Source organism: Chryseobacterium taiwanense (assembly GCF_000813825.1).
Lineage (GTDB): Bacteria > Bacteroidota > Bacteroidia > Flavobacteriales > Weeksellaceae > Chryseobacterium > Chryseobacterium taiwanense.
Genome location: NZ_JWTA01000004.1, coordinates 403,701 through 461,371, shown reverse-complemented (window position 1 = coordinate 461,371; position 57,671 = coordinate 403,701). Strand labels below are relative to the sequence as shown.

At 33.8% G+C, this 57,671-nt stretch carries 57 protein-coding genes and 1 riboswitch (2 of these 58 cut by a window edge); of the genes, 28 read left to right on the top strand and 29 right to left on the bottom strand.

Features of this window, described 5'->3' with window-relative positions:
- The 5 genes from RM51_RS05595 to ggt all read right to left on the bottom strand — a co-directional run.
- Nucleotides 1-651, bottom strand: the 5' portion of a protein-coding gene (locus RM51_RS05595; RefSeq protein ID WP_039365979.1) for a sulfite exporter TauE/SafE family protein. It extends 387 nt beyond the left edge of the window; 651 of the gene's 1,038 nt are visible here — the first part of the coding sequence; the start codon lies at nucleotides 649-651; its stop codon lies beyond the left edge, outside the window.
- 10 nt (nucleotides 652-661) lie between these two features.
- Nucleotides 662-1,444: a phosphatase PAP2 family protein gene (locus tag RM51_RS05590; RefSeq protein WP_039365976.1), complete on the bottom strand. Its 783-nt coding sequence runs from the start codon at nucleotides 1,442-1,444 to the stop codon at nucleotides 662-664.
- A gap of 68 nt (nucleotides 1,445-1,512) precedes the next feature.
- Nucleotides 1,513-2,799 carry a sensor histidine kinase gene (locus RM51_RS05585; RefSeq protein ID WP_039365974.1) on the bottom strand — a complete coding sequence of 429 codons (1,287 nt, stop codon included), beginning with the start codon at nucleotides 2,797-2,799 and terminating at the stop codon, nucleotides 1,513-1,515.
- A 61-nt stretch (nucleotides 2,800-2,860) separates the two neighbouring features.
- A complete protein-coding gene (locus RM51_RS05580) occupies nucleotides 2,861-3,535 on the bottom strand; it encodes a response regulator transcription factor (RefSeq protein WP_039365972.1) in 675 nt (224 codons plus the stop codon).
- A gap of 63 nt (nucleotides 3,536-3,598) precedes the next feature.
- A complete protein-coding gene (gene ggt / locus RM51_RS05575) occupies nucleotides 3,599-5,284 on the bottom strand; it encodes a gamma-glutamyltransferase (RefSeq protein ID WP_039365971.1) in 1,686 nt (561 codons plus the stop codon).
- Between the two features lie 89 nt (nucleotides 5,285-5,373).
- On the opposite strand from ggt, the gene RM51_RS05570 reads away from it, so the two are divergent.
- A complete protein-coding gene (locus RM51_RS05570) occupies nucleotides 5,374-6,339 on the top strand; it encodes an NAD-dependent epimerase/dehydratase family protein (RefSeq protein ID WP_039365968.1) in 966 nt (321 codons plus the stop codon).
- A gap of 83 nt (nucleotides 6,340-6,422) precedes the next feature.
- Nucleotides 6,423-7,175: a polysaccharide deacetylase family protein gene (locus RM51_RS05565; RefSeq protein ID WP_039365967.1), complete on the top strand. Its 753-nt coding sequence runs from the start codon at nucleotides 6,423-6,425 to the stop codon at nucleotides 7,173-7,175.
- 184 nt (nucleotides 7,176-7,359) lie between these two features.
- On the opposite strand, the gene RM51_RS05560 is transcribed toward RM51_RS05565, so the two are convergent.
- Together RM51_RS05560 and RM51_RS05555 are read right to left on the bottom strand one after the other, a co-directional pair.
- On the bottom strand, nucleotides 7,360-8,568 hold the full coding sequence (locus RM51_RS05560; protein WP_039365965.1) for a metallophosphoesterase: 1,209 nt from the start codon (nucleotides 8,566-8,568) through the stop codon (nucleotides 7,360-7,362).
- A gap of 69 nt (nucleotides 8,569-8,637) precedes the next feature.
- A complete protein-coding gene (locus RM51_RS05555; protein WP_039365962.1) occupies nucleotides 8,638-9,705 on the bottom strand; it encodes a 3-oxoacyl-ACP synthase III family protein in 1,068 nt (355 codons plus the stop codon).
- A 102-nt stretch (nucleotides 9,706-9,807) separates the two neighbouring features.
- Here RM51_RS05555 and RM51_RS05550 point away from each other — a divergent pair, with 102 nt between their 5' ends.
- The 8 genes from RM51_RS05550 (at nucleotide 9,808) to RM51_RS05515 (ending at nucleotide 16,114) form a co-directional block, all read left to right on the top strand.
- Nucleotides 9,808-10,377 carry a hypothetical protein gene (locus RM51_RS05550; protein WP_039365960.1) on the top strand — a complete coding sequence of 190 codons (570 nt, stop codon included), beginning with the start codon at nucleotides 9,808-9,810 and terminating at the stop codon, nucleotides 10,375-10,377.
- Between the two features lie 3 nt (nucleotides 10,378-10,380).
- Entirely contained in the window at nucleotides 10,381-11,112 is a 732-nt protein-coding gene (gene ubiE, locus RM51_RS05545; protein WP_039365958.1) for a bifunctional demethylmenaquinone methyltransferase/2-methoxy-6-polyprenyl-1,4-benzoquinol methylase UbiE, read from the top strand.
- A 3-nt stretch (nucleotides 11,113-11,115) separates the two neighbouring features.
- Nucleotides 11,116-11,898 (top strand): type IX secretion/gliding motility protein PorT/SprT, encoded by a 783-nt coding sequence (gene porT / locus RM51_RS05540; RefSeq protein WP_039365956.1) that lies wholly within the window; start codon nucleotides 11,116-11,118, stop codon nucleotides 11,896-11,898.
- Between the two features lie 141 nt (nucleotides 11,899-12,039).
- Nucleotides 12,040-12,342 carry a hypothetical protein gene (locus tag RM51_RS05535; protein ID WP_039365955.1) on the top strand — a complete coding sequence of 101 codons (303 nt, stop codon included), beginning with the start codon at nucleotides 12,040-12,042 and terminating at the stop codon, nucleotides 12,340-12,342.
- Complete coding sequence (locus RM51_RS05530; protein ID WP_039365953.1) at nucleotides 12,343-12,630, top strand: cell division protein ZapA; 288 nt, start codon at nucleotides 12,343-12,345, stop codon at nucleotides 12,628-12,630. It begins immediately after the preceding gene.
- 219 nt (nucleotides 12,631-12,849) lie between these two features.
- On the top strand, nucleotides 12,850-14,421 hold the full coding sequence (gene rny / locus RM51_RS05525; RefSeq protein ID WP_039365951.1) for a ribonuclease Y: 1,572 nt from the start codon (nucleotides 12,850-12,852) through the stop codon (nucleotides 14,419-14,421).
- Nucleotides 14,422-14,501: 80 nt separating this feature from the next.
- Nucleotides 14,502-15,743, top strand: coding sequence for an MFS transporter (locus RM51_RS05520; RefSeq protein ID WP_039365950.1), 1,242 nt, complete (start codon nucleotides 14,502-14,504; stop codon nucleotides 15,741-15,743).
- A gap of 176 nt (nucleotides 15,744-15,919) precedes the next feature.
- Complete coding sequence (locus RM51_RS05515) at nucleotides 15,920-16,114, top strand: hypothetical protein (protein ID WP_039365948.1); 195 nt, start codon at nucleotides 15,920-15,922, stop codon at nucleotides 16,112-16,114.
- 285 nt (nucleotides 16,115-16,399) lie between these two features.
- Here RM51_RS05515 and RM51_RS05510 read toward each other — a convergent pair whose 3' ends face one another.
- The 5 genes from RM51_RS05510 to RM51_RS05490 form a co-directional block, all read right to left on the bottom strand.
- Complete coding sequence (locus RM51_RS05510) at nucleotides 16,400-17,341, bottom strand: YeiH family protein (RefSeq protein ID WP_039365946.1); 942 nt, start codon at nucleotides 17,339-17,341, stop codon at nucleotides 16,400-16,402.
- Between the two features lie 109 nt (nucleotides 17,342-17,450).
- On the bottom strand, nucleotides 17,451-18,332 hold the full coding sequence (locus RM51_RS05505; RefSeq protein WP_039365944.1) for a LysR family transcriptional regulator: 882 nt from the start codon (nucleotides 18,330-18,332) through the stop codon (nucleotides 17,451-17,453).
- Nucleotides 18,333-18,382: 50 nt separating this feature from the next.
- On the bottom strand, nucleotides 18,383-19,687 hold the full coding sequence (locus RM51_RS05500) for a voltage-gated chloride channel family protein (protein WP_084110954.1): 1,305 nt from the start codon (nucleotides 19,685-19,687) through the stop codon (nucleotides 18,383-18,385).
- A gap of 31 nt (nucleotides 19,688-19,718) precedes the next feature.
- A riboswitch (Fluoride riboswitch) is annotated at nucleotides 19,719-19,786 on the bottom strand.
- Between the two features lie 13 nt (nucleotides 19,787-19,799).
- The gene (locus RM51_RS05495) at nucleotides 19,800-20,672 is read right to left on the bottom strand and encodes a sugar phosphate isomerase/epimerase family protein (protein ID WP_039365942.1); all 873 of its coding nucleotides are present in this window, start codon (nucleotides 20,670-20,672) and stop codon (nucleotides 19,800-19,802) included.
- Nucleotides 20,672-21,139, bottom strand: a complete 468-nt coding sequence (locus RM51_RS05490) for an acyl-CoA thioesterase (RefSeq protein WP_039366480.1) — start codon at nucleotides 21,137-21,139, stop codon at nucleotides 20,672-20,674. Before RM51_RS05490 ends, RM51_RS05495 begins: the two co-directional genes overlap by 1 nt.
- 125 nt (nucleotides 21,140-21,264) lie before the next feature.
- On the opposite strand from RM51_RS05490, the gene RM51_RS05485 reads away from it, so the two are divergent.
- Nucleotides 21,265-21,618 carry an arsenate reductase family protein gene (locus RM51_RS05485; RefSeq protein WP_084110951.1) on the top strand — a complete coding sequence of 118 codons (354 nt, stop codon included), beginning with the start codon at nucleotides 21,265-21,267 and terminating at the stop codon, nucleotides 21,616-21,618.
- 401 nt (nucleotides 21,619-22,019) lie between these two features.
- On the opposite strand, the gene gcvT is transcribed toward RM51_RS05485, so the two are convergent.
- The 4 genes from gcvT to RM51_RS05465 form a co-directional block, all read right to left on the bottom strand.
- Complete coding sequence (gene gcvT / locus RM51_RS05480) at nucleotides 22,020-23,096, bottom strand: glycine cleavage system aminomethyltransferase GcvT (RefSeq protein ID WP_039365938.1); 1,077 nt, start codon at nucleotides 23,094-23,096, stop codon at nucleotides 22,020-22,022.
- A gap of 9 nt (nucleotides 23,097-23,105) precedes the next feature.
- Entirely contained in the window at nucleotides 23,106-23,579 is a 474-nt protein-coding gene (locus tag RM51_RS05475; RefSeq protein WP_039365936.1) for a hypothetical protein, read from the bottom strand.
- A gap of 1 nt (nucleotide 23,580) precedes the next feature.
- On the bottom strand, nucleotides 23,581-24,090 hold the full coding sequence (gene idi / locus RM51_RS05470; RefSeq protein WP_039365934.1) for an isopentenyl-diphosphate Delta-isomerase: 510 nt from the start codon (nucleotides 24,088-24,090) through the stop codon (nucleotides 23,581-23,583).
- Between the two features lie 104 nt (nucleotides 24,091-24,194).
- Nucleotides 24,195-24,797, bottom strand: coding sequence for a Pr6Pr family membrane protein (locus RM51_RS05465; RefSeq protein ID WP_039365931.1), 603 nt, complete (start codon nucleotides 24,795-24,797; stop codon nucleotides 24,195-24,197).
- 203 nt (nucleotides 24,798-25,000) lie between these two features.
- Between RM51_RS05465 and RM51_RS05460 the strand changes: the two genes are divergently transcribed.
- Entirely contained in the window at nucleotides 25,001-25,405 is a 405-nt protein-coding gene (locus RM51_RS05460) for an LNS2 domain-containing protein (protein WP_039365929.1), read from the top strand.
- Nucleotides 25,406-25,502: 97 nt separating this feature from the next.
- Nucleotides 25,503-26,462: a D-2-hydroxyacid dehydrogenase gene (locus RM51_RS05455; protein WP_039365927.1), complete on the top strand. Its 960-nt coding sequence runs from the start codon at nucleotides 25,503-25,505 to the stop codon at nucleotides 26,460-26,462.
- Between the two features lie 46 nt (nucleotides 26,463-26,508).
- On the opposite strand, the gene mscL is transcribed toward RM51_RS05455, so the two are convergent.
- Nucleotides 26,509-26,895, bottom strand: coding sequence for a large-conductance mechanosensitive channel protein MscL (mscL, locus tag RM51_RS05450; protein WP_039365925.1), 387 nt, complete (start codon nucleotides 26,893-26,895; stop codon nucleotides 26,509-26,511).
- Between the two features lie 76 nt (nucleotides 26,896-26,971).
- On the opposite strand from mscL, the gene RM51_RS05445 reads away from it, so the two are divergent.
- Nucleotides 26,972-28,489: a bifunctional ADP-dependent NAD(P)H-hydrate dehydratase/NAD(P)H-hydrate epimerase gene (locus tag RM51_RS05445; protein ID WP_039365923.1), complete on the top strand. Its 1,518-nt coding sequence runs from the start codon at nucleotides 26,972-26,974 to the stop codon at nucleotides 28,487-28,489.
- A 25-nt stretch (nucleotides 28,490-28,514) separates the two neighbouring features.
- Here the strand turns inward: RM51_RS05445 and lgt are convergent, their stop codons facing one another.
- Together lgt and yidD are read right to left on the bottom strand one after the other, a co-directional pair.
- Nucleotides 28,515-29,378: a prolipoprotein diacylglyceryl transferase gene (lgt, locus tag RM51_RS05440; RefSeq protein ID WP_039366478.1), complete on the bottom strand. Its 864-nt coding sequence runs from the start codon at nucleotides 29,376-29,378 to the stop codon at nucleotides 28,515-28,517.
- A 406-nt stretch (nucleotides 29,379-29,784) separates the two neighbouring features.
- Nucleotides 29,785-30,033: a membrane protein insertion efficiency factor YidD gene (yidD, locus tag RM51_RS05435; protein ID WP_039365921.1), complete on the bottom strand. Its 249-nt coding sequence runs from the start codon at nucleotides 30,031-30,033 to the stop codon at nucleotides 29,785-29,787.
- Between the two features lie 178 nt (nucleotides 30,034-30,211).
- On the opposite strand from yidD, the gene RM51_RS05430 reads away from it, so the two are divergent.
- On the top strand, nucleotides 30,212-31,489 hold the full coding sequence (locus RM51_RS05430; protein ID WP_039365919.1) for a replication-associated recombination protein A: 1,278 nt from the start codon (nucleotides 30,212-30,214) through the stop codon (nucleotides 31,487-31,489).
- A gap of 55 nt (nucleotides 31,490-31,544) precedes the next feature.
- On the opposite strand, the gene RM51_RS05425 is transcribed toward RM51_RS05430, so the two are convergent.
- The 3 genes from RM51_RS05425 to RM51_RS05415 form a co-directional block, all read right to left on the bottom strand.
- Entirely contained in the window at nucleotides 31,545-31,982 is a 438-nt protein-coding gene (locus tag RM51_RS05425; RefSeq protein ID WP_039365917.1) for a hypothetical protein, read from the bottom strand.
- 202 nt (nucleotides 31,983-32,184) lie between these two features.
- Entirely contained in the window at nucleotides 32,185-32,910 is a 726-nt protein-coding gene (locus RM51_RS05420) for a hypothetical protein (protein ID WP_039365915.1), read from the bottom strand.
- A gap of 252 nt (nucleotides 32,911-33,162) precedes the next feature.
- Nucleotides 33,163-33,579 carry an acyl-CoA thioesterase gene (locus RM51_RS05415; RefSeq protein ID WP_039365913.1) on the bottom strand — a complete coding sequence of 139 codons (417 nt, stop codon included), beginning with the start codon at nucleotides 33,577-33,579 and terminating at the stop codon, nucleotides 33,163-33,165.
- 136 nt (nucleotides 33,580-33,715) lie between these two features.
- On the opposite strand from RM51_RS05415, the gene dnaA reads away from it, so the two are divergent.
- The 3 genes from dnaA to RM51_RS05400 all read left to right on the top strand — a co-directional run bounded on the left by dnaA (nucleotide 33,716) and on the right by RM51_RS05400 (nucleotide 36,467).
- The gene (dnaA, locus tag RM51_RS05410) at nucleotides 33,716-35,170 is read left to right on the top strand and encodes a chromosomal replication initiator protein DnaA (RefSeq protein WP_039365911.1); all 1,455 of its coding nucleotides are present in this window, start codon (nucleotides 33,716-33,718) and stop codon (nucleotides 35,168-35,170) included.
- A 109-nt stretch (nucleotides 35,171-35,279) separates the two neighbouring features.
- On the top strand, nucleotides 35,280-35,735 hold the full coding sequence (locus tag RM51_RS05405; protein ID WP_039365909.1) for a low molecular weight protein-tyrosine-phosphatase: 456 nt from the start codon (nucleotides 35,280-35,282) through the stop codon (nucleotides 35,733-35,735).
- 33 nt (nucleotides 35,736-35,768) lie between these two features.
- A complete protein-coding gene (locus RM51_RS05400) occupies nucleotides 35,769-36,467 on the top strand; it encodes an SAM-dependent methyltransferase (protein WP_039365907.1) in 699 nt (232 codons plus the stop codon).
- A 106-nt stretch (nucleotides 36,468-36,573) separates the two neighbouring features.
- Here the strand turns inward: RM51_RS05400 and RM51_RS05395 are convergent, their stop codons facing one another.
- Complete coding sequence (locus RM51_RS05395; RefSeq protein ID WP_039365905.1) at nucleotides 36,574-36,951, bottom strand: GxxExxY protein; 378 nt, start codon at nucleotides 36,949-36,951, stop codon at nucleotides 36,574-36,576.
- A 51-nt stretch (nucleotides 36,952-37,002) separates the two neighbouring features.
- Complete coding sequence (locus RM51_RS05390; RefSeq protein WP_039366475.1) at nucleotides 37,003-37,890, bottom strand: DUF4349 domain-containing protein; 888 nt, start codon at nucleotides 37,888-37,890, stop codon at nucleotides 37,003-37,005.
- A 158-nt stretch (nucleotides 37,891-38,048) separates the two neighbouring features.
- Here RM51_RS05390 and RM51_RS05385 point away from each other — a divergent pair, with 158 nt between their 5' ends.
- On the top strand, nucleotides 38,049-39,116 hold the full coding sequence (locus RM51_RS05385) for a DUF2891 domain-containing protein (protein WP_039365903.1): 1,068 nt from the start codon (nucleotides 38,049-38,051) through the stop codon (nucleotides 39,114-39,116).
- A 1-nt stretch (nucleotide 39,117) separates the two neighbouring features.
- On the opposite strand, the gene RM51_RS05380 is transcribed toward RM51_RS05385, so the two are convergent.
- Nucleotides 39,118-39,591 (bottom strand): Mpo1 family 2-hydroxy fatty acid dioxygenase, encoded by a 474-nt coding sequence (locus RM51_RS05380; protein ID WP_039365901.1) that lies wholly within the window; start codon nucleotides 39,589-39,591, stop codon nucleotides 39,118-39,120.
- Nucleotides 39,592-39,661: 70 nt separating this feature from the next.
- Between RM51_RS05380 and RM51_RS05375 the strand changes: the two genes are divergently transcribed.
- The 4 genes from RM51_RS05375 to RM51_RS05360 all read left to right on the top strand — a co-directional run bounded on the left by RM51_RS05375 (nucleotide 39,662) and on the right by RM51_RS05360 (nucleotide 44,765).
- A complete protein-coding gene (locus tag RM51_RS05375) occupies nucleotides 39,662-40,507 on the top strand; it encodes a helix-turn-helix domain-containing protein (protein WP_039365899.1) in 846 nt (281 codons plus the stop codon).
- Between the two features lie 89 nt (nucleotides 40,508-40,596).
- Nucleotides 40,597-41,907, top strand: a complete 1,311-nt coding sequence (locus RM51_RS05370; RefSeq protein WP_039365897.1) for a TolC family protein — start codon at nucleotides 40,597-40,599, stop codon at nucleotides 41,905-41,907.
- An 18-nt stretch (nucleotides 41,908-41,925) separates the two neighbouring features.
- The gene (locus RM51_RS05365) at nucleotides 41,926-43,047 is read left to right on the top strand and encodes an HlyD family secretion protein (protein WP_039365895.1); all 1,122 of its coding nucleotides are present in this window, start codon (nucleotides 41,926-41,928) and stop codon (nucleotides 43,045-43,047) included.
- Between the two features lie 125 nt (nucleotides 43,048-43,172).
- On the top strand, nucleotides 43,173-44,765 hold the full coding sequence (locus RM51_RS05360; RefSeq protein WP_039365893.1) for an MFS transporter: 1,593 nt from the start codon (nucleotides 43,173-43,175) through the stop codon (nucleotides 44,763-44,765).
- A 157-nt stretch (nucleotides 44,766-44,922) separates the two neighbouring features.
- Here RM51_RS05360 and RM51_RS05355 read toward each other — a convergent pair whose 3' ends face one another.
- Together RM51_RS05355 and RM51_RS05350 are read right to left on the bottom strand one after the other, a co-directional pair.
- On the bottom strand, nucleotides 44,923-46,377 hold the full coding sequence (locus RM51_RS05355) for a sigma 54-interacting transcriptional regulator (RefSeq protein ID WP_039365891.1): 1,455 nt from the start codon (nucleotides 46,375-46,377) through the stop codon (nucleotides 44,923-44,925).
- Between the two features lie 138 nt (nucleotides 46,378-46,515).
- A complete protein-coding gene (locus tag RM51_RS05350) occupies nucleotides 46,516-47,655 on the bottom strand; it encodes a vWA domain-containing protein (protein ID WP_039365889.1) in 1,140 nt (379 codons plus the stop codon).
- A 201-nt stretch (nucleotides 47,656-47,856) separates the two neighbouring features.
- On the opposite strand from RM51_RS05350, the gene RM51_RS05345 reads away from it, so the two are divergent.
- Nucleotides 47,857-48,561, top strand: coding sequence for a class I SAM-dependent methyltransferase (locus RM51_RS05345; RefSeq protein WP_039365887.1), 705 nt, complete (start codon nucleotides 47,857-47,859; stop codon nucleotides 48,559-48,561).
- 61 nt (nucleotides 48,562-48,622) lie between these two features.
- Here RM51_RS05345 and RM51_RS05340 read toward each other — a convergent pair whose 3' ends face one another.
- Nucleotides 48,623-49,093 carry a hypothetical protein gene (locus RM51_RS05340; RefSeq protein WP_039365885.1) on the bottom strand — a complete coding sequence of 157 codons (471 nt, stop codon included), beginning with the start codon at nucleotides 49,091-49,093 and terminating at the stop codon, nucleotides 48,623-48,625.
- Between the two features lie 222 nt (nucleotides 49,094-49,315).
- Nucleotides 49,316-51,352, bottom strand: a complete 2,037-nt coding sequence (gene metG / locus RM51_RS05335) for a methionine--tRNA ligase (RefSeq protein WP_039365883.1) — start codon at nucleotides 51,350-51,352, stop codon at nucleotides 49,316-49,318.
- A gap of 333 nt (nucleotides 51,353-51,685) precedes the next feature.
- Between metG and RM51_RS05330 the strand changes: the two genes are divergently transcribed.
- The 4 genes from RM51_RS05330 to RM51_RS05315 all read left to right on the top strand — a co-directional run.
- Nucleotides 51,686-54,400, top strand: a complete 2,715-nt coding sequence (locus RM51_RS05330; protein WP_039366472.1) for a SusC/RagA family TonB-linked outer membrane protein — start codon at nucleotides 51,686-51,688, stop codon at nucleotides 54,398-54,400.
- 11 nt (nucleotides 54,401-54,411) lie between these two features.
- Entirely contained in the window at nucleotides 54,412-56,031 is a 1,620-nt protein-coding gene (locus tag RM51_RS05325) for a RagB/SusD family nutrient uptake outer membrane protein (RefSeq protein WP_039365881.1), read from the top strand.
- 47 nt (nucleotides 56,032-56,078) lie between these two features.
- Nucleotides 56,079-57,155, top strand: coding sequence for a SusE domain-containing protein (locus RM51_RS05320; protein ID WP_228375778.1), 1,077 nt, complete (start codon nucleotides 56,079-56,081; stop codon nucleotides 57,153-57,155).
- Between the two features lie 81 nt (nucleotides 57,156-57,236).
- Nucleotides 57,237-57,671 carry the 5' end (the start) of a glycoside hydrolase family 97 protein gene (locus tag RM51_RS05315; protein ID WP_039365877.1) on the top strand. The gene runs 1,722 nt beyond the window's last position, so the window shows 435 of its 2,157 coding nt (coding positions 1-435); the start codon lies at nucleotides 57,237-57,239; its stop codon lies off the right edge, out of view.

The window sequence follows — 57,671 nt, the reverse complement described above, 5'->3', positions numbered from 1 at the left end:
AAGGATGTATTTTACAGTATAAGATGAGAGGATGGTTGCAACGGCAATTGTGATTCCCAACCATAATGCAGTAGAAGAATATAAGCCAAGAGAAATATAAATAATCAGCTTAATTAAATGGAGAAAAACTTCATTAGCCGCTCTTGTTGCGACGATTTCTTCCTTTTTAAGTCCGAATCTAAGATAAAACCGATTGAATAATAAACCGATCGCTCCTGTAATTCCAGAAATAAATCCTGCAAAAAATCCTATAAGAGCTAATAGAAACTTAGAATATGGTTTTTGATTTTCTTTCTGTAACTTCTTAGTTTTAAATAGCTCCGGGAGATTGGCAATAAGAAAAAATGCAACAATTAATTGAAGATAATTGGGATTGACATATTTAATAAGATAAGCTCCAAGCAATACAGCAGGAATCGAGAAAGGAACGAACCAAAAGAAAATATGCCATTTAATATGCTTTTTGAAAACAGAAATTCTAGATACAGAACTGGTAAAAGTACCGATCGTTAATGAAAAAGGAACGACTGAACTTGGTAAAAGCAGATTTAAAATAGGAATTAAAATCAGACTTGCGCCACCACCACAGATGGCGCTGATCCAGAAAGCGATTATGGTTCCTAGAAATAAAAGTATGATGTTTAAGGTCATGACAAAAGATTTAAAAGTTCTTTACAAAACCAATTCCGGCATTTCCTTTTTGGTAGTAGGGCATAATCAGCGTTTGGCTTTTTTCTTTTTTACCACCTAAAAAATTATTGATCTTAGGATATAGCCAATAAGCTAATTCAGTAGATAAAATACCGAAACCTGCACCTCCGACAACATCACCAAGCCAATGTTTATTATTCAACATTCTGTATGCTGCTGTAAAAACAGCAAGAGAATAGCCGGAGATTCCCAATAGAAAATTGGTGTCTTTATATTCTCTGAACATAAACTGAGCAGAAGCAAAAGCCATGGCAGTATGACCGGAAGGGAAAGATAAATTATTAGAAAAATCAGGTCTTTCTTCCTTTACGATATGTTTAAGAGGAAGAATGAAGGCGGTAGTAATCATTAATGAAGTACCATAAATAATAGTCCTGTCTTTAAAGTTATGTTTTCCCTTTACTCCAAGAGCATTTAAACCATACACCAAAACTCCGGGAGCATATTGTGTGTAATTGTCCAGTCTTATGTGATCCGGTTTATGCTCACTGATTTCATATTGAGTGGAAAAGTTAAGCTGTTTCAAATCCTTTATAGTCAAACTCGCAACTCCATAAGAGATAAAAGCTGCAGGTACAATTAGTTTTTTATAACTAAACTGATGGGTTTTGTCTTCTGAATTAAATGTTGAAACTATACTGTCTTGAGTTTGGTTGATTTCTAAACTGTCTTGTGCGTAAACTTTCTGAAAGCATACAATAATAATGAGTATGCTTGATACTAAACCTTTCATTGGTATTTTATGTCTTTTAGATTAATGATGACACAAAATTGCAACCCAATTTAGGAGAAACTTTGAATTTAGAACTTTATAGAGAAAATATGATGGTGGTTTTCAAATGTATAGTTGATTTCCCATTTTTGAAATCTGCAGATTTCATTAATGATAGCCAATCCTAGACCACTTCCGTTATTATCAGAAGAAAGTCTTGAAAATCTTTTGAATAGAGAATCCGTATTCAGTTTTTCTGTTCCGGAATTTGAAACTTCAAAAAAAGATTCCGTTAAACGTACAGAAATTGAACCTTTAGGAAGCGTATGACGGATTGCATTAATTAATAAATTATTGATGAGAATTTCACAAAGCCCGTTATTTCCAAGAACTTCAATTTTCGGATAGATAGATGAATGTACAGTAAGGTTTTTCTGATTAAAATGCTCCTCAAACACTTCAAGACTTTGATTGACTAAAATATCAAATTCAATTTTCTCTGAATTGTCAAACTGACTGTTGCCTATTTTCGCCAGAAGTAAAAGGTTTTTGTTAATCCTCGAACTGCGTGTTAAGGCTTTATTGATATCCTCTGCAATCAAATACTGTTCTTCCGTTAAGCTTTCATTCTGAAGCAGGAGATCTATTTTGTACTTAATAATAGTTAATGGAGTCTGGAGTTCATGCGAAGCATTCTCAGTAAACTCTTTTTGAGCTTTATATACAGATACACTGTGTTCTATTAGTTTATGTAATGACTCGTGAAGTTCTTCAAATTCTGCGGTGTCTGTTTTTTCAAACTCAATTTGATGGTGATTATTCAGGTTGAATTTTTTGAGTTTTTCTAATGTATTTCGAAACGGTTTCCATATGCTTACAGAGAGTTTTCGATTAATAAATAATAAACCCGAAGCAATGACAATAAAGAAGAAAACAGTCGTTACAGCGATCACGGCAATAGTTTCCTGTGACTCTTCAATATTGGTCTGTACCGTAAACAGAAATGGCTTATTATTAATGTAAACAGTTTTTTTTAAGCATCTGTAATTTTCTATTTCGTGTTTTCCGGCAAAATCCTTTTGCTTTTCTATCGTAAAATATGAATCTGTATGTGAAACACCTTCAGGAATACTTTCTATGTTGGTTTCAGGTTGAATACGGTTCCAAAGCCTGATGCTTTCTTGTAATTCTGCATCAGAAAGTTTCAGCAGGTTAAATTCATAAGCGGTTTTCTCTGCAACGGTTTTATTATGTTCATCCAGTTCACTTTCCCAAACTGTATTTACTACCAGATAATAAATAGGAATACTTATCATCAGTACAATAAGTACATAAATGATAAAAGGCTTTGTGGCTTTGCTTAATAATGGTTTCAAAATAAAATGTTGAGGAAATATAAGTTACGGTTTTTTGAAATAGATTTTTGTTACTTTTTCATCAGGAGATCCATTTATATCCGGTTCCGTAAACTGTTTTCAAATAATGATTGCATCCGGCGTCGTAAAGCTTCTTTTTTAAATTTTTAATATGCGCATACACAAAATCATGATTGTCGAGCATATCTGCAAAATCACCCGATAAATGTTCTGCTAAAGTACTTTTGGAAATGACCTTATTTTTGTTGCCAATAAAGTAAATCAATAGGTCAAACTCCTTTTTGGTAAGCTCAATCATTTGATCGTTAATAGAAACAGTTTTGGCTAAAAGATCTATCTGTAACTCATTTTGAATGACAGTATTCGAATTATTAAATTGTTTTCTGCGGATAATAGAGTAGATCCTTGCCATTAATTCAGAAAGATGAAAAGGCTTAGTAAGATAATCATCGGCTCCCATTTGCAGCCCCAGTATTTTATCATCCAGTGCGTTTTTAGCCGAAACAATAATGACACCATCCTGTTTATTTTCTTTTCTTAGAGCCTCTAAAATAGCAAGACCATTTCCATCAGGAAGCATAATATCTAAGATGATACAGGCATAATCAAATGCTTCTATTTTGTTCATAGCTTCATGAAAAGTAGAAGCAAATTCACACAAATAGCTTTTTTCAGATAGGTATTCAGCAATACTTTTAGATAGCTCTGACTCGTCTTCTATAATTAAAATTTTCATATTGCTAATGTATTAATACAATTTTGAAGAAATTTTGAATGAAATTTTTATGTTTTTATTTTGTTATTCAATGGCTACAGAATCATCGCCTCGACCATCTGCAACCGCATGAATATTCCCGTTGTCATCAATCAAAATCATTTCCGTTCTGCCTATTTGTCCCCATTTTTCGGTTTTATAACCTAGTTTTTCCAGATCTTTAATGGTTGCTTCAGGGAAATTCTTTTCAAAAGCCACTGTTTCAGGAAGCCATTGATGATGGAATTTTGGAGCATTTACCGAAATATTAGCATTTAGTTTAAAATCAATAACATTTACAATCGATTGATACACAGAAGTAGGAATAGTAGTTCCTCCCGGAGTTCCTACGATCATATAAGGTTTTTTGTTTTTTAAAACAATCGTAGGAGTCATTGATGAAAGCATTCGTTTGTTCGGCTGAATAGAATTGGCTTCTCCGCCAACTGCTCCAAACATATTCGGAACACCGGGTTTTACCGAAAAATCATCCATTTCATTATTCAGGAAAAATCCTGCTCCCGAAACAACGACTTTGCTTCCGTATAAACCGTTCAAAGTGGTAGTGACAGCCGCAGCGTTTCCTTCTTTGTCAATAACAGAAATATGGGTGGTTTCAGTAGATTCTTTGGGTTGTTTAATGATTTTTCCAACCTCAGAACTTGGAGTTGCTTTTGTGAAGTTAAAACTTTTCCATCTGTTTTTAAGATAATCATCAGAGATCAGATAGGAAGTTTTATCATTAATAAAATCAGGATCGCCCATATATTCTGCCCTGTCAGCATAAGCTCTTCTTTCCGCTTCTGTCATGATCTGAACAGCTTGTGTGGAATTCTGTTGATATTTTTCAAGATTCTCATAACTTGCCATTTTTAACATTTGAGCCAATAAAATTCCTCCGCTCGAAGGTAATGGCATCGAAACGATATTGTTTCCTTTATAATCAAATTCTAAAGCTTTTCTTTCCGCTACTTTATAATTCTTTAAATCCTCGAGTGTAATGATTCCATTTCCTTTTTTCATTTCAGAAACAAGAAGTTCTGCTGTTTTTCCTTCATAAAACCCTTTTGAACCTGATTTTTGAATTAATTTTAAAGTTGCAGCTAATTCTTTTTGAATCAAAATATCTCCTGCTTTCCAAGGTGTATCTTTCACAAAAACAATGGAAGACTGGTTGTGTTTTTGAAAATGAGGCTTATTTGAATTCAGTAAATTGGCTTCTTGCTCAGTGATGGCAAATCCTTTTTCAGCAAGGTCAATTGCAGGCTGAATGATTTTATCCATAGGAAGTTTCCCATACTTTAAAGTGGCAAAGAAACCTGCGATACTTCCGGGAATTCCAACGGCTAATCTTCCGTTTTGGGATAGATCTGTATTGGCTTTTCCTGTTGTATCAAGATACATATCTCTCGAAGCTTTTTTTGGGGCTGTTTCACGGTAATCGATTGTAAATTTTTCGCCGTTATTTTTTACTCCCACTAAAAAACCACCACCTCCGATGTTTCCAGCTTGTGGATAAACCACTGCTAAAGCATATTGTGTGGCAGTAATCGCATCATAGGCATTGCCTCCCATTTTCAGAATTTTTGCTCCGGCTTCACTTGCGAGAGGATGGGCAGAAACCACAACTCCTTTATTTTTCACCTTGACTTCTTTGACGATATTGATGTCGGTGTATTGTGCTGAAACCGTGTGAGAAAAAAGGATAAGCGATATGGTGATTTTTTTCATTGACAAATTTTATAACCGAATTTACAATTTTGTTTTAAGATAGGATTTAAAATATTTATTTTTGCTCAAATCAACTAATAATAAGTAAAATGGAATCCTATACGGAAAGAATACTGATTACTGGTGCTTTAGGACAAATTGGCACCGAACTTACAAACAGGCTTGTTGAAATTCACGGAGCAGATAATGTGGTTGCTTCCGGTCTTGACAGATGGCAAAAGGGGATTACTTCTGCAGGTCATTACGAAAGAATGGATGTTACCAATACTCAATTGGTAAGACAAGTTATCAAAGATTATGAAATCACTACAGTTTATCATTTAGCTTCATTGCTATCCGGAACTTCAGAAAAGCAGCCAATTTTTGCTTGGAAACTGAATCTTGAACCTCTTCTTCATTTTTGTGAATTGGCGAAAGAAGGACTAATTAAAAAGATTTTCTGGCCAAGTTCTATCGCTGTGTTTGGAAAAGGAATCCCTAAAGAAAATGTAGGGCAGGATGTTGTATTGAATCCTACAACTGTTTACGGAATTTCTAAAATGGCGGGAGAAAAATGGTGCGAATATTACTTTGATAAATATGGAGTAGATGTAAGAAGTATCAGATATCCTGGATTGATTTCATGGAAAACTCCTGCAGGGGGAGGAACTACAGATTATGCAGTAGAGATTTTTTACGAAGCGATTGAAGAAGGAAAATACACCAGCTTCATTTCTGAAAATACTGGAATGCCGATGTTGTATATGGATGATGCGATCAATGCAACGTTGAAATTAATGGAAGCTCCATCAGAAAATCTTACCGTTCGTTCATCTTATAATTTGGGTGGAATGTCATTTACTCCAAAAGAATTGGCAGCAGAAATCAAGAATGAAATCCCAGGTTTTGAGATCGATTATAAACCGGATTTCAGACAGCAGATTGCAGATTCTTGGCCGGCTTCGATTGATGATTCTGTAGCGAAAAAGGATTGGGGATTGACGTATGATTTCGGAATTTCTGAAATGTCAAAAGATATGATCAAAAATTTAAAAGTAAAATTAGGTAAAAACTAATTACTTAAATTTAACTTTAAATAAAATGTTTTTTAACACTTGATTATTAATTAAATATAAATTTTATATAAACTTTACTTTAAATGATTTTATTGACCTTTAACATCATAAATATGGAGGCTGAAACTAAAAACGGTATTCAGATTTCTGATGATGAGAGGTTAAAGATCACAGAAGATAATACAAAAGCTGTTCTCAGAATTTTAGATCTTCATGATATTAAAGCAAGTTTTTTTATTGAAATTTCTATTGTTGAAAAACTTCAAAATTTAATAAAAGCAATTTCATCCAAAGGGCATGAAATTGCTTTTTATAATAAAAATTCTGATCTCCATACAATTGAAGAAACCAAGAAATCGAGTCAGGATTTTTTAGAAAAACAGATCAGAGGAATTCGTCAGAAAGATGTTAAGCTGTCTCAGGAAAGTTTAAAGCTGTTGGAATTTAATTATGTTTCCAACATCGATAATGCGAATATTCTTTTCCCATTTAAGCGCTTGAAAAGAGATACGGAAATCACAGAAGAGGATGGATTAAGTATCGTTCCGGAAAGTATCTCTCCTTACAGTCAGTTGCCGTATAATGATTTTGTATTTCAGGTGCTGCCTATGAAGTATTACCAGAATATGGTTTTCGAAACATTAAAGAATGATAATTTTGTTCTGATCTATCTTAATTCCTGGCAGTTTACAGATTTTAATAAGTACCAATTTGATATCCCGTTTTATCGAAGAATGAATTCGGGCAAAAAAATGGAGGACAAATTAGATGCCCTCCTTACTTGGATCAATGAGAAAGAATTAGCCACTTCTCGTATGAAAGATTATATTTTTTAATTTTATTTTCTCACAGATTTCACGGATTTACACAGGTGTTTATGTTTTAATTCGTGAAAAGATTAGTAAAAACTATTAGGGATCAAAATCATTTCTCACTCATTCTAAAGATCAAACAGATTTTAAGCAACAAAAATTATCCACAAACATCTGTGTAAATCCGTGAAATCTGTGGGATAAAAGATTAAGCCAATTCAAAAAGAGTAATTTCCGGTAAAACACCAACTCTTCCGGGGTATCCCAATACTCCGAAACCTCTGTTAACGTAAAGCATTTTTCCTTCACTTTCATATAAATCGGCCCATTTTGGATATTTGTATTGAACCGGTGACCATTTTATATTTTTTAAGTCTAATCCAAACTGCATTCCGTGAGTGTGACCTGAAAGCGTCAAATGAACATTTCCGGGATGTTTTTTTACCACATAATCAAAATGGGTAGGATTATGGCTCATCAAAATTTTTGTAGCTGATTCAGGAACGTCTTTTAAAGCATCATCTAATCTTCCGAATTGAGGAAACGGTTTCAAGCCCCAGTTTTCAACCCCAAGAATATAGAGTTTTTCACCATTCTTTTCGATGATTCGGTGCTCATTTCGAAGCATGTCAAAACCAGCCTGTCTTTCGTAGTCAATTAACGTGTCAAGATTCTTCTTTTTTGCATCCGCTGAATCCCAATTTACATAATCCCCATAATCATGATTGCCTAGTACGGCAAACTTGCCATCTTTTGCTTTTATTTTTGAGAATAGAGGGATGAAAGGTTTGAATTCATCGGCAACGTTATTTACCATGTCTCCTGTGAATAAAACCAAATCAGGATTTTGTTCGTTAATTAAATTAATGGCGTGCTCCAATTTGCTTGGGTCAGAAAAACTTCCACTATGAACATCAGAAATCTGTACGATTTTATAGCCTTTAAAGCTTTTAGGAAGATTGTTGAAATTCATTCGGACTCTTCTTACCTTATGGCGGTATTTTCCAAATGTGATACCGTCGATAAATAAAGCAGAAAGTACACCTCCCAATCCTAATCCTGCCAAACTTAAGAACTTTCTTCTCTCTGGAAAGAAGTTTTCGGTAGAGGAATGTGTGAGTCCAATTAAATAACCTCCGGTTCTTACTATGTCATCAATTAATAAAAACAGAACGATGAAAATTTTAGGAAGAATAAAAACCAAGAATAAAGAGATCATGATTTGAGCTCTTGTGGTACTTCTGTCCGCTCTGCTAAAATGAGTGACTTCATAGGCGAAAATACCATAAATGATTAAAGATACTGCCCAATATCCGGTTCTTATCCAGAAGTTGTCTGTTAATGTCTTTATTGCCTGATAAATGTAAATTTCTAAAAATAGAAAGATAGCGGCAATAATTAAAAAATTTTTCTGCATAACTAAATGTAAAAAAAGCACAAAGAATAGTTTCCCTGTGCTTTTTTATATTTTAAATTAAAAATAATATTAAGGAAATCTATAAACGATAGCGTTGATGTTCATTCCGGCACCTACCGAAGTCATCACAACGTTACCTTTATCTTTAAACGATTGACCCTCCATTTTTCCTTTAATTATTAAATCATACATGGTAGGAATTGTTGCAACTGACGAGTTTCCAAGGTCTTGAATTGTCATTGGAGAAATAGAGTGATCGTACTCTTTCACGTTATAAAGTTTGTGAAGTCTTTCAATCATGGCATAATCCATTTTAGCATTTGCCTGGTGGATTAAGATTTTGTCGATATCTTCAATAGATAGACCTGCATCCTCGATAGTTTCTTTAATGGCAGCAGGAACGTTTTTAAGAGCGTACTCATAAATCTTTCTTCCCTGCATTCTTACAAATAAACGAGTCTGATCAGATTCTTTGTTGATTGATGGTCCGTTTGCTAAATAATCAAGCTCGATACCATTGTCGCAAATTGTATTATGAGCAATGATTCCAACATTTTCTTTATCCGTAGCTTTTACTACAACAGCCCCGGCTCCGTCAGCAAAGATCATTCTGTTTCTGTCAGATGGATCCGTTACTCTGCTTAATGTTTCACCTCCGATTACTAAGATTGTTTTTGCAGATCCAGCCTTAATTAATGTATCAGCTAAAATCATAGCTTCTACCCATCCCGGACATCCGAAAAGCATATCATAAGTGATGCATTTTCTGTTTTTGATGCCTAGTTTGTTTTTTACTCTCGCAGCCATTGTCGGCATGAAATCAGCATAACCATTCACGGTTACTTCTCCGAAATTACTTGCGTAAATAATATAGTCTAATTCTTCCTGATCTATTTTAGCATCTGCAATAGCAATTTTTGCAGCTTCGTAACCGATTTGTGAGTTTGAAAGATCTTCTTCTATGAATCTCCTGTTTTCTATTTCTGTGATTTCTACAAATTTCGCAATAGTTTCCTCAGCAGGCTTGTCAATCTTCACCCCGTCTTCTGAATAAAACTCTGAATCTAGAAAATAATCTCTTCCAATAATCCTTGTAGGAAGGTAAGATCCAGAACCAATAATGATCGTATTCGGCATTCGTTTATATGATTTTTTTTAAAGATGCAAAGTTAATAATTAATATTAATAACGGAGAATTAAAAATATTATTAAATTTGCAAAAATTGTACTTTACAATCTATGAAAAACAATTCGTCCTTAAAAGGCTTACTTATTGCAGTTGTGGTGTTTATCATTGCCTTTGGGATCTACTTCCTTTTTTTAGCCAAGAAGAATTATTATGTGGTAGATAATCCTACGCCCAATACTTATTACTATAAGATTAATAACGGTTCTGAAGGAATTGTTGCTGCTGGGCAGTTTGTTCATGTAGATTTGAACCAAGGGAAAAATTCTATTAAAGTTTTCGATCAAAATAAAAAGTTACTTTACGATTCTGCGTTTGAAGTAAACAAAATTCGTGGATTGATTAATATTGCGCATCAGGATTATTATGTGAATGATCAATATTATGGATACAATCTTAAAAAAGATTCATTACTTTTGGCTCTTGATAAAACAATTATCGACGGAAAGGCATATTATGGAGGGGCAAGACGTTTCAATAAGCTTTACACCGATGATTTTTATTATAATGTAGATGAAGATTATGATAAAGTTATTAAAAACATTCAGCAGGTAGAATCCAGATCGAAGATTTTCAGAAAAGAGGATTACCTTAATTATTATAAAGAATATTACAAGTTTTAAGTTTTGACAAAAGATATCAACCAAGTTACTCCCTACAATTCTGAGGCTACAAAGAAAAGCCAGGTAGAGGATATGTTCGACAATATTGCACCGAAATACGATCTTCTGAATCGTGTTTTATCTCTGAAAATTGATGTTTTGTGGAGAAATACTTTGGTGAAGTGGATGAAAAATGATCAACCACAAGAAGTGTTGGATGTGGCTACAGGAACGGGAGATTTAGCAATTACAATAGAAAAAGGAACAGGTTCCAAAGTAATTGGTTTAGATTTATCGCAACAAATGTTAAATGTTGGCGTTATTAAGATAAAAAAACTTAATTTAGACGGCAAAATTTCCATGCAAAAGGGGGATGCAGAAAATTTACCTTTCGAGGACAATAGATTTGATGCTGTTTCCGTTGCATTTGGAGTAAGGAATTTTGAGAACCTTACCAAAGGGTTAGCAGAATTAAGAAGAGTTGTTAAAGATAACAAGAGTGTTTATATACTGGAGTTTTCAAAGGTTGAGGGGTTCTTAGGACCATTTTATATGTTTTATTTTAAAAATATATTACCTGCTATAGGCAGATTGGTTTCAAAAGATAATAGGGCATATACATATCTTCCGGATTCTGTAAACGCTTTTCCTTTTGGGGAGAAGATGAGACAAATTCTTTTAGATACAGGATTTAAAAAAGTTGAATATAAAAAACTAAGTTTAGGTATAGCCACAATTTATAAAGCAACAAAGTAACCTATGAATAAATTTTTATTAAGAGCACTGGTTTTAGCGTCAGTAAATATTGCAGTTTTGGCAAATGCACAATTCAGAACCCGAAACAGAATGGATAAGTTGGAAGACTTTGATGAGCAAAAGTTCAGTTGGGGATTTTATTTGAATGGCAATATGCTGGATTACCGTATCGTACTTAATCCAAGATATGGAACCTATGGGAACCAGAATCTTGTTTCATCTAAAGAAAGTACAAGTTTTGGGGCTGGTCTTATCGCAAAATGGAGGCTTAATGATTATTTAGACCTAAGAATGGAGCCAGGGTTACAGTTTGCTCAAAGAAAATTAATATTTGATACCAGTTATAATAACCAGTACTCTAATGGAACATTGACTAACGATCCGTTTATTCCAATGACTCTTACAGATAAAGATAGAAATAGAGAAGTGAAATCTACTTTAGTTGATATTCCTGTATTGTTAGAGCTTCATGGGCAAAGATGGTATAACTCAAGACCATATGTTGCAGCAGGGGTGAACTACATTGTAAATCTACAGTCAAATTCAGATTCTACTGACGACAATATGCAACAGGTTTTCAGATCTACAACGCATAACTTTGCTTGGTCTGCAGAAATGGGTATCCAGTTTTATTTCAATAAATTTAAATTGACTCCTGCAATCAGAGGTACATTCTTCATGAATAACGAGATTGTAGCTGATAATGCGACAACTCCTCCTTATTGGGCGTCGGCTATATCAACTTTACAGACAAGAGCTATTATGTTTGTATTGAAGTTTGAATAAAAAATATTTAAAAATAAATATTGAGGAGATACGCGTTGTGTCTCCTTTTTTTGCTTTAAACTCAAAATATAGAGATTTTTATTTTTGTTAATATTAATATTTTGTTATTTTTGCTAATAGTTAGAATATACAAAACCTGAAATGCTTCAAGAGTTAGAAACCAATTTTTCAGAATTAGAAAAGAAGATTATGAATTTGCAAAAGAATTACAATAATCTGACTGAAAAATTATCGGAACTAAGCATTGAAAATAAAGAATTGCAGAGGAAGTATGATGAAGAAAGAAAAAAAAATCAGGTATTAGCAGAAGAACAAAAAAATATAAAGCTTTATTCAGCAATATCAGGAAATCCTGAACATAATAGATTAATGAAAAACCATATCAACAGATTGGTGAAAGAGATAGATTTCTGTATTGCTCAGCTTCAAAACAGTGGATTATAAATGGAGGTAAGGAGAATAACCATCAACATTGCAGGAAGAGTATATCCGCTGAATGTACCCGCAGCAGAGGAAGAAACTTTGCGTAAAGTGGGGAAGCAGATAGAGAATATGATTAAAGATTTTGAACAAAACTTCGATGTAAGAGACAAGCAAGATGCTTTGGCAATGTGTGCCCTTAAATTAGGAACTAACGCTGAGGTAGTGTCTATGAACTACGAAAAAAATATAAATTCTACCAACGAAAGATTAAGCAAGATTAATCAATCGCTGAATGAAATTGGAAAATAAATTTTCCACAAGACTGCCTACAATAATTCTAACACATTAAAGGTAAACTCAACGCTAAACAATTACCGAACAAATGTCCGTTGAATGGCGTGCCGGTTCGTCCGGATTACAGACAATGGAAATCAGTTCAAATCGTGTTGATTAGGAGTTTACTCTCAATCTCTGGATTATTGTGGGCTTTTTTTATTTATGAAATTTGACAATTAAAACTCAATATATATGACAACAACCGCTATTATTATAGGCGTGATTTGCTTAGTAATAGGTGCAGTAATAGGAATGTTTTTTTCCAAAAGCTCATTAAATACTAAAGCAAAATTTATTATAGATGATGCAAAGAAGAATGCTGAAAACCTTGTAGAAAAAGCTAATGTACAAGCTGAATCCATAAAGAAAGAAAAAAACCTTCAGGCTAAAGAAAAATTCTTAGAATTGAAATCTCAACATGATGCAGATATTCAATCTAGAGAAAAGAAAATGCAGGAGGTTGAAAAGAGAATCAAAGACAAAGAAAACAAGTTGAATGACGAGCTTAGCAAGACAGGAAAACTTGAAAAAGATTTGGATAAGCAAATTGCTGATTACTCTAAGAAAACAGAAATTTTAGACAGAAAGCAACAGGAATTGGATACGGCAACTGCTAAAAAAGTTGAAATCCTTGAAAAAATTGCTAACTATACAGCAGACGAAGCTAAAGCAGAATTGGTAGAAACTATGAGAGCTGAAGCAAAAACAAGAGCTCAGGCGCATGTTCAGAGTATCATGGAAGAAGCTCAGATGAATGCGAAGAATGAAGCTAGAAAAATCGTTATTCAGACGATTCAGAGAATTGGAACGGAGCAGGCAATCGAAAATTCAGTATCTGTTTTCAATATCGAATCTGATGAAGTAAAAGGTAGAATTATCGGTAGAGAAGGTAGAAATATCCGTGCTTTAGAAGCAGTGACTGGTGTAGAAATTATTGTAGATGATACTCCGGAAGCAATTCTTCTTTCATGTTTCGATCCGGTAAGAAGAGAGATTGCAAGACTATCACTTCACAGATTGGTTACAGATGGTAGAATTCACCCTGCAAGAATTGAAGAAGTTGTAGAGAAAACGAAAAAGCAAATCGAAGAAGAAATTATAGAAGTTGGTAAGAGAACCATTATTGATTTAGGAATTCACGGATTACACCCTGAGTTGATTAAAATCGTAGGTAGAATGAAATACCGTTCTTCTTATGGTCAGAACTTATTACAGCACTCAAGAGAAGTAGCTAATATTGCTGCAACGATGGCTGCTGAATTAGGATTAAATGTAAAATTAGCTAAAAGAGCAGGTCTATTACACGATATCGGTAAAGTTCCTGAGCAGGAATCTGAACTTCCTCACGCTTTATTAGGAATGCAATGGGCGGAAAAGTATGGTGAAAATGCAGAAGTTGTGAATGCAATCGGAGCTCACCACGACGAAGTTGAAATGACTTCATTATTGTCACCGATCATTCAGGTTGCCGATGCTATTTCTGGAGCAAGACCGGGAGCAAGACGTCAGGTTTTAGAATCTTATATCCAAAGATTAAAAGATCTTGAATCTGCAGCATTAAGTTTCGACGGAGTTTCATCAGCTTATGCAATTCAGGCAGGTAGAGAATTAAGAGTAATGGTAGAAAGTGGAAAAGTAAATGATGAAGTAGCTTCACAATTATCTTATGACATCTCAGAAAAAATCCAGAACGAATTAACTTATCCTGGACAAGTAAAAGTAACAGTAATCAGAGAGACGAGAGCTGTGAACATTGCGAGATAACAATCTAAAAAAGATATTTTATAAAAACCTTTCAAGAAATTGAAAGGTTTTTTATTTTTAGCGAAATTTATAGATTGAATATGCAAGAACTTTCTTTGTCTTCAAAATTGAAGTACATCTTTTCTATTCCTGTTATTATTGCCGCTTTAGGGTACTTTGTAGATATCTACGACCTGCTTTTGTTTGGAATTGTAAGAATTCCGAGTTTGAAAGCTTTAGGCTTGGATCCCGATATAGATGGTACCTTTATTTTGAATTGTCAAATGATAGGCTTGCTTCTTGGAGGTATTTTCTGGGGAATTTTTGGAGATAAAAAAGGGAGACTGTCTGTGTTGTTCGGATCGATCTTAGTCTATTCTTTAGCCAACATTGCCTGTGGATTTTTACCTTATTTTCCAAAAGAGCATTTGGTCTATCAATATGCGGCTTTAAGGTTTATTGCTGGAATTGGATTGGCTGGAGAACTTGGAGCGGGAATTACACTGGTTTCTGAGAGTTTACCGAAGAATTTAAGAGCAATCGGAACTTCCGTAGTAGCTGGTTTTGGATTAATGGGTGCAGTTGTGGCTCAATTAACGGTAGAATTGGCCGGAGGTTGGAATATTTCATACATTATCGGGGGAATTTTAGGAATCTTGCTTTTATTTCTAAGAATCAGTGTTTCTGAATCCGGAATTTATAAAAGTATTGAAGAAAAATCTGTTGATAAAGGGAATTTCCTTTCTTTCTTTACAAATAAAGATCGTTTGATTCGATATTTAAAATGTATTGCAATAGGATTACCCACTTGGTATTGCATTGGGATTCTAGCGGTTTTGGCCAATCAATTTGCCCCTGAATTAGGAATCAAAGACCTGAATCCCGGAAAAGCAATTATGTGGGCTTATGTCGGTATTTCTGCGGGGGATTTGATGAGCGGATTTATTTCTCATGCTTTAAAGTCAAGGAAAATGGCTATTTTCTATATGCTGGTTTTTACCATTATTGGGGTTGCCATTATGTTGTTTGGGAATACAGATACAGAGACAAAATATTATGTATTCTGTGTTTGGTTAGGATTGGGAACAGGATATTGGGCGATGTTTGTCACATTGGCTGCAGAGCAATTCGGAACGAATATCAGAAATACGGCAACTACAACAGTTCCGAATATGGTGCGTGGATTGGTTCCTGTGATGATCTTTATTTTTGATTTTTTTAAGAAAGACTTTTCCGTTATTATAAGTGCAGCTTTATTAGGGGTAATCGTATTTGGGTTAGCTTTTTACTCTTCACTGACGATTTCAGAAACTCATGACAAAGACCTAGAATTTACAGAATAATTAATAAGTGTTTAAGAAATATTTTATATCATTTCATCGTTAATATTATGATTAAATCATACTAAATAAATGAATTATAAAATTTAATATTAAATTTTACTTTTTGTAATTAATATTTGTTTAACTTTAGAAAACAATAAACTATAAAATAGTACAAATTTTAAAACTAAATCACAATGAAAAACAACATGTTAAAAAACGCAAAGAAATTACAAAAACAAGATCTTAAAAACATTATGGGAGGAATAAGCGGGAATCCTGATTTATCTCTTTGTGGATGCGATTGTGCAGGATCTGTAACAGGACCATGGTATTGCAGTCAATATATGGCATGCCCACAAGTTTATACTTGTGATCAGTCGGCAGTATAAGATATTGTTTCAACGAGAAATAAACATTTCCACATTTAATACGCAAAGGCCTTTTGAATCTTCAAAGGGCTTTTGTCATTTAGATAACAACTCTATTTACAGTTAAAAATTCCCCTCCATTGGAGGGGGGCAAAAATTCAAAGAATTTTTGACGGGGTGGTTAAAAACAAGTTTCCCATCATCAAAAATATAAATCTCCACCCGTCATTTCCTGTTTTAATCTTTCTTTAATTTCGGCGGCTTTGCCGCCGCCGAAATTAAAGAAAGAATCATCCCTCAAAAAACTCAATCAAAATTCAGAATAAAAAGTAAACTCCCAACACTGATAAAACCCCAAAGGAAAACAGCCAAAGTCAGAGGTTTCAATCCTATTGTTTTCAAAGTCTGGATGGATAGAGTAGAACCGATGAAAAATAAAGTAAGGTTCAATCCTGATTTGGCGATATGGGTAATTCCTGAACTCAGCTGATCAAAAATCGGAAAATAAGTATTCAGCAAAATAGCCAATATAAAATATCCGATAAACCATGGGATTTTAATTTTTGATTCTTTGTTTTTAAAAATAAACATAGTGATTAATGAAACCGGAATGATCCATAACGCACGAGCTAATTTCACTGTTGTGGCGATTTCTAAAGCCTCATTTCCGTATTTGCTTGCGGCTCCGACTACAGAACTGGTGTCATGAATTCCCACAGCACACCATAAACCAAATTGCTCTTGGGTAAGATGTAAGAAATGTCCGATGGCAGGATAAACAAATAATGCAATGGAATTTAAAGTGAAAACAATGGCTAAAGCTAGTGAAATTTGTTTCGTATTAGGCTTAATAATCGGGGAAGTAGCCGCGATTGCACTTCCACCACAAATGGCAGTTCCTACGGAAATCAGATAAGATAAAGGCCGTTCTAGCCTTAAAAATTTCCCCATAAAATATCCTAAAGTCATTACAGTGAAGATACTGATAACGGTCAGGAGCAAACCTGATTTTCCGGCTTCCAAAGCCTCATTCAACTTTAATCCAAAGCCTAGTCCGACAATTGAAATTTGTAATAATAAGTGAATATATTGATGCAGACTTTTCTCAAACGGGTTTCCATTGCAAACGGCTAAAATAAAACCTAAAAGTAAAGCAATGGGAGAAGATACAACAGGCGTCAGGCAAATAACAGCTAATACGATGAAAATAATTTTCTTAGATTTTTCATTCAGAATGAAATCTTTCATTGGGTAGAATTTTAAATTGATGGTTCAAAATTCCGTAAATTAATATTACAAATTAAATCGTATTTTGTTATAATGGATAACTTTAAGTTATAATATTGTGTATTGAAAACTAAAACTGATTAATAAATTTCAGGAAAAGCCTGATAAGTTCTGATTGCTCACCTTTGGGAAGAATATAATGGAAATTCCTCTCAATACTGAAGTTTTTAATGTCAATAATGCTTAATTGATTGTTTTTTAATTCATTCAAAACCGTACTGATCGACAGAAATGCTAAAGAATCTGAATGTAAAAGATAATTTTTAATGCTTTCGCTGCTTCCTAGCTGCATGACAATATTGAGCTGATCAAGTACAATTCCTTTTTCTCTCAAACGGTTTTGAATAAACTCTAAAGATCCGGAACCCTGTTCTCTGAAAATTAATTCAAGGTCATATAAATCTTTTACATTCAAGGTTTTATTAGCTAAAGAATGATTCGCTTTTGCAACTAAAACAATTTCATCGGCTTTAAATATTTGATACTCAAAATAATTCGATTGAGATTCTCCCTCAATAATCCCCAAGTCAATTTTGCCTTCTTTCAACAGATCAGAAATGATCTCCGTATTATGAGTAAGCAGTTCAATTTTAATGTCTTTGTAATATGAATTGAATTTTGCCAGAATTTCAGGTAAAATGTACTGAGCAACCGTTGTACTTGCGCCAATAATAAGCTTTCCTTTATGCTGTTGATTAATCTGGTTGATCTCAAATTCCAGGTCACGGTAAATATTTCTGATCCTTTCAGCATATTCAAACAACACTTTCCCGCTTTGTGTAAGCTGAATGGTAGTTCCTTTCCTGTCAAATAACTTTGTGTTCAGCTGATTTTCTATTTCTTTAATGTGCTTCGTTACGGCAGGTTGAGAGATATTCAATTCTTCCGAAGCTTTTGTGAAACTCGATCGGGAAGCTACGGTGTGGAAAACTTTTAATCTGTAATCAAACATATTTTAAAGGTAAGAAATTTTGTTTCTTATCCTATTTAAAATAACTCATCTTATAAATCAGAGAAGCTCTTGTCGCTTAGATGTCCAAACCTTTTGTTTTTGGGTTCCCCGATTCTTTGTTTCGTATAAATGCTGTTGTTTCCTGAAAGTAAATAAGACACAACACAGGCAATAGCAACGTAAATTCCACACTCAGCTCCGAATAATTCAATTCCCATCAACATGCAAGCGAATGGAGTATTGGTAGCTCCTGCAAATACCGCTACAAATCCCATTCCTGCCAACAAACCAAATGGAAGCGGAATAAATAAAGATAAGGCACTTCCCAACGTTGCTCCGATAAAGAATAACGGCGTCACTTCACCACCTTTGAAACCTGCTGAAAGGGTAACAATGGTAAAAATCATTTTTAAAGCAAAATCATACAGGGGAAGCTGCATTTCAAAAGATTCTACAATAGTTGGAATTCCCAGACCGATATATCTTGTCGTTCCCATTGCAAAAACAGCGATTGCAACAATAATTCCACCAATTACAGGACGAAAAGGAGGGTATTTTATTTTAGCTTTAAATATAGAACCAGCCCAATGAATTACCTTACTGAATGTTGCTGCACAAATTCCAAAAGCGATGCCGGCTAAAATACTATATAAAATGGGAAGAAATTCAAGTTTGGGAATAAGATCGATATGATAATGCGTGTGCTTTACATTCCAAAGATTCGTTGCCCAATCTGCCAAAATCGCAGAGGCGAATGCTGGGAAAATGGCATTATAACGAATTCTTCCGATCAGGAAAACTTCAAGCCCAAAAACAGCTCCTGCTAAAGGAGTTCCAAAAACAGAACCAAAACCCGCAGCAATGGCAGAAATGATTAAGATCTTCCGTTCGCATTTGTCAAGTTTAAACGGTTTTGTCAATTGATCGGCAATTGCTCCAGCCATTTGTAAGGCAGTTCCTTCACGACCGGCCGAACCTCCGAAAAAATGAGTGATAATGGTTCCCAAATACACAAAAGGAGCCATCTTGAAAGGAATAGTCTCTTTGGGTTCGTGAATATTTTCAAGCAGCAAATTATTTCCGGCTTCAACGTCTTTACCAAAATAATAATATAAAAGACCAACCAAAAAACCAGCTATAGGAAGTAACGCAATCAGCCAGATATGGTTTTCTCTGAAATTGGTTACCCATTCCAACGATTGTAAAAAGCCTACAGAAGCTGTTCCTACCAATGCTCCAATAATAAGACTTATACAAAGCCATTTCAATAGATAAGGTAAGGCCGGAAATCTTCTGAAGAAAAATCGGGTGTGAAATGTTGCTTTATGACTTAATGTTCGTTGATGTTTAGACATAATTTTCCTGATCCAATTATTATTAATAATCTATTAATCAGGCGTCATCAGCTTTTGTAAAGCGGTTGGGTAAGGAAGAACACCATTTCCTTTTGTATTGCAAATATAAAATTTATTTTAAAAAGAAAGCATGTTCCGAAATATACTTTTTGCTGATTTTTATACTTTCAAAAATATCTTTCTCACTGGAATCCTGTTCCAAAAACCAATATTGTAACCCGGCTTTCTCTTTAGCTTCAAAAATTCTTTTAAAATCAATGGTTCCGTTTCCGATTTCTGCGAAGTCCTTTGTTCCTGCTTTCATATCTTTCACATGCCACAATGGAAATCTTTTGGGGTACTTTTTAAAATAAGCTAAAGGATCTAGACCTGCTTTCGAAATCCAATATAGGTCCAGTTCCATTTTAACTAAATCTGAGGACGTGTTTTCAAGAATAAAGTCATAAAAAGTATGTTGTTCATCTTTTCTTAGAAATTCAAAATCATGATTGTGATAGGCCAGCTGAATTCCGTTTTGGTTGGAAATTTGTCCGGCATTTTCAAGAATTTCAGGAAGCTTTTGATAATTTTCTAATGTTCTTTCTGCTTCAGGAAGATAGGAGCAAACAGCATATTCTGATCCAATCGTATTCAAATCATCCAACGTTCTATTCCAGTTTTTCAGAAGAGTTCCGTCTTCATGATCGGTAATTCCAGTTCTGTGATGCGAACTGATGACTTTTAATCCGTTATCAGACAATATTTTCTTAAATTCTGCAGCTGTTTTTCCGAAAAAGGTTCCGTCATATCCATAGATTTCAAAAGTTGTAAATCCTAATATGGCCAGTTTCTCAAAAGTCTTTTCGAGATCTTTAGAAATAGCATCACGAACCGTGTATAATTGAATTGCCAATGATTTTTTATTCATATTTAAATTAGAAATTCCACAGGAATATAATCCTAAAAATCCTAATGAAGAAAGGGTAATGAAATCTTTTCTATCCATTATAAAAATGGCTTCATTTCGTCTTCGATCTGGGTTCTCAATTCCATAAGACGTTTTGCGTATTGTTCTTTTTGCTTATCCTCGTTAGTTTCAGGAATCCATTTCGGAACCGGAAGCTTTTTCCCATTTTCATCAACAGCCACAAAAACAATAATACAATGTGTTTTTTTGTCAAAATTCGGTTGTTTCAGATTTCTTGAAAACACATTGATCGAAATATGCATACTTGAAGAACCTGTATAAATCACCTGAGCTTCTACTTTTACAATTTCTCCGATTTTGATGGGTTCATAGAAACGGATTCCTCCCACATAAACGGTTACAGAATAATTACCGCTCCAGGTTGTTGCACAAGCATATCCCGCCTGATCAATCCATTTCATAACGCTTCCACCATGTACATTTCCTCCGTAATTAACATCTGAAGGCTCTGAAATAAACTGAAAAGTAATAGGTTTGTTTTCCATTTCCACTAAAAATTTGATTGAATAAAGGTATTTAATAATTTTCAAAATCCTAGATTAAATCCTACTTTTGAAAGCAGAAAGTGAAATGAAGACGAATTTTAAATAATAACAGACTTACAATAATAATGAAAAAAGTATTTTATCTTAATACCTGCGACACTTGCAGAAAAATTTTAGCGCAATTCGACCTTACAGATTGGGAACTTCGAGAAATTAAAAAAGAACCCATCACGAAAGAAGAACTAGAGGAAATGCATAAAAAAACAAAGTCTTATGAAGCATTATTCAGCAAAAAATCAACTCAGATCAAATTGAGAGGACTGGATGCAAAGTCTTTAACAGAAGAGGATTTCAAAGAATTGTTGCTGGATCATTATACCTTTTTGAAACGTCCTGTTTTTATCACCGATAACAACATTTTTGTTGGGAATGATAAGAATAATGTGGCGGCTTTGCAGGAGTTTTTTGGTGTGAATTAGTCATTGCGAGGAGCGGAGCGACGAAGCAATCTCAAAAGTTTAGAGTATTAATAAATTGTAATTCTTAGTTGTGAAAGGATAGATATTTTGATTTGTCATTCCGTATGAATCTAAGCAGTTAGTTTGTGCTCTTGTTTATTATCAAGTAAACCTGGATTCCTACGGAATGACAAACGTTATGAATATTTTATTTAAAACAAACCTTAACTTCTGTAGATATACTTTCTTTTGAAATGAACGGCAAAAAAACTAGCCCCGATTGTAGTGACATCCTTTTGTGCAGCAAAGCGGAACAAAAGATACAGCGGAAAGCGGGAATAAGCTTCTAAAAATATTTACATTAAAATAAAACCCGTCTTGTAAAATGTACAAGACGGGTTTTCTATTGTGTTATTTCCAAATTATACAAAAGGAGCTTTCACCACTTTTGCAGGAATATTTTTGTTTCTTACCTGAATGAAGATCTCAGAACCTAATTTGAAGTGAGGTTTATCTACATACGCAAGACCTAAACCTACTTTTTTCATTGGAGACTGTGTTCCTGAAGTTACTTTTCCGATCACGTTTCCTTCCGCATCTACAACAGGGTAGTCGTGTCTTGGAACTCCTTTATCAGTTAATTCAAAACCAACTAATTTTCTCGTTACTCCTTCTTCTTTCTGCTTTGCAAAAGTTTCTTTAGATACGAAATCTTTATCGAATTTAGTGATCCATCCTAAACCTGCTTCAATTGGAGAAGTGGTATCGTCGATATCATTTCCGTAAAGACAGAATCCTTTTTCAAGTCTCAACGTATCTCTTGCAGCCAATCCGCAAGGAACAATTCCTTCTTCAGCTCCGGCTTCGATGATCGCATCCCAAAGTTTTTCTGCTGCTTCGTTGTTGAAATAAATTTCGAAACCACCGCTTCCTGTATATCCGGTGTTTGAGATGATGATATTCTCAACTCCAGCTACAGAACCTACAGTAAAGTTGTAGTAAGGGATTTCAGAAAGGTTAGTTTCTGTTAATTTTTGAAGAATTTCAGTTGCTTTCGGACCTTGAACAGCCAATAAAGACATATCGTCTGAAGCATTGGTCATTTTTGCTCCGAACGTATTGTATTTTGAAATATGGTTCCAGTCTTTATCGATGTTTGAAGCATTGACAACCACAAAATATTTATCGTCCTCCATTTTGTAAACGATAAGGTCATCCACGATTCCTCCGTTTTCGTTAGGAAGGCAAGAATACTGAGCTTTTCCGTTTTCAAGAGCATCTACATTGTTGGTCGTTACAAATTGTAAAAGATCTTTTGAACCGGGACCTTCGATGAAAAATTGTCCCATGTGAGAAACATCAAACAATCCTGCTTTTTCTCTTACTGCAAAATGCTCTTCCGTTACTCCGGAATATTGTACAGGCATTTCAAAACCTGCAAAAGGTACGATTTTAGCTCCCAAAGAAACGTGTTTGTCGTACAATGCTGTTTTCTTCATATTTAATTTCTATTTCTTTATTTTAAAACTATTAAAGGTCTCGTTAAAAAGGCTCATGTAATTTCCGTTCCAGTATTTTTCACCGCAATTGATGGAAATAAGATACAGTTCTTTTTCTTTTTGAAATACTTTAGTGATCCAGAAAAGCTTTTCTTTTTCGTCAAAGTATTCGTAAAAATATTCGGTATATCCTTTTTTGCTTTTAGTGCTTTTCACTTTATTTTCGTCATCAGGAGACTTGTAAAGAGCTAGGATAAATTTTTTGATTTCAGTAGAGGGTAAATCCAAATCATGATATTCAGAAATGGTAACGGCTCCTATTTGATTGGTTGGGAAAATGTTGACAATATCTGTCTCATTCATTGCCATCCATCCTTCAGGAAAATTGATGGAATAATTGGTATTTTCATACGTTTGCTTCTTTTGAGCGGATAAAAAATGCCCTAAGAACAACAATATAATGAATAATGAATGCTTGATCATCTTAAAAATGATGTTTATATTCTTCTAAAATAATTTTGAACCATTCTGTGAAAGTCTCCGGTTTTTCTGCGATTTCCTTATCCAGATCTTCCATTGAGATGTATCTCACTTCTTCTACTTCTTCTTTATTAAGAGCAAAGTCAGCATTGTAAAATCCTGTAAAAACATGGTCTAATTCATGTTCCCAAAGATTTCCTCCTACATCTGCTTTATAAATAAAATGGAATTTTTCGGAAAGATCGACTTCTATTCCCAGCTCTTCTTTTACTCTTCTCTTTGCACCATCAAGATAAGTTTCTCCATTTCTGGGGTGCGAACAGACTGCATTCGTCCATTGGTTAGGAGAATGGTATTTTTCTGATGCTCTTTTCTGTAAAAGCATTTCACCTTTATCATTGAATAAAAATACGGAGAAAGCCCGATGTAAAAGGCCATTAATATGAGCCTGCTGTTTTTCCATCAATCCTAAAACTTTATCTTCAGGATTTACTAAAACTACAAATTCTTCCATTTCTACAAATGTAAGTGTAATAAATGTATTTTGGAAATTTTTGGGAAAACATCATGATTTTAGGTTTGAGAAGGATGAATTCCCGGAAATATTGTGAATAGTTATTATTTACTCAATGCTTTTCCAATGCGTACGAAAAGCATTGATAAGCCAATAAAGAACACCAAAATCCAGAAAGAATTGATAAAAACTTGAGAATAACCAAGATCGGTTACATTCACAAACGGGTAAGGGTAAAAATCTGAAAAATGCCCTCTTATCAATATATAAAAAAGATAAAGTAAAGGATAAATTGTCCACGAAGGGATTTGTTTGTAGCTCAAATCTCTTTTGTTTTCAAACTTATACCAGTAAATGAGTACGAGAATAGGAATGATAGTATGTAAAAGTTCATCAACAAGTCTTTGTAATCCTGTAGGATTCCATGTTGAGCGAAGAATAATCTGATAAATAGATCCAACAATCAGAATATAAATAGTAATAGCAGTAAGTATTCCAGATTTTTTAATTATTGAAAAGCTACTGAAGGCCTGAAATGTAAAATATACAGCAACAATTAAATTCGTAAGAATGGTAAAATAACTGAAAAAACGAATAGTTGCTTCTGTAAAAGAAATCTGATTGCCTTTTACCATCAAATAATATTGGGTAATCACCGCGAACCAACCAATTAAAGCAAAAATTAAAGATAAAATTCTTTGTGTCATCAGAAGGGGTTTATCTATAGAATATTAAAGATAACTTTATTTTTTCTGAATAGAAAAATTTTAACCTATAATAATAGAATCGGTGAAAAATTGTTAATTTATTCTTTTAATGATATTTTTTATAGTAAAAATTTAATTTAAATAAACTTTAATAAAGGGTTTTTATTTTAAAAGTCATAAATTTGTTGATACAAAATTTCATAATGGAGTTAGAATACAAAGATCACTTGAGTCCGATTCTGAAGGACGGAGTAAAAAATTACCTAATTGATATCGATGGAACCATCACAGAAGATGTTCCGAATGAAGAACCTGAGAGAATGGTGACTTGTGAGCCTTTTCCAGATGCCTTGGAAACAATTAACAGATGGTATGACGAAGGACACCAGATTTGTTTTTTCACTTCAAGAACGGAAAATCTGAAACAAATTACGATCGATTGGTTAGATAAGCATGGTTTTAAATATCACAGTGTATTGTGCGGAAAACCGAGAGGAGGAAATTATCATTGGATTGATAATCATTTGGTGAGAGCTACAAGATATAAAGGTAAATTTACAGACCTTATCGAAAAGCAGGTAACCATTGAAGTTTTTAAAGAAGATTAAAGATATAATTAAAGATTTAAAGATTAAACGATTAAAAGCAGATGCTTTTTCTTTTAATTTTTAAATCTTTTAATTTTTTAAATAATTAAAAGTATTTATGAAAGTTTTAGCAAACGATGGTTTGGATCAATCTGGTATTGATGCATTGATTGAGAAGGGTTTTGAAGTGATTACTACAAAAGTTCCACAAGAACAGCTGGTAGATTACATTAATGAGCACAATGTTCGTACAATTTTGGTACGTAGTGCTACACAGGTAAGGAAAGATATTATTGATAACTGTCCTTCTATTGAGATTATTGGTAGAGGAGGAGTAGGAATGGATAATATTGATGTAGAGTATGCAAGAGAAAAAGGAATTCATGTAATCAATACCCCTTCAGCTTCATCAGAATCGGTGGCTGAATTGGTTTTTGCCCATTTGTTTTCAGGAGCAAGATTTTTGCAGGATTCAAACAGAAAAATGCCTTTAGTAGGAGATACTGAGTTTGCAGGGTTGAAAAAAGCGTATGCAGCAGGAATTGAGCTGAAAGGTAAAACAATTGGTATTGTTGGAATGGGAAGAATCGGGCAGGAAGTTGCAAAAATTGCTTTAGGCCTTGGAATGAGAGTGATCGCTGCTGACAACAACATAGGAAAAGCAAGTATCAAAGTAAAATTCTATAATAACCAGTTTATTAATGTAGATATTGAAACTGAGCCTTTACAAGATGTATTAAAGCATTCAGATTTCATTACGCTTCACGTTCCGGCACAAAAAGACGGTTACATGATCGGTAAAAATGAATTTGAAATGATGAAAGATGGTGTTGCTGTGGTAAACTGCTCAAGAGGAGGAGTAATCGATGAAGAAGCATTAATTGATGCTTTAGATTCAGGAAAAGTAAGATTTGCAGGGTTGGATGTTTTCATCAATGAACCAACACCTTCAAAAAAGATATTAAATCATTCAAAGATTTCTTTGACGCCGCATACAGGTGCTTCTACTTTGGAAGCTCAGGATAGAATCGGGTTGTCATTGGCTGAGCAGATTTCAAGTATTTTGCAAATTCAATAAGAGAGAGATTAAAAAGTAAACGCCGCAAAAATTTGCGGCGTTTTTTTTATGAGTTTTTAGCTTTAAGCAAGTCTCTAATTTCCATTAAAAGTTTTTGATCTTCAGTAGGTCCTGCAGGAGCTTCAGCCGGAGCTTCTTTTTTCAGTTTGTTGATTCCTTTAATCATTAAGAATAATGCAAAAGCTACAACAATGAACGAAATTGCTGCAGATAAAAACATTCCATATTTAATAGCCGTACCGGGAATTACCAGTTCTGCTAAGTTATTTAGCTGTAGTTTCTCCAATGTTGGTGTTAAAATAGCCGGTGTGATGATGTCTTCTACCAAAGACGTTACAATCTTACCAAAAGCCCCACCAATAACTACCCCGACAGCTAAATCTACTACGTTTCCTTTAACAGCAAATTCTTTAAATTCTTTGAAAAATCCCATATTTATATTTTTTTAATTGTTATCAAATCCTTCACTTGACTGAATAATATTCACTAAATTTAAGAAAAACATTTTAATGAAAATTTTTAATGCAGAAAAAATTCGAGAATGTGATGCATTTACGATTGTGAATGAGCCCGTTTCTTCTGTACAATTAATGGAGCGTGCAGCACAATCTTGTGTTAATTGGTTGTTGGAACATTGTAAGATTCATGAAAATTTTGCTGTTTTTTGCGGAAATGGTAATAATGGAGGTGACGGATTTGCGATTGCAAGGCTATTGTATTTAAAAGGATTTAATGTTGATGTTTTTGTAAGAGATTTGAACGGGAATTTCTCTCCGGATGCAACTATTAATTACCATAAACTGAAAGATTTTTCAGGAATTACCGTTAAAGAATTTAAAGATTTCCAAAAAGACAAACTGAGTGACAAGATAACCTGTATTGACGCCATTTTTGGAACAGGTCTTTCCAGAAAGATAGAAGAGGTGGAAAAGAAAATTATTAATGAGCTAAACTCTTTAAATAATATAAAAATATCAATAGATATCCCTTCAGGATTATATGCTGATAAAAATATTGATGAAGGTGAAACAGTGTTGAAAGCTGATTATACATTAAGTTTTCAGTTCTGGAAAAAAAGCTTTTTATACCCTGAAACGGGAAAATATACAGGTACAGTTGTGATTTTAGATATTGGTCTTCATTCTCAATTTATTAATGAAACCGAGACTCATTATTTTACTATTGATGAAGGTTTGATTCAGAATATATTTAAACCTAGAAATGAATATTCCCATAAAGGAACCTTTGGCAAACTTGCAATAGTAGGAGGAAACTATGGTAAAATTGGAGCGGCTGTTCTTTCTGTAAAAGCGGCTTTGAAAAGTGGAGCGGGACTTGTGTTTGCATTGAGCCCAAAGTGTGGATATGATATTCTACAAACTACCTCACCGGAAGCAATGTTTATAGAAGGAGGAGAAAATTATATTGAAAGTATAGAGGTTGATCAAGAAGTTGTGTTAGGAATTGGTCCTGGTTTAGGAACTCATGATAAAACAGAAGAAAGTCTTATTAACTTTTTGAAAAATTGTTCCTCACCCATGATCTTGGATGCGGATGCGCTTAATATTATTTCTAAAGATACATTCTATATAAAACTGATTCCTAAAAACTCGATCATTACCCCACATCCCAAAGAATTTGAAAGGCTTTTCGGAACAACAAAAGATGCATTTGAAAGAACTGATCTAGCTATACAAAAAGCTATGGAGCATACTCTATATATTGTATTAAAAGATCATCATACACAGATAATAACGCCTGATGGGAATGTCTTTTTTAATATTACAGGAAATTCAGGACTGGCAAAAGGAGGAAGTGGGGATATTTTGACGGGTATTTTAACATCTTTACTGGCTCAAGGATATTCTTCTGAAAACACAGCTATTCTGGGAGTTTGGCTTCATGGAAAATCAGCTGACTTTGCTGCAGAAAAACATTCTAAAGAATCGATGCAGCCTACAGACGTAATAAAAGAATTGGAAACTACTTTCTTATATATCAACAAAAAAGTCACAAAAAAATTGTGACTTTTAATATTGTATAATTGTTGGCTTAGAAAGTTTTATCAGCTTCCGGAGCTATCTTATTCTTTTTAGAATACAGCATGATGATTAAACCTGCTATCATAAAAGGAATCGATAATACTTGTCCGGTATTTAATCCTCCCAACTGAATAAATTCGTCTCCTTGAGGCTCTTTTAAGAATTCTACGAAGAATCTGATTGCCCAAAGAATAATAAAGAATAAACCGAATAACCAACCTTGCTGATATTTTTTGTCAGTTTTTCTATATAATACCCATAAAAGGATAAACAAAAGAACATAACCTATTGCTTCAAATAACTGAGTAGGATATCGAGGAACAGTGATTCCGTATTCGTCACTCATCTGAGGGAAAAGGAAAGCAAACGGAGAGTTTGGAGCTACAGGTTTACCAATAATTTCAGAATTAAAGAAATTTCCCATACGCACAAATGCACCTCCCAAAGCTACTACAATTCCTAATCTGTCATATACCCAGAAAGGATTTTTCTTGATGATTTTATATGAATAATACAACGTTGTTAAAATTAATGCGATCGTTGCACCATGACTGGCAAGACCTGAGAAACCTGTGAATTTGAATTCCGGTTTTGTTTGGATCGGTAAAAATACACTCCAGAAATCCTGTTTAAAAAGTTCCGGCTGATAAAAAATAACGTGTCCTAATCTTGCTCCTAAAATAGTCCCAATCAAAGTCCATGTGAAAAGAGGTTCCAGATATTTTTGATTCACATGATCAATTGTGAACATTCTTGTCATTAAAATATATCCTAATCCGAAAGCAAAAATGAACATCAAACTATAATAGTGCAATGTAATGGGTCCTAAGTGAATTCCGGTAGAAGGATCCCAGATTTTATATTCTGTTTCCAATGCTACCTGATCTGTAGGTTGTATAACTTTCTGAACTTTTGCCAGATATTTGTAATCTTCTTTATTTTGTGTAGGCTTAAAATCTTTATCTAAAAATTGATAGCCACTCATTTTAAACATATTTAAAGAAGCATCATAAAAAGCTCCCCATCCTCCTTTAGATTCTAAGTTGGCTGAATTTACGATAACAAGAGTATTGTCATTTTTTTTGCTTGAAAAATCTTTGAAGGTTTCAGCATCCGTAGTAGAAAATACTTTTACGGCTATTTTTTCATTATTTACATTTAATGTGGCGTCAGAAAGTCCGTCGGCATAATTTTGTGAAAAAAGATTTTGTGCGAAAAAAGCAAAAACCAAGAGATAAACTCTAAAGAATACATTACTCATTATAATGATGTTTTTTATATTAATGATTACACTTTGGAGGTACAGGATCATATCCGCTTCCTCCCCAAGGATGACATTTTGAAATTCTTTTTACACCCAGCCAAAAACCTTTGAAAATCCCATGAACCTGTAATGCTTCTATCATATAATGCGAACAGGTAGGCTCATAACGACAGTTTTTAGGAAGTAAAGGCGAAATAAACCATTGGTAAAATCGGATGAATAGTACCAGAGGAAATGTGACGATTTTATTGAATGTTGGTTTCAAAACATTGCAAAAATAGCGTAAAAAATTGAAAATTAGTTTAAATTTGTTAGAAGTTTCAGGGCTGCAAATGTCCGTTTGTCGGATAAAATCCGGTGTTTGTCGATTTGCTCATTTCATAGTTTAAAATCATTGAAATACTTATGTTCTGAACATTCAACTTATTATTAAATCTAGAAAATTGAATCAAAATATTCCATTAGCTGAAAAACTTAGACCTAAAACATTAGAAGATGTGTTAGGGCAGGAGCATCTTACCGGAGAAAAAGGCACGATCAGAAAAATGATAGAGAATGATACATTGAATTCTCTTATTTTCTGGGGACCTCCGGGAACAGGAAAAACTACATTGGCTGAGATTATTTCTGAAAAATCCGGACGTACATTTTTCAAGCTTTCAGCAGTTTCATCAGGAGTGAAAGAGGTAAGAGAAGTTATTGAAGATGCAAAAAAACAAAATTTGTTTTCAGGAAAATCTCCGATATTATTTATTGATGAGATACACCGCTTTAATAAATCTCAACAAGATTCACTTCTACATGCAGTAGAAAAAGGATGGGTGGTTTTAATTGGAGCGACAACTGAAAATCCAAGTTTTGAAGTTGTTTCGGCATTGCTTTCCAGAAGTCAGGTCTATGTTTTAAAAGCGTTAAGTTATGAAAAGCTTGAAGAACTTATTGATATAGCACTGAACAGATATAATAAAGATGAACGAGAAGATTTTATCATTAAAGATAAACAGGCTTTTATTCAATATTCGGGAGGAGATGGTAGAAAACTGATTAATTCTGTAGAGCTGGTTCTGAATCAATTTAAAAATTCCGAAAAAAAAGAAATTCATGATGATGATGTGCTATCTGTTTTACAGGAAACAATGGCATTGTATGATAAAAATGGTGAACAGCATTATGATATTATTTCAGCATTTATAAAATCCATGAGAGGAAGTGATCCCAATGGAGCGGTATATTGGTTGGCAAGAATGATTGCAGGTGGTGAAGATATCAAATTCATTGCAAGAAGAATGTTGATTTTGGCTTCTGAGGATATTGGTTTAGCGAATCCTAATGCTTTGGTAATTGCCAATAATTGTTTTCAGGCGGTAAATGTTATTGGAAATCCTGAAGCGAGAATAATTTTAAGCGAAACTGCCATTTACCTTGCAGTATCACCTAAGAGTAATTCAGCATATATGGCTATCAATGAGGCTTTGGCTTTTGTAAAACAAACAGGAAACTTACCAGTACCTCTGCATTTAAGAAATGCTCCAACCAAATTGATGAAAGATCTGGATTATGGCAAAGAATATAAATATGCCCATTCTTACAACGGGAATTTTGTTGACCAGGATTTTCTTCCTGATGAAATAAAAGATCGAAAGTTTTACGAGCCAGGAAATAATTCTACTGAAAAGAAAATTTATGATGAGCTCAAAAAGAAGTGGACAAGTAAATATTAAAATAAAAAAGGTATCTCAACGAGATACCTTTTTTATATACCATTATTATATATGATTAATATTTTTCAGGAGTAGTAATGAATAATACTTTTTTACCATCATGTTCCTTTACTTGCGCTTGCGCAATAATTTCTGCATAGATTTTTGTAGATGAATCATTAAATTCATATCCTTCAATGATTACAGGATTGTTTTCAGGAAGTTGGTATTGGGTATTGATATTAGCTAATGTGATCCAATCTAAAGTACCCACATCTTTTTTATACTTTACTTCTGTTAACCCATTCTGAGCTAAATAGCTGTATTTTTTTAAACCTGTAGGTAGTGCAGCTGCTTTATAAGGAGTTGTACTTTGTACCATTGCTTTTCTAGCGTTAAATAGATTTACGGTTCCTACTGCGTCATTGCAAATAGCAAATTTTACATTTGGGTTTTTCTGTGCATACAATGTCACAGAAGCAAACACTAATAAAGAGTATAGAATTTTTTTCATAATCTAATAAATATAGGAATTAAAAACGCGATAAATATACTTCTTTTTTATGAATTGTCAATAGAAAAATATATTATTTTGTGAATTGTTTAGAATAAACTTGAGTGGGGTTTATTTTCTATATACCTTATATAATATAGGGATATAGAAAAAGCACCACTTGAACGTGATGCTTTTTTATATTGTATATTTACTTTACTGATTAGTCAGAAATTTTATAAACGACCATCTTAGCAGTTACATTACTACTAAGCAAAGCTACGTTAAGTCCCGCCTGGTTGTATCTGAAGTCGATAACATCACCAGCATTTAATTGATAAACAGAATCAACATACGTATCACTGATAATTACAGTAATAGCTACAAGAGGAGCAAGAAGGGAAATACTAGCCCCACCGAAAAAACCTTCGTCCATTACAACTCCGTTTCTGAAGATCCCAATTTTTGGAGTACCACCATTAAAGTTAAGAAGACTTACATTTAAATTTACTCCGTCTCCATATCGGTAGTTGAATTTCACAGCATAAACCCCTGTAGTTGGAACAGTATAACTATCAGTAGTTGTATCGAAATTTGTTCCTAAAGTAGCAGGACCGAAATTAATTTTTTCATATCCGTTACTTCCACTTAATCCTAAAAGAGCACCGTTACCAACAACTGTAGCTTTTGCTATTGTACTGTTAGTACCACTAGTACCAGTTATAAACAAAGAAGGATCTAATGTTTTAACTTCTTTAGTGGTTGTGTCAATTCCTAAAACTTGATGACCTGTAAGAGTTGTAGAGTTTGGTGTCGTTCTGATCTTAGCATTACCATTTACATCTAATGTAGCAGAAGGAGTAGCCGTATTAATCCCGACGTTCCCTGTTTGTGCAATGCCCGTCGCAAATAAGCCCAAGAATATCAGGGTGTAGAAATTCTTTTTCATGTTTTTATATTTTAATTGTTTGTATTCTGAGTAATTAGTGGTGTAAATATAATATAAAAAACTTACTTATTTTTATTTTTTTTAACAATGTTTATGTTAATATTGTTTTCTTGTAATGAAAAATATTTTGTATTGGATTAATAGCTGTTTATTTTATTTATTTATTGGTTGTTTTTTTTATAAGTTGTTAGGGTGATGGATGATATATCTTTAAAATTTTAATTTACTTATTTGTGAAATATTTTTTAGTACTTACTTTTCCTCTTCCCAATTTTTGTTAATAAGATCCATTAGAAAATCTGGACATTTAATAATTTTATTAGTTTCAGCAGATAAAAAGAATAGGGTGGTGGAAGCTTCAGTTATTTTTACTCTTTCCTCATTGTAGATTTCATATTCAAATTCTATTCGTACTCCGGGTCTTTTTTTTAAGTACGTATGAATTTCTAATTTTTGATCATACAAAGCAGGTTTTAAGTACTTAATTTTATAGTCAGAAACAGGCAGCCAAATACCTTGATTTTCAATCTCATTATAAGACATCCCTATACTGCGAAATAACTCTACTCTTCCCAGTTCTAGGTACTCTGCATAGTTCCCATAATAGACATATTTCATTGGGTCTGTTTCTCCGTAACGTACTCGTATTGAGTGTGTTGTGTGTATCATTTTTAGGTCTAAATTATACATACAAATATATTTTTAAATAATCAATACCCGCAATATTTTTTTTTAAAAATAAAAAATTAGACCTTTGTCTTCCTCCTAAAAGTAATACTAACAAAAGAATAATCAGGGCATAAATATGGATGAAAATTTAATGATGATATGGCAGAGGTGCCTTCAGTTTATGCGTGATAATCTCAACGCAGCTGAAGATAATTCTGATCTTAAAAAACTTGAAAAATCTTTCGACTTATTGTTTGATAAAGTACAACCGGTTTCTTTGGTTGACAATAATCTTACACTAATGGTTCCGAGTGATTTTTACAAAGAATATATTGAGGATAATTACCTATCCCTGCTTTCTGCTGCCCTGAAGAAAAATATCGGAAAAGGTGTTAAACTTTGGTATTCGGTAATGGAAAATAAGCCGGCTGGCTTAGAAAAACCCGTTACCATGAATATGAAAGGGAAAACAGTTCCCACTCCAAAAGTTCAAGAGACAATGCCGCAAGGTTTCTCTTCAAATATCGTTAATCCCTTTGTCGTTCCGGGAATCAAAAAAGTAAATATTGATTCGAATCTAAAATCGGACTTTTCTTTCGAAAACTATGTTGAGGGAGAAAGTAATAAATTTGCTGCTACAGTAGCAAGATCTATTGCAAAAAGACCGGGCGCAACTGCTTTCAACCCTTTATTTTTATATGGAGGTTATGGAGTAGGGAAAACGCACTTAGGACAAGCGGTAGGACTTGAAGTAAAAAGCCAGTTTCCGGATAAAGTAGTTTTATACTTATCTTCTGAAAAGTTTATTCAGCAGTTTATTTCGGCTGCAAAAGCACATAAGCAAACAGAATTTGCTAATTTCTACCAAATGGTAGATGTATTGATTATCGATGATATTCAATTCTTATCAGGAAAGTCTGCAACACAGGATAGCTTCTTCCATATCTTTGACTATCTACATCAGAATGGAAAACAGATTATCCTTACTTCAGATAAAGCTCCGGCTGATATTATGGATATTCAGGACAGAATTGTTTCCCGTTTCAAATGGGGACTTTCTGCAGAGATTAAATCTCCGGATTTACATACCCGTAAGAAAATTATCGTAGATAAATTAAGCAGAGACGGTATCGTTCTTACAGAAGATATGCTTGATTTCCTTGCTGCAGAAGCAAAAACAAACGTAAGAGAGCTTATTGGAGTAATCAACTCAGTGATTGCCTATTCTACAATTTATAAGTCTGACTTAAGTTTAGAATTGTTAAAAGATACCATCAATAAGATTGCAGCTAACCAGAAGAAAGTAATCAATATTCCTTTCATTCAGGAAGTGGTATGTGATTATTTTGGAATTAAAAGAGAGCAGCTTTTATCTAAAACAAGAAAAAGAGAAATTGCTCTTCCAAGACAATTGGCGATGTATTTTGCTAAAGAATTTACCAACGCTACTTTTACTAAAATTGGTGAAGAGATGGGAGGTAAAGATCATTCAACGGTAATGTATGCTTGTGAAACGATTAAGGATGTTTCTAAGATCGATAAGGAAGTAAAAAAATACGTTAAAGAACTTACTGAAAAGATAAAAAATTAAAAATCAATTGATTTAATACGAGAAATGAAGAATATGACCTATTCTTCATTTTTTGTTTAGTTTTGCCTAACTAATAAGAAGTGAACGATTTTAATTTTATATAAAATATATGAAGATATTAATGGTCTGTCTGGGAAATATATGCAGAAGTCCTTTAGCAGAAGGAATTATGAAAACCAAGCTTCCTGAAAATTGTATTGTGGATTCTGCAGGTACAATTTCTATGCATGAAGGTGAACATCCCGATAAAAGAGCCATAAAAACGGCTGCAAATCATACTATAGATATTTCAAGACAACGATCAAGACCAATTACAACGGCAGATTTTGAAAATTTTGATAAAATTTATTGTATGGATGAGGGTGTATTAGCTGATGCTATCTCAAAAACAGAAAATGAGGAACAAAGGCAAAAAGTATCTCTATTCTTAGAAGTTTTAGGAGATCATAAAAATACTGAAGTTCCCGATCCGTACTGGGGAGATATGAAAGATTTTGAAAATGTTTTTCAACTTCTAGACAAAGGCTGCGAGAAGATTGCAGAAAATTTATTTTTAAAATCGTAATTTACCAATCATTATTACAACAATTCAAAAACCATGCTTTTTTTATTACCGGCTTACCTTTCAGAAAATACTTCTATCACACATTTTTCTCCTGTGATAAAAGAATATATTATGCAAACCGATTACTTCTTTGTGGAAAATGAAAAAACCGCCAGAAAAGTAGTTAAGTTTTTTGCTCCCGAAAAAAAGCAGTCAGATTTAAAGCTTTTTCTTCTGGATAAATACACTGAAAACGCCGATATTAAAGAAGCGCAGCAATTGATGTTGAAAGGTCAGGACTTTGGATTGCTTTCAGAAGCCGGACTTCCTTGTATTGCTGATCCAGGGAATCTGATGGTAAAATGGTGCCACGAAAAAAATATCAGAGTAATTCCTATTTCAGGGCCTTCATCGATTATTTTGGCGCTGATTTCAAGTGGATTTAATGGTCAGGAATTTACATTTAATGGATATCTTCCGATTGATAAAAGTGAAAAGAAAAAACAGATTTTACACCTGGAAAGTTTAGTGCAAAAAACGGGATATTCCCAGATTTTCATGGAAACTCCTTACCGAAATAATCAGCTTTTTGAAGACTTGACGAAGTTTTTATCTCCAAACACAAAATTGTGTATTGCTGCCAATATCAACGATCCAGAGCTAGAATTTATCAAAACAAAGACGATAAAAGACTGGCAAAAACAGAAACCGGAACTTCACAAAATTCCTGCTGTATTTGTTTTGGGTAAATAGTATAAAATATACTTTCAATTATCTCTCGCAGATCTTGCAAATTGTGCAGATTTATTTTTAATTAGTAAAAGATCAGCGCAATCAGCAAAATCTGCGAGAGAAAAAATTATAAATTATTCACAACTCTTTTAATTCCATCCAAAATATTAGTGGTATTAAAATTTACAAGTAACCCAAGTTTTTTGTTTGAAAGTTTAAGATAGGTTTGTAATTGTTTAAAATGAATATCTTCAAGATGTTTCACTGATTTTAACTCTAGAATTACTTTATGTTCAACTAAAATATCAATTCTAAAATTTAGGTCAAATTCTTTATCATCGTAAATAATCGGAAGTGCTAATTCCGCTTTTACATCAAGTCCATTTTCTTCCAGTTCATAAATTAAAATCTTTTGATAAACGGCTTCTAAAAGACCCGGTCCAAGTTTATTGTAAACATTAAAGATACATTTTCTTATGATGTAAGAAATTTCGTTTTCATTCATTTGTTTTTTCTACAAATTAAAGAAAATAGAGTAATTATTCGGATTTTTAAATTATTTCTTCTTTCTGCCTTTCCATTTTCTCCAAAGAAAAACAAAAACAGGGATCAATAAAAAGAATGGCCAAAGTGATATCATTCCCAGAATAAAAGATACAAAACTATTCCAGCCTTCTGTTACAGAGTCTCCGAAACGGCTTCCGAAACCAATATTCGATGTAGCGGAACTTCTCACTTTTTCCTTGTACAGGTTTAGATTTAATGTACTGTAATTAACACGGTCATTAATAAAACGCAATCTTCCTTCCGATACATCAATTTCGTCTTCAAGTTCCCGGATGTTCTCTTGGATTTCCAACATATCTTTTGTGGTAGATGCACTTTTCAGCATATCTCTGTACTTTTCAAGATATATTTTTTTGTTGGCTAATTTTATGGAAACATCAGTATATTCTTCTGTAACATCATTGGAAGATATATTTTTAGACAGAACAGTACCCACTCCGTTAGAAAAAGAATTCACAAGAGCATCAAATTTTTTATGGGGAACTCTGATGGTTATATATAAATTCTCGTCTATATCCGTATTCTGAAACTCTTCCTTTTGAATATAAGCCTGATTGTTTTTTATAATCTCATTGATCTGATTCTGTGATTTTTTAATATCTCCAACCTGGATTCTCATATCTCCGTTTTTGATAATTTTCTTGGAAATAGTGTCAATTCTTTGTGTAGGAGAGTTAGATTTATTTTCAGATTCTGTTTTTTCAGAAATTAAACTTGGTGGTTGAGGCGAGTTTGAAGCAACAGGAGAGCTAAAGGCAACTTTATCTTCCTGAAGAACCTCTGTTAAGTCAGCCCGAACTTCCTCTTTGGCAATATTTTCAGATTTGTTACAACCGATAAGAAGTAAACAAAATAATGAGATAGATAATTTTTTCATACATAAAGTTTGAATAGTTTTATCAAAAAGCATGCGAAGAATCGATTTTTATTGTAAATTTTCAATAATTGTTTGAAATTAATATGATTTCTTCTGTTTTCTTTATAGTTATTGCATTTCAAACGATTAAAATTGAATTTATTTTATATTTTTATTGAATGAAAAAGAGTCTTTTAGCCTTTATATGTTCTCCGTTTTTTTTCTATGCTCAGGAAGTTTCGAAACTGACAGATGAAATGGCTATCAAATTATCCGAAAAACCGCTTCACTGTATCAATCAGGAATATCCGAATAAAACGGCACATATTATTAACAATGCCGGTGAAGTTCCGTTGAGTCCAAAAGATCTGCATCCGAGCTTTTATGGATGTTTTGACTGGCATAGTTCTGTTCATGGACATTGGATGCTGGTTCGCTTACTAAAAACAAAACCGAATTTATCAATTGCAAAAGACATTGAAAACATTCTTGATAATTCCTTTAAAAAAGAAAACCTTCAGACAGAAGCAGATTACTTTACAAAATACCAATTAACAGGAACTTTCGAAAGAACATACGGTTGGGCCTGGTTGTTAAAGTTGGATGAAGAATTAGCAACTTGGAACCATCCGAAAGCGAAAATTTGGCATCAGAACTTAAAGCCTTTAACGGATAAAATTTTGAGCTCATGGAAGACTTTTTTACCTAAACAGACGTATCCAAACAGAACAGGAGTTCATCCTAATACGGCATTCGCTATGGTTTTTGCTCTGGATTGGGCAAGAGCAACTGGTGATAAGAATTTTGAAAATCAATTGGTTGAAAAAGCAAAATATTTTTACTTAAACAATACAAAAACTCCGGCTTATCTTGAACCGGACGGATCGGATTTCTTTTCTCCAAGTTTAGAAATTGCTGATCTGATGAGAAGAGTTCTGCCTCAAAAAGAATTTGTACAATGGCTGAATAAATTCTATGAAAAACGAAGTCTGGAAAATATAGAAAAAATTCCTGTAGTAAGTGATCTGAGTGACTATCAAACGGTGCATTTGGTGGGGTTGTCATTCACAAAAGCATGGTGTATGAAAGGAATTGCAAAATCTCTTCCGGATAATCATCCGTTGAAAAAAGAGTTTCAAAAGACAGCGACTATATTTTTAAACAATGGACTTCCGTTACTTTTCCAGGGGAATTATGGAGGAGATCATTGGTTGGCAAGTTTTGCGGTCTATGCGTTAGAAGATTAAATTAATATCTGATTCCCAGTTTTTTTAAAACAAAGGTTAATAACCAGATAGGTCCGATCAGAAGAAACTGTAAGTCTTTCAGGAAAGACGGTTTTTTGCCTTCAATTTTATGACCTACAAATTGTAAAATCCATGTGATGACAAAAATAGCGAGGTAAAAAATCCATGATTTTGTTCCAAAAGTGATGTTCGCTAAAGAAACGAAATGTTCCATTAGCAGCATTACAAAGATCATGATTATGGCAATTCTCCAGGATAATCTGAAATAGAAGATCGTTACTAAAACTAAAGCAATAAAGCTCGCAATACTCAAAAAACCAAAGTATTTCAGATACATATTAGGAGTCGGAATATATGAGATAAAACCTAGAATTGTCCAGAAGATCAAAGGAACACAGATCCAGTGAATCAGTTTATTGGTTGAGTTTCTATGGCTTTCACCGTACTCAGCAAGTAACAAATCTATCTTTCTCATATCAGAATTTTGTAAAATACTAAAATAATAAATTTTTGCAATCGCTCAAGACTTTGCTTACATTTGTGTTATGTCTGTCTTAGAAAAATTCGGGGTTGATGTTTTTACACAACATAATATATTCGAGAGAATTGCTGTCGATAAACCGTTTCGTCCTGAAAATCCGGCTTTTATATTTATTAAAACCGGGACAATAAAACTCAAACAGCATTTCCGTGATTTAGAACTTTCTGCCAATATGTTTATGGTGACAGATCCGCAAACAGTGTATGAAATGGTTTCTGTGAGTGACGATTTTCAGTCGAGAATGGTGTCTTATAAAAGAGAGTTTATTTCGGCGTTGTCATTAAAGTTCAATAGACTGATTACCTATCGTTATTTCAGACAGCAAATGAACATCGGAGTTCCCTTTGAACCTGAAGAACTGGAGGTAGTTTGGAGAAGTGTGAATTTTCTTAAATATATTTTAGATTCTGAAACAGAAATGACTTACAAAAAAGAAATTGTGGAGCATCTTTTTTCTGTTTTTTGTTATCAGATGGCGGGAATTATTTCCAAAGAAGACAATAGCTCTATGAACCAAATGTCGAGACAGGAAGAGATTGTTTTTGTTTTTTTAAATGATGTTGCTGAAAATCATCATACGGAACGAACGGTTGAGTTTTATGCCGAACGTCAGTCGATTACAACCAGACATCTTTCCTCGGTCATTAAGAGCATTACGGGGAAGTCAGCAAGTCAGATTATTGCCTTAATTATTGTGAATGAAGCAAAGGTATTACTGAACTCTTCAACTAAGCCTGTTTCTGAAATTTCATCGATATTGGGCTTCAGTGATCAATACTCGTTTTCTCACTTTTTTAAGAAGCATTTAGGAGAAAGTCCATCACAATACAGACATCAGTTCGAAAGTTAAAATCTTACATTTGAACATCTTTTTCCAATTCTCAAACATTTGTTTGAGTTTGTAAGCGCCATAACTTTGTACTCGTAAAACAAGGTAAAATGGTAAAGAATGTAAAAACAGCACTATCACTCGTGGTAGCTCTATTTCCTGCGCTGTTTTTTTCACAAGAAATAAAACAGATGACCGCGAATGAGGTCGCCGAACTCGCGGTGCGAAATCATCAGCAGTTAAAAGTTTCGGCTCAAAATATCGACATTGCAAAACAGAACACGAATGTTACTAAACTTCAGAAACTCCCTACAATAACGGCTTCTACAAGTCAGTTTTATTTAGGAGATGCTGTAGCAATTGATAAAGATTTTTCCAATTCTACAAATGTTCCGATGCCTCATTACGGAAGTTCTTATGCGGTTCAGGCAACTCAACTGATCTTCAAAGGGGGATTGGTAAACAAATCTATTGAGCTGGCCGGACTTCGTGAACAGCTTTCGGAATTGGATTTAGAGAAAAATATACAGGATGTGAAATTTTTGGTGATTTCCAATTATTTGGATATTTATAAGATCTTAAATCAACAGGAAGTATTTCAAAATAACAAAAGACTGGCTCAGGAAAGATTAAAAAATATCCAGAAATTCTATCAGCAGGGAATGGTGACCCGAAATGAGGTGATTCGTGGCGAGCTGGCAATCAAAAATCTGGATCAGGGAATTTTGACTTTAGTAAACAATAAGAGAATCCTTAATTATAATTTAAGTATTGCGTTGGGATTACCTACTGATACAGAGATTATCCCGATTGAAAGTTTAGAGAACAAAGAGACAGGAATCGGAATGGAATATTATGTAAATCTTGCCCATGACAGTAATCCTGTAATGAAATCTGCAAAAACGAATATGGATGTTGCAGATAAAAATATTGAAATTATTAAAACAGATAAAATGCCTACGGTTGCAGGTTTTGGAGGATATACTCTGCAAAGACCGATTACGACTAGAAATCCAGTGTTAGATATGTATTCTGGAGGTTGGCAAACAGGAGTTTCTTTAAGTTATAATATTGACAATCTATATAAAACGAAAGAAAGAGTAAAGTTAGGAGAGCTGCAAAAAAATCAGGCCAATGATGCGATGACTTTGACGCAACAAAATATTGACATGGTTGTGAATGCTGCGTATGTAAAATACCAGGAATCTATTCAGCAGGCAGATATTTTGAATGATGCAAAAAAACTGGCGGAAGAAAACTATAATATTACAGAAGCTAAATATTTAAATCAACTGGCAGTGCAGGCGGAAATGATCGATGCTCAGAACCAAAAACTACAGTCAGAATTGGATTATGCCAATGCAGAAATCAATGTGCTGTATCAATATTACAATCTTCTGAAATCTACGGGAACTCTTTAATTTTTAAAACTGAAAACAATGGAAAACAAGGAACAAAATACTCAAAATACATCTTCAGCACCTGTACAGTCAAGTGCTGCGGCAAAAAAGAAAGAAAATAAAAAGAATAAAATCAGAGCCATCATCTCAAATAGTATTGTCTTTTTGGTGATCGGTTTCGGATTGTTCTGGTTGGTTCGTGAATATTTCCATGTAGGAGATAAGACCTATACAGAAGCAGCACAGGTTGAAGAATTTATTAACCCGATTAACACTAGAGTTTCAGCTTATATCAAAGAAATAAAATTTATTGAGCATCAAAAGGTTAAAAAAGGAGATACACTGGTAATTCTTGACAATCGTGAAATTCTTACGCAGCTTGGTCAGGCTGAAGCGGCTTATCAGAATGCTTTGGCTCAGAAAACGGCAACAAGTTCATCAGTGAATACGGTTTCAAACAATATCAATGTTATGGAATCTAATATTGCCGGTGCAAAAGCAAGACTATGGAATGCCGAGCAAAACTTAAACCGATATAAAAACCTTTTGGCTTCAGAAGCAGTCACAAGACAGCAATACGATCAGGTAAAAACCGAATATGACGCTCAAAAAGCAGCGTATGAAACGTTGGTGAACCAAAAACAGTCTGCCAATCTTTCTACAACGGAAGTCAAAAGTAAATTAGGAATTAATGATGCAGAAATTAAGAGAACAAAGTCTGCTTTGGATATGGCGAAAATCAATTTGTCTTATACGGTAATCACAGCTCCTTATGACGGTGTAATGGGAAGAAGAACGATCTCTGAAGGACAGTTGATTCAACCGGGACAACAAGTAGCAACGATTGTTCTGAACGGACAAAAATGGGTAACTGCCAACTTTTTAGAAAGTCAGATGCCGAATATTAAAATCGGGGAAAAAATGATGATGACAGCAGATGCTTTAGGCGGACAAAAATTTGAAGGGGTGGTAACTGCGATTTCTGCAGCAACGGGTTCAAAATATTCAAGTGTTCCTACAGATAATTCGACCGGAAACTTCATCAAAGTTCAACAGAGAATTCCTGTAAGAATTGAGTTTACGGCTTCCAATAAAAAAGAAGAGATAGATAAACTGAGCGCAGGGATGAATGTAAATGTGAGTTTTGAAGGTAAAAAGTAAAAAGAATCAAGTAAAAAGTAAAATTCAGTGAATTAAAAAATACGTAACGATTGATATGAGTTCATGATCTGCGTAATACTTTAATCTTTTTACCATTTACTTGGCTCTCAGTTAAATCTACAAACATGTACAACAAAGGATTATATAACGACTGGGTTCCGAAACCTGTACAGCTTTTACTGATTGTATTACTGCTTGCAGTAGTAATGCCGCTTGGTGGGGTGTATGTAGGAAATATCAGTTATGTAGTAAGCGGAACCGGCTCAATGACTGAATATTTCATGTGGGCGAATTATGCGACGACCATTGGAATGGGAGCGTGTATGCCGATCGTTCTCAGAATGAAAATGAGATTCAAGGTTCGGGATAAAATGACGGTTTTACTAGTGCTTCTGGGATTGCTGAGCTATCTCAATTCAACGACTATTGATCCTATGATTTTTATTGTTTCATCATTATTTATAGGATTTTTAAAAATGATGGTAACGATAGAGCTATTTTTACCATTAATGGCGATGATCGGCAACAGAGGAATGTTTTATGGAGCGTTTTATACATTTGTTTTAGTGCTCAATCAGATTTCAGGATATTATGCGGCAGAAGTTTCCATTAATTATAACTGGCAACATTTTTATGTGATTATGGCAGTTGCGTGTTTTGTATTGGCTTTGATACATTGGATTTTTATGCATGATAAATATTTTGCGTTAAAAGTTCCGTTACATTATATTGACTGGTTAAGCATCCTGCTTTTTGTCTCTACATTTATGTTTTCTGCATATGTTTTTTCATTCGGAAAACAGCAGGACTGGCTTAATTCAAAAAATATTATCAATGCGAGCATAGCAGCTTTTGTGAGTTTTGCTTTATTAGCGGTTCGTCAGCTAACTTTAAAAAGACCTTATCTTTCTTTTAAAATATTCACTAAAAATAATGTTCAGCACGGATTGTTCATGCTTTTTGCACTAGGAATGTTTTTAGGAACAAGTTCTGTTCAGAATTCTTTTGCAGTGGGAGTTTTAGGATATGATCAATTGACGAACGCTAAATTAAATTTACTAATGATTCCCGGGCTTATTTTAGCAGGAGTTGTTGCTATTATTTGGTTTAAAAAAGAAATTCCATTGAAGATGTTTATCTTTTCAGGTTTTTCTGCAATGATAGGCTATGCAATGGTAATGTACTTTTCTATGGTGTTGGAATTCAATTACGAAAACTGGTATTTACCCATGTTTCTGAAAGGATACGGAATGGGTTCGCTTTTCATCTCCGTGTGGTTTTACACATTAGATAAACTGGAAATGGATGATATGTTGGCCGCTATCGGACTGGTGTTGGTCTGGAGAACCTTTTTAGCCGTTGGATTTTTCTCGGCTGTTTATTCATGGTTCCTTTATCATTTTCAGGTCGTTGCTATCGGTGATCTGGCTGTTTATATAGACGGAATGACCGTTACTCCACAAAATGCGGCAACAGGGTTGAAAATAATTCAGCTGAATGCAATTATTGTAGCGATTAAAAAAATATTCGGATACATCATTTTGGCTGGGCTTGGAGTGTTGATCTATGTTTTCACCCATCATTTTGGAAAAGAACGTTTCGAATATGCCAGATTCGTTAAAATATTAAGTGGAAAATCTGCTTTGGCGAGAAAAAGACTTCGCGAACGAAAAAGATTGTTACAGGAAATAAAAGATGCAGCTGGTCCTGCATTATAAAGATACCTTGTTTTTCATCTGTAAAACTCCATTTTATTGTAAGATGGGGTTTTACTTTTTTAAATTTAATCTTTTACTATACTTTCGAATTTTAATTCTATAAAAAACAGACTTCCTATAAAGAAGTCTGTTTTTTTATAAGTTGATCAGGTAATTTTTAATTACGGAAATACTGTCTTACATCTGCTGAATCAAAAGTGTAATCTGCTTGATTTTCAGATTTATCTAATTTTTTACTAATCGTTAAAGCCCATAAAACAAGTTCTTTGCAGAAATTCTGATCTTCTTGGCTCAGCTCAGAAGCGTTTTCTTTCACCACCGTTGTGAGTGGCTCTATCTTACTCAGTTTAGCATAGAATTCTTCATCCGTATCTGCATAATTTAGTTCAAGCTGATTCTTCGAAAACCATTGGATTAAATCCGTATAAGGTGTTTTAATTCCCTCTTTTTCCAGTTTTGAAATACGTGGGAAGATATCCTCAAACAATCTCATAATCGCCTGATCGATCAGAATTTTAGCAACATGATCCGCACCTTCCTGTTCACCTTCATACACCAGTTCAATTTTCCCTGTGATAGAAGGAATAATAGACATAAAATCTAAAAGACGGATGTTTGTTTTTTCTGAATCGGTTTCTAAAAGACGCAATTTAGCAGCTGCGAAAAGATTTTCCATAGCACTGATCGTCAATCTTGCACTTACTCCACTTTTAGCATCCACATATTCACTGTCTCTTGCCACGAAAGCAACTTCTTCTAGAAGGTTTTTCGCCAATTCAGAGATTTGGATTTTGTCACGATCTTCAGGAGAAATCAAAGCTTCCTGCTCAGTAATCTGCTTGGCAAGTTCAACACTTTTCGGGTAATGAGTGAAAATCTGAGAACCGATTCTGTCTTTTAAAGGGGTTACAATACTTCCTCTGTTGGTGTAATCTTCAGGGTTGGCAGTAAATACAAACTGAATATCCAAAGGCATTCTCAATTGAAAACCTCTGATCTGAATATCACCTTCCTGTAAAATATTGAACAAAGAAACCTGAATTCTGGCTTGCAGATCGGGCAATTCATTCAAAACAAAAATAGAACGGTTAGCTCTTGGGATCATTCCGTAATGTAACACACGTTCATCAGAATAAGGTAATTTTAAAGTTGCTGCTTTAATAGGATCGATGTCTCCAATTAAATCTGCAATATTTACATCAGGCGTCGCCAGTTTTTCAAAAAAACGGTCTGAACGGTGAACCCATGAAATTGGTGTTTCATTACCAAGCTCTGCAACCAGGTCTCTCGCATATTTTGAAATCGGCTGAAACGGACTGTCATTAATTTCAGAACCTTTTACAATCGGCATATATTCATCCAGAAGATTCACCATGCTTCTTGCAATTCTTGTTTTTGCCTGTCCGCGCAATCCTAATAGATTAATGTGATGACCTGCCAGAATCGCTTTTTTCAATTGCGGAATTACGGTATCTTCATAGCCGTAAAGTCCTTCAAAAACAGGTTCTTTAGCTTTGATTTTAGCAATCAAATTAGCCTGAATTTCCTGATTGATGGTTTTATCTGTATATCCTGAATTTTTTAATTCTTTAAATGTTGTATCGTTTTTCATTTGTTTAATGATATAATGTTTTTATAGAGCAGTATTAAAATAACGTAAAGTTCGTCAAGATTTAGTAATAACTAACTGCTTTGTTTTGGTTTGCAAAGGCATTTAACTTTTGTCTTTTTACTTTTTCCTTGGCTCTTTTTAAATCCTTTTAATCCTATTCTTTTCGTAATCTTCAAAAATCATCTGTCCTAATCCTGAAAGTCCTGTTAGAAAAGCTTTTCCTTTATTTTGAGCTGTAAAGATTTCAACAAATTTTCGGAGATAAGGATCCTGTGCAATCATAAAGGTGGTGATCGGAATTTTCAGTTTTCTTGCTTGTGCCGCTTTATGAAGGCATTCTGAAACAATTCTTTCATCGAGTCCTACACTGTTCATGTAATATTCTCCATTGGGTAATTTCAGACAGCTTGGTTTTCCGTCGGTAATCATAAAGATTTGCTTGTTGGTATTTCTTTTTCTGCGGAGAATATCCATCGCCAGTTCCAATCCTGCAACAGTATTGGTATGATACGGACCAACCTGTAAATAAGGAAGATCTTTAATTTTTATAGGCCATGCTTCATTCCCGAAAACAATGATATCAATAGAATCTTTCGGATATTTTCTTTTGATTAACTCTACTAAAGCCATGGCTACTTTTTTGGCAGGAGTAATCCGGTCTTCACCATATAAAATCATAGAGTGACTGATGTCTATCATCAAAACCGTACTCATCTGAGCCTTGTGTTTTGTTTCTTCTACAATGAGGTCGTCTTCGGTCATTCTAAGATCAGAAATTCCGTTGTTGATCTGAGCATTTTTCAGACTTTCGGTCATATTTACCGCAGATAAATCATCTCCATATTGGAAATTCCTATGTTCACCATCACGTTCATCTCCAATTCCGGTTTTGCGCGTACGGTGGTTTCCAACGCCACTTTTCTGAAGTTTTCCGAAAATCTGATCCAGGGCATATTCACGTAGTGCAGCTTCCAGTTTGGCAGTCAGTACATTTTTGCCTTCTCCGGTTCCGGAATTGCCGTCTTCAGGATCTTCAGCTTTGATATAACCACGTTTTTTCAGATCTTCTTCAAAATCTTCACGGGTATATTCATCATCGAAAATATTGTATTCTCTGTCGAGCATATCGAGCCATTCAAAAGCTTCCTCAAGATCGCCGGAAGTGTGGATGAGCAAATCTCTGAATACATCGAAAACCCTGTCGAAATTGGAAATTTCCTCCGGAACATGCTTACTGAAAGTAAAACCCTGATGAACATTATTATTTTTATTTGTCATGAGGTTGTTCTTGTATTTAAAACAGACAAGTTAGGAAAATATTGTAAGAAGAATAGTGCCTAGAAAATAGATAATGTTAATCACACTTATAAAATATTTAACATGATTTTGATGTTTAAAATAGAGGGGAAGTTTTCAAATTGGAATATATTTTTTCGTTTCTTTTTAGAACATAGTATCTTTGCACCCATATTTACAGCTATGAAAGACTTAATGGGGCGCGCTATCTGGGATTTTTATCACAACGAAGATCCGAAAGATTTGCAGACTGAAACTTCAATTTCTGAACTGGATGAGCTTCCGGTGGACTATCTTTTCAGAGACTTTGAAGAAATGAATAAAATCGAACAGAAAGCGTTGAAGTTATCCAAAGGAAAGACGTTGGATATCGGAGCAGGAGCGGGTTCACATTCTTTATACCTTCAGAATGAAAGAAACCTTGATGTTACCGCATTAGATATTTCACCAAAATCCATTGAAGTTTGTCAATCGAGGGGAATTCAAAAAGCGGTTGCAGAAAATATGCTTCACTTTGAGGGAGAAACTTTTGATACAATTCTGTTATTAATGAACGGAACAGGAATTTTTCAAAGCCTTAACGTGATTGATATTTACCTTAAAAAACTTTATTCTTTATTAAATGAAAAAGGGCAGATTCTGATCGACAGTACAGATATTCTCTATATGTTCGACCGTGATGAAGATGGAGGAGTGTATATTCCTGCGGAAGGATATTATGGTGAACTGGATTATACGGTTCATTATAAAGGAGAGTCGGAAGATCCTATCAAATGGCTGTATCTTGATTTTACCACACTAAAAAATGCAGTAGAAAATAATGGCTTTAAAATCGATAAAGTTATTCAGGACGAGGATTCTTATTTAGCCAAACTGGTTAAAAAATAGAATTTTTTTAGACAATAAATACAATATAAATTCTCTATAGATAGAACAAAAGATTTAAAATTTATTGTAGAAGAGCCCAAATTCCAACACCAATACCGGCGTAAACAAGTACCGTGATGATGTCAGCAATAGGTTGTGAAAAACGTTTTTCAGCAATTTTTTCGCTATTGATCTGGTTTTTATGGAATTTCAAAACTGTTTTAGGACTGCGAACAGGATGCGCAATTAGACTGTCTCTTTCCCAACGGTCAACGATGATCTTATAAGATTTACCATCAACATCAATTTTAAAATTTTTATTGGGTGCAAGTTTCTCCTGAACATTAATGGGAACAGGTGCTTGTTGTAAATTCTGACCTTTGGAATCAGTTGTTGCGATTTTGGCTTGATTAGGGATATTGTTAGCAGAAGCTGCTTTATTTTTAGCATCTTGGTTATTGTCGATTGCTGCATTCTTCGGTTTTTTAACCTGATATGTGTAGCAGCTGGTAAGAGAGAATGATATGATGATGAGATAAAGATACTTTTGCATTAGCCAAATTTAAGAATTAAATGGAATATTCAGTGTTTTTCTTTTGGAAGATCCTGTTTTTATCAAAATTATTCCTGCTTAAAGATAAACAATTAACAAGAAATATATTTAATACATATTGATTCTTAAAAATAAGAAACACTTCATTTTCTTTGATATTAAAAACGAAAACACCTGAAAAATATTTTTCAGGTGCTTATATTTTAATGCTAAAGATAAGAATTATCCGATCTCAATACCATTTTCAACATTGCTGTCATCCGGAGTCACGAAAGATAATTTTCCGTCCGGTTTTGTTGTCAATAACAACATTCCTTGAGATTCAATTCCTCTGATTTTTCTTGGAGCAAGGTTTAATAAGATCATCACCTGTTTTCCAATAACCTCTTCTGGAGTGAAGCTTTCTGCAATTCCTGAAACAACGGTTCTTACATCAACACCTGTATCAACAGTCAATTTCAGTAATTTATCAGCTTTTTCTACTTTTTCAGCTTCTGTAATGGTTGCTGTTCTCAAGTCGATTTTTGTAAAATCATCAAAAGTGATTTCGTCTTTCATAGGATTTGCGTTAGGATTTGTTTTTTTATTGTTTTGTTTGGTATCTTCCAATTTTTGGATTTGAGCTTCGATGACATCGTCTTCAATTTTTGAGAAAAGAAGAGATGACTCATTGATTTTGTGTCCTGTTTCAACTAAAACAGATTTTGTTTCAACGTCATTCCAATCCGATTTTTGAACATTGAACATATTCAATAATTTTTCAGAGCTGAAAGGCATAAATGGTTCACATAACTGCGCTAAAGCTACAGCAATCTGAGCTCCAACAAATAATGAATGTGCAGCTTTTTCAGGATTATCTTTAATCGTTTTCCAAGGCTCTTCTGTTTGAAGATACTGATTACCGAAACGTGCTAAATTCATTAAAGCGGTTAAAGAGTTTCTGAACTCATAATTCTCTAAGAATCCTGAAATTTCTTTTGCTGCTTTATTGATTTCCTGTAATTCGGGAGCATTTACATCACCTTGAGGAATAATTCCATCATAATATTTATGAATTAAAACGGCCACTCTGTTGATAAAATTTCCGAAAATTCCTACCAATTCAGAATTATTCTTGGTTTGGAAATCCTTCCATGTAAAGTTATTATCTTTTGTTTCAGGAGCCGATGAAAGAAGAGCATATCTCAAAACATCCTGTTGTCCCGGGAAATCTTCAACATATTCGTGTGCCCAAACTGCCCAGTTTCTTGAAGTTGAGATTTTATCATTCTCAAGATTCAGGAATTCAAATGCAGGAACGTTTTTCGGCATGATGTAATCTTCGTGAGCTTTCATCATACTTGGGAAAATAATACAGTGGAATACAATATTGTCTTTTCCGATAAAGTGAACCAGATCAGAATTTTCGCTCTGCCAGTAATCTTTCCAGTCTTTTCCGTTTTTCTCCGCCCATTCTTTGGTGAAAGAAATATAACCTATCGGTGCATCGAACCATACGTAAAGTACTTTTCCTTCAGCACCCGGAAGCGGAACAGGAACCCCCCAGTTTAGGTCTCTGGTCATTGCACGAGGTTTTAAACCATCATTCAACCAAGATTTAACCTGCCCGTAAACGTTAGGTTTCCAGTCGTCTTTATGACCTTCAATGATCCATTCGTTCAGGAAGTCTTCATATTCATTTAAAGGTAAATACCAGTTTTTTGTTTCTTTTAAAATAGGAACATTTCCGCTTAGCATTGATTTCGGATTGATCAATTCTGATGGAGAAAGGGTAGAACCACATTTTTCACACTGATCTCCGTACGCATTTTCATTTCCACAATTAGGGCAAGTTCCGACAATATATCTGTCAGCAAGGAATTCTCCTGCTTGCTCATCAAAATACTGCTCAGACATTTCTTCTGTGAACTTTCCTTTTTCGTAAAGAACCTTAAAGAAATCCTGACTTGTTTCGTAATGATTTTTAGAAGTTGTTCTCGAATATTCATCAAACGAAATTCCTAAATCTGAAAACGATTTTTTGATAATTTCGTGATATTTATCAACGATATCCTGAGGAGTCACCCCTTCTTTTTTAGCTCTTATTGTAATAGGAATACCATGTTCATCCGATCCACAGATAAACGCTACATCTTTTCCTAATCTTCTTTGAAATCTTGCGTAAACATCCGCAGGAATATAGACACCTGCCAAATGCCCTATATGAACCGGTCCGTTTGCATAAGGCAAAGCTGCCGTAATCATCTTTCTGTTTGACATTTAATAGTAAAGTTTAGATGCAAAGATACTGATTATCTCTGAAAACTAATATCTGTACTGTTTTTATATGATAAGATACATTAATTATATATGAAATTGGTTTATTTTGTTAAACAATTGTTTAACTTTTGATATTGGTGATAGATATATTATGTTTTGCATATTATCATTTAATGAATTGTAATTTAGTATTTTAACTTTTTAATGGTGTTTAATATAAATAATTATATTTTAATTTTTTGTTAATTTTATGATAATTATAAAATTTTTATAAATTGCAAGACTGGATTTATGCCAGTTTACTACAAAACGAAACTATATAAAAATAAGATTGTGAAAAACTTTACAACAGTATTAAAAATTGCGCCTGCATTTTTATTGGCTAGTTCAATGATTCACGCGCAGACAAAGGACTCTATTACCAAAGAGAAAAAAATAGAGGAGGTTGTTTTGATTGGTTATGGTAAGCAGAAGAAGACGGATCTTACGGGGTCTATTACAGCTTTATCATCAGCTGATTTTAATAAAGGTGCGGTAACTACAGCCGAAGGACTCATCAATGGTAGATCTTCAGGTTTGGTAATTACCCAGTCCGGAACCCCAGGAAATGAAGCAACAATAAGAATTCGAGGTGGCTCATCTCTTAATGCAAGTAATGATCCTTTACTTGTTGTAGATGGACTTCCTTTGGATGGTGTTTCATTATCAACAATTAATCCTAATGATATTGAATCATTTTCAATATTAAAAGATGCAGCTTCAACGGCAATTTACGGATCGAGAGGATCTAATGGTGTAATCTTAGTAACTACAAAAAAAGGTAGTAAAAAACTAAGAGTCTCATTGAATTCATTTATGACCGTTAATACACTGGCAAAGAAAATTGATGTATATTCAGGAGATCAATTTAGAGAAATTATTACTCAGTACGCTCCGGATAAAGCCTTTATGCTTGGAAATTCTAATACGGATTGGCAAAAAGAGATTTTCAGAACCTCAGTAACGTCGGATATCAATGCCTCTGTTTCAGGAAGCCTTTTTGGGAAAGTTCCTACACGTTTTTCAATTGATAATCTTGATAATTCTGGATTATTGATGACATCTCGTTATAGAAGAAATACTGCTAACATAGCTATTAGCCCTAGCTTTTTTGACGATTATTTAAAATTTAATATTACAGGTACTTATTCTTATACTTTTCAAAATAAGGCAAGTGAAGATGCTATAAAAAATGCATTATCTTATGATCCTACGCAAAGTGTTTATGACTCTTCGTCTCCATATGGAGGTTACACAGAATGGACTACACCTGCTACAGGAAGACCGGTTGGTGTTTCGAATCCTGTAAGTATGTTGATGAATAGACATGATGTACAAAATTTCAAAAGATTTTTTGGAAACATCAATATGGATTATAAATTACATTTTTTTCCTGACGTTAGGTTAATCGTTAATGCAGGTATTGACAGCAAGGAATTGGATGGTCATGTTGTCGTTAATAAAAATTCGCGTAGTGGTTATTTTGGGGTGAATAATGTTTTTGATTATTATGGTGAAGATTCTTATTCTGATGAAAGTATTTTAAATAAAAATGCTAATCTACAATTGAATTATACGAAAACTTTTGGAAAATTTAATGTAGAGGCTTTAGCTGGTTATGAATATCAAAATTATCATAAAGTAAGCTCAACATCAGGAAATACATTACTTTACACTTTAGATCCAGCCAATAATTTCTATAATCCAGATTCTAAGCCAGATGTGAATCTACAGGCATTTTTTGGTAGATTAAATTTTGGTTTTGACAACAAATATCTCCTTACCGTTAATTACAGGAGGGATGGCTCTTCCCGTTTTAGCAAAAATAATCGCTGGGGAGATTTTGGTGGAGTTGCAGCAGCTTGGAGAATTTCTCAGGAAAATTTCTTAAAAGAAAGCACTACTTTGTCAGATCTGAAACTTAGAGTAAGTGTTGGTAAGACTGGTCAACAAGATATTGGAATTTATAGATACGATTATTTTAAAACGTATAATGTTTCTTCAACTTTATATTATCAATTCGGAAACCAATTTTATGAAATTGCAAAAGCAAATGGTTATAATGAAAATCTTAAATGGGAAGAAAGTGTAAAATATAATTTAGGACTTGATTTTGGGTTCTTGAATAATAGAATTAAAGGAACATTAGATTTTTATCTTGCCGATACAAAAGATTTATTATCGATTGTTCCAGAAGGTCCTTTAGAAAATTTAAGGATTATTGGTCCTAAAAATATTGGTTCACTTCAATCTAAAGGAATTGATCTAGGATTGGATGTAAAAGCTGTAAAGAAGGAGAATTTTAATTTAAGTTTTAATTATAACCTTTCTTATAATAATGTGGAAATTAAACAACTTGAAGTAAACGGAATTGATAAAGGAGGAGTTGGCTTAGGTGGTTTTGTTCAGACATTTAGAGAGGGATATTCTCCGTACGCTTTCTGGGTTTATCAACAAGTATATGATTCAAACGGGAAACCTATTGAGAACGCATATGTTGATAGAAATGGAGATGGTGAAATTACATCAGCAGATAAGTACAATTACAAAAAACCTCAGGCAGATGTCACTATGGGATTGATAACTAATATTACGATAGGAAAAAATTGGGATTTTTCTATGGGTTGGAGAGCGAGTTTGGGTAATTACGTTTATGATCAGATTTCAGCAGATAGATCTCATGTAAACCATATCAATAATACTGTAGATAATACGATTAACAATGCACCAGTAGATTTTAGTTTTACCAATTTTAGTACAGCAAACAAAATGTCAGACTATTACGTGAAAAACGGTAGTTTTTTAAAACTTGACAATCTTACTTTAGGATACACACTTAATAATTTCATTGGTAAAAATGCCTCTCTTAGAATATATGGTGCAGCACAAAATGTTTTAATCATTACTAAGTATAAAAATATAGATCCAGAAGTATTTAATAACGGTCTGGATAACTCAATTTATCCAAGAGCAAGAATGTTTACATTGGGGATTAATGCTAACTTTTAACACTAGAACAAATGAAATTAAATAAAATCAAAATATTTAGATTAAGAAATTTAGCCGTTGCGGGTATATTTCTTTTTATGACAACTTCATGTCTTAATGATTTGAATGTAGAAGTTAATGATGATGAATTATACACATCTGAACAATTCTATGCAAATCCTGATTCTTACAAGCAATTTCTTGCAAAAATTTATGCAGGATTAGCAGTAACAGGTCAGAAATCGGCTAATGGTGAATCTGATTTAGGATCGGAAGATGATGGTGGTCCAAATGAAGGATTTTCGCAATATTTAAGAGGATATTGGCAGCTTCAGGAACTTACTACTGATGAAGCTATTATTGCATGGGGTGAAAGTGATAACCCGACAATTCGTGATTTGAATTTCAATACATGGAATGCCGATAATGTTTTTAATGAAGCTTTTTTTGCTAGGGTATTTTTCCAGATAGGTTTGGTAAATGAATATTTGAGAGAAACAACCGATGAAAAATTAAATTCAAGAGGAGTTTCAGAAGAATTAAAAAAACAAATTAAAACTTTCAGAGCTGAAGCAAGGTTTTTGAGAGCTTTATCATATTATCATGCGATTGATATTTATGGTAAAATGCCCTTTGCTACGGAAGAAGATAATATAGGAACTGGAGTAAAACCGATTATGCAGTCAAGAGACTTCATGTTCAATTATGTTATCAATGAACTGAACTCAATAGAAAGTGAACTTCCCGCACCAAGAATGAACGAATACGGAAGAGCGGATAAAGCTGCAGTTTGGATGTTAAAAGCTAAACTTTATTTAAATGCAAAAGTTTATACAGGAACAGATAAAAGCACAGAAGCTTTAGCTGAAGTTGAGAAAGTAATAGGATCATCCTACAAAATTGCTCAAATTCCTTATGCAAATTTGTTTAAAGCAGATAATCATGTCAATGGTGCTCAAGATGAAATTATTTTCCCAATTGCTTTTGATGGTATAAGAACAAGAACCTATGGTGGCACCACATATCTTGTTCACGCAAGTTGTACCAATGAAGTAGGGGTAGGATTAGGTATTGATTTTGGTTGGCAAGGATTTAGAGTAAGACAGGAATTTATGCAATCTGTAGGAAATACAGATCCAAGAGTTATGAAAGTTGCTGGAAATACAGATCCAGCTTCTATCACAGATTATATGAAATTTGATCAAGGAACTAAATTGATTAAGTTTTCTAATAAAACTTCAACAGGAGCAAACGGAAGTGATGCAAATTTTGTTGATTCAGATTTTCCGTTATTTAGAATGGCAGATGCTTATCTTATGTATGCAGAGTTAGCGGTTGTTAATGGAAAAGGAAATTTAGCAACGGCACTTACCTATATCAATGCACTTAGAACAAGAGCTGGTGTTACAAGCGTTTCGCAATCAGCATTAACTCCTGATTTTATTTTAAATGAAAGGGGGAGAGAGCTATATTGGGAAGGTTATAGACGTCAGGATCTTATTCGTTTTGGTAAATATCTTTCGGGATATAACTGGCAATGGAAAGGAGGTAGTATGAATGGATCTGATCTTTCAAGTTTTAAACTTCTATTTCCTATTCCTAACAAGTATCTTAATTTAAATGGAAATTTATCTCAAAATCCGGGATATTAATCAACAATTAAAATATCATGAAAAAAACTTTAAAAATATTTATAATCTTGTTTGTTGGGTTTTTGATTACTTCTTGTGAAAAAGATGAAGATCAAGCTGTTCTGGGTGAGGGAACTAATCCAACTCTGTTAGCAGATGCAAATACTTTAATCCTTAAAAAGGAGGATGAAGCTAATAAAGCAGTAAAATTTGATTGGGTAAATCCACAATTCAATATTCAAGTTGCAGCTAGTAATACATTAGAAATTGCAAAAGCAGGAACTAATTTTGGAACATCAAAAAATGTCGATGTGATCGCTAAAAATCTATCAGTAACATATACTGTAGGTGATTTTAACAAAACATTATTAGATGGTGGATTTTTACCAAATATAAGTAATCAAATAGAAATCAGATTACGTTCGAAAGTTGGAAATTTGGTATTATATTCTAATACTGTATCTATGACAGTTACTCCTTATCTTACCGAGTTACCATCATTTTATATTGTTGGTGATGCCTCTGCGATTGGATGGAATGCTACAAGTGCACAAATGTTGTATAAAAAAGATAATTCCTCTACAATTTATACGTATTTAGAAAATGGAAAGTCATTTAGATTCTTAGGTCAGCAAGATTGGAATCCATTGAATTATAGCTTAGATGTAACAGGAATGAATGATGCCTATAAGTATTTTAAAACATGGTCTTCAAATTTAGTTGCGGCACCTTCTGAGAATATTCAGTTTACAGGTACTACAGGGATGTATAAAATTGCAATTAATGCCGATCCTGCACAAAAAACGATTACAGTTACTCCTTCTGTAATTAATAATTGGAATCCTACCAATCTTTATCTAGTGGGTACAGTTAATGGTTGGAATGCGAGTACAGCCATTCCCATGACAAATCTAGGAGGTGGTAAATTTGAACATATAATCTCTCTTCCTACAGGAACACAAATAAAATTCTTAGGTCAACAATCTTGGGGAGAGTTAGATTGGGGAAATATTGAGGGTGATGGTAATACAGGATATATCGCGCCTAAAGGGAGTAATGGAAATATTAATTTTGATGGAACAGGAGGTAATTATAAAATTTCTGTTGATGTGAAGATAGGGACTTACAAAATCCAACCACTTTAATATTAAGTTAATCTGAATTTATATAGCAAAGTGCCATATTATAAAAGCACTTTGCTATTTTTAAAGTTATAAATAGTCATTATGAAGAAAATTACAGTTGGAGCGTTATTGCTCTCAATGATGTTTGTGGGTGTTAATGCACAATCTTTAAAATCGCCGGACGGAAAATTTGAAATGGATTTCCAGTTGAAGCAGGGAGTTCCTTACTATAACCTTAAATACAATGGGAAAACTGTTGTTGAAGATTCTAAGTTAGGGTTGAGGTTATTTAAAGACGCTTCAATAAAATTTGCATCAGAAATTGCAAAACCGGAAGATGCTAAATTCGATTTGAACAATGGTTTTACAAAAGTTGATGAGAAACGTGATTCAAAAAACGAAACTTGGCAACCGGTTTTAGGAGAAAAGAAAAACTATATCAATCAATATAATGAATTGGCGGTTACCTTGAATCAGGCTTCTACGGACAGAAGTATTGTGGTAAAATTTAGATTGTTCAATGATGGATTAGGATTC

Bases quoted from the DNA above. Each gene is read 5' to 3' on its own strand.
- RM51_RS05590 (WP_039365976.1), bottom strand. From the start codon at position 1,444: ATGAAAGGTTTAGTATCAAGCATACTCATTATTATTGTATGCTTTCAG.
- RM51_RS05580 (WP_039365972.1), bottom strand. From the start codon at position 3,535: ATGAAAATTTTAATTATAGAAGACGAGTCAGAGCTATCTAAAAGTATT.
- ggt (WP_039365971.1), bottom strand. From the start codon at position 5,284: ATGAAAAAAATCACCATATCGCTTATCCTTTTTTCTCACACGGTTTCA.
- RM51_RS05570 (WP_039365968.1), top strand. From the start codon at position 5,374: ATGGAATCCTATACGGAAAGAATACTGATTACTGGTGCTTTAGGACAA.
- RM51_RS05565 (WP_039365967.1), top strand. From the start codon at position 6,423: ATGATTTTATTGACCTTTAACATCATAAATATGGAGGCTGAAACTAAA.
- RM51_RS05560 (WP_039365965.1), bottom strand. From the start codon at position 8,568: ATGCAGAAAAATTTTTTAATTATTGCCGCTATCTTTCTATTTTTAGAA.
- RM51_RS05555 (WP_039365962.1), bottom strand. From the start codon at position 9,705: ATGCCGAATACGATCATTATTGGTTCTGGATCTTACCTTCCTACAAGG.
- RM51_RS05550 (WP_039365960.1), top strand. From the start codon at position 9,808: ATGAAAAACAATTCGTCCTTAAAAGGCTTACTTATTGCAGTTGTGGTG.
- porT (WP_039365956.1), top strand. From the start codon at position 11,116: ATGAATAAATTTTTATTAAGAGCACTGGTTTTAGCGTCAGTAAATATT.
- RM51_RS05535 (WP_039365955.1), top strand. From the start codon at position 12,040: ATGCTTCAAGAGTTAGAAACCAATTTTTCAGAATTAGAAAAGAAGATT.
- RM51_RS05530 (WP_039365953.1), top strand. From the start codon at position 12,343: ATGGAGGTAAGGAGAATAACCATCAACATTGCAGGAAGAGTATATCCG.
- rny (WP_039365951.1), top strand. From the start codon at position 12,850: ATGACAACAACCGCTATTATTATAGGCGTGATTTGCTTAGTAATAGGT.
- RM51_RS05520 (WP_039365950.1), top strand. From the start codon at position 14,502: ATGCAAGAACTTTCTTTGTCTTCAAAATTGAAGTACATCTTTTCTATT.
- RM51_RS05515 (WP_039365948.1), top strand. From the start codon at position 15,920: ATGAAAAACAACATGTTAAAAAACGCAAAGAAATTACAAAAACAAGAT.
- RM51_RS05510 (WP_039365946.1), bottom strand. From the start codon at position 17,341: ATGAAAGATTTCATTCTGAATGAAAAATCTAAGAAAATTATTTTCATC.
- RM51_RS05505 (WP_039365944.1), bottom strand. From the start codon at position 18,332: ATGTTTGATTACAGATTAAAAGTTTTCCACACCGTAGCTTCCCGATCG.
- RM51_RS05500 (WP_084110954.1), bottom strand. From the start codon at position 19,687: ATGTCTAAACATCAACGAACATTAAGTCATAAAGCAACATTTCACACC.
- RM51_RS05495 (WP_039365942.1), bottom strand. From the start codon at position 20,672: ATGGATAGAAAAGATTTCATTACCCTTTCTTCATTAGGATTTTTAGGA.
- RM51_RS05490 (WP_039366480.1), bottom strand. From the start codon at position 21,139: ATGGAAAACAAACCTATTACTTTTCAGTTTATTTCAGAGCCTTCAGAT.
- RM51_RS05485 (WP_084110951.1), top strand. From the start codon at position 21,265: ATGAAAAAAGTATTTTATCTTAATACCTGCGACACTTGCAGAAAAATT.
- gcvT (WP_039365938.1), bottom strand. From the start codon at position 23,096: ATGAAGAAAACAGCATTGTACGACAAACACGTTTCTTTGGGAGCTAAA.
- RM51_RS05475 (WP_039365936.1), bottom strand. From the start codon at position 23,579: ATGATCAAGCATTCATTATTCATTATATTGTTGTTCTTAGGGCATTTT.
- idi (WP_039365934.1), bottom strand. From the start codon at position 24,090: ATGGAAGAATTTGTAGTTTTAGTAAATCCTGAAGATAAAGTTTTAGGA.
- RM51_RS05465 (WP_039365931.1), bottom strand. From the start codon at position 24,797: ATGACACAAAGAATTTTATCTTTAATTTTTGCTTTAATTGGTTGGTTC.
- RM51_RS05460 (WP_039365929.1), top strand. From the start codon at position 25,001: ATGGAGTTAGAATACAAAGATCACTTGAGTCCGATTCTGAAGGACGGA.
- RM51_RS05455 (WP_039365927.1), top strand. From the start codon at position 25,503: ATGAAAGTTTTAGCAAACGATGGTTTGGATCAATCTGGTATTGATGCA.
- mscL (WP_039365925.1), bottom strand. From the start codon at position 26,895: ATGGGATTTTTCAAAGAATTTAAAGAATTTGCTGTTAAAGGAAACGTA.
- RM51_RS05445 (WP_039365923.1), top strand. From the start codon at position 26,972: ATGAAAATTTTTAATGCAGAAAAAATTCGAGAATGTGATGCATTTACG.
- RM51_RS05425 (WP_039365917.1), bottom strand. From the start codon at position 31,982: ATGAAAAAAATTCTATACTCTTTATTAGTGTTTGCTTCTGTGACATTG.
- RM51_RS05420 (WP_039365915.1), bottom strand. From the start codon at position 32,910: ATGAAAAAGAATTTCTACACCCTGATATTCTTGGGCTTATTTGCGACG.
- RM51_RS05415 (WP_039365913.1), bottom strand. From the start codon at position 33,579: ATGATACACACAACACACTCAATACGAGTACGTTACGGAGAAACAGAC.
- dnaA (WP_039365911.1), top strand. From the start codon at position 33,716: ATGGATGAAAATTTAATGATGATATGGCAGAGGTGCCTTCAGTTTATG.
- RM51_RS05405 (WP_039365909.1), top strand. From the start codon at position 35,280: ATGAAGATATTAATGGTCTGTCTGGGAAATATATGCAGAAGTCCTTTA.
- RM51_RS05400 (WP_039365907.1), top strand. From the start codon at position 35,769: ATGCTTTTTTTATTACCGGCTTACCTTTCAGAAAATACTTCTATCACA.
- RM51_RS05395 (WP_039365905.1), bottom strand. From the start codon at position 36,951: ATGAATGAAAACGAAATTTCTTACATCATAAGAAAATGTATCTTTAAT.
- RM51_RS05390 (WP_039366475.1), bottom strand. From the start codon at position 37,890: ATGAAAAAATTATCTATCTCATTATTTTGTTTACTTCTTATCGGTTGT.
- RM51_RS05385 (WP_039365903.1), top strand. From the start codon at position 38,049: ATGAAAAAGAGTCTTTTAGCCTTTATATGTTCTCCGTTTTTTTTCTAT.
- RM51_RS05380 (WP_039365901.1), bottom strand. From the start codon at position 39,591: ATGAGAAAGATAGATTTGTTACTTGCTGAGTACGGTGAAAGCCATAGA.
- RM51_RS05375 (WP_039365899.1), top strand. From the start codon at position 39,662: ATGTCTGTCTTAGAAAAATTCGGGGTTGATGTTTTTACACAACATAAT.
- RM51_RS05370 (WP_039365897.1), top strand. From the start codon at position 40,597: ATGGTAAAGAATGTAAAAACAGCACTATCACTCGTGGTAGCTCTATTT.
- RM51_RS05365 (WP_039365895.1), top strand. From the start codon at position 41,926: ATGGAAAACAAGGAACAAAATACTCAAAATACATCTTCAGCACCTGTA.
- RM51_RS05360 (WP_039365893.1), top strand. From the start codon at position 43,173: ATGTACAACAAAGGATTATATAACGACTGGGTTCCGAAACCTGTACAG.
- RM51_RS05355 (WP_039365891.1), bottom strand. From the start codon at position 46,377: ATGAAAAACGATACAACATTTAAAGAATTAAAAAATTCAGGATATACA.
- RM51_RS05350 (WP_039365889.1), bottom strand. From the start codon at position 47,655: ATGACAAATAAAAATAATAATGTTCATCAGGGTTTTACTTTCAGTAAG.
- RM51_RS05345 (WP_039365887.1), top strand. From the start codon at position 47,857: ATGAAAGACTTAATGGGGCGCGCTATCTGGGATTTTTATCACAACGAA.
- RM51_RS05340 (WP_039365885.1), bottom strand. From the start codon at position 49,093: ATGCAAAAGTATCTTTATCTCATCATCATATCATTCTCTCTTACCAGC.
- metG (WP_039365883.1), bottom strand. From the start codon at position 51,352: ATGTCAAACAGAAAGATGATTACGGCAGCTTTGCCTTATGCAAACGGA.
- RM51_RS05325 (WP_039365881.1), top strand. From the start codon at position 54,412: ATGAAATTAAATAAAATCAAAATATTTAGATTAAGAAATTTAGCCGTT.